Below are 57,417 nucleotides of genomic sequence, written 5' to 3' on the forward strand. Positions count from 1 at the left end.
TCGGGCTCGGGCAAGAGCACGCTGCTGCGGGCGTTGGGCACCTTGCTGCCGGCGGATCGCGCGCGCATTGCGCAAGGCGTCGTGTCGATCGCCGGGCAGGACGTGACCCGGCTCTCCAACGAAGCGTTGCTCGAACTCAGGCGTGCCGCCATCGGCTACGTGTTTCAGGACGCGGGCAGCGCGCTCAACCCGGTGCTCACGATCGGCGCGCAACTCGCCGAGGCGGTCCGCCTGGGTACGAGCCTGTCCCGCGAGGCCGTGCGGCTGCGCTGTATCGAGTTGCTCGCCGAGGTCGGCATTTCGGCGCCTGAGAGCCGGCTGCACATGTATCCGCATCAGTTTTCGGGCGGCATGAAGCAGCGCATCGTGATTGCCATCGCGCTGGCGCAACGCCCGCAGATCCTGCTCGCCGACGAGCCCACCAGCGCGCTCGACGTCACCATCCAGCGTCAGATCCTCGATTTGCTGCGCAAACTGACCGGAGCGTCGGGCATGACGACGGTCATCGTCACGCACGATCTGGGCATGGTGGCGCGCCATGCCGACGACGTCGCGGTGATGTATGCCGGCGAGATCGTCGAACAGGGTACGGTGAGCCGCGTGTTCGCGCGTCCGCTGCATCCCTACACCGTGGCGCTGCGGCGCTCCACGCTCGCGCTCGACGGCACCCGGGGCCGCTTGTTGAACGCGATCGAAGGCGAACCGCCGTCGCTCGACGCGCCCGGCGTGGGCTGTCCGTTCCAGCCGCGCTGCACGCGCAGCAAGGCGCGCAGCGAATGCAGGACGGCGCGCCCGCTGCCCCGGCCGATCGAGGGCGTGACCGTGGCCTGTCATTTCGCGGAGGAAACCGAATGAGCGCCCCGCATGATCTGGTACTGCGCGTCGTCGATGTCAAGCTGCACTTTCCGGTGCGCCCCCGGCTCTTTGGCGGCAAGCACGCAGCCGCGGTGCGCGCGGTGGACGGCATCAGTTTCGAGGTGCCGCGCGGCAGTTGTTTCGCGGTCGTCGGCGAATCCGGGTCCGGAAAAAGCTCGCTCGCACGTCTTCTGGTCGGGCTGATCGCGCCGACGTCGGGCGAAGTCTGGCTGGACGGCGCACCGCTCTCGAAGCGCACGCGCGGCGAGTTGCGGCGCATGCGCCGCCGCGTGCAGATGGTTCTTCAGGATCCGCACGCGTCGCTCGATCCGCGCATGACCGTCGAGCAGATTCTGAAAGAGGCGCTCGTGGTGCATGCGCTCGGCGACAGCGCCGGCGACCGGTCGGCCAGGATTGCACGGGTTCTGAACCGCGTGGGGCTGGGCGCCTCGTTCGCCGGGCGCTTTCCTCACGAGCTCTCGGGCGGTCAGCGGCAGCGCGTCGCGATTGCGCGGGCGATCATCTGCGAGCCCGAGGTGCTGATCCTGGACGAGCCGGTGAGCGCGCTCGACGTCTCCGTGCAGGCGCAGGTCGTCAACCTGCTCATGTCCCTGCAGCGTGAACTCGGGCTCACGTATCTCATCATCACGCATGACCTGAGTCTCGTCGGTCATATGGCCGACGCCGTGGGCGTGATGTATCTCGGGCGCTTCGTCGAGCAGGGCGAGGCCGCGCAGGTATGCCGCGCCCCGCAGCATCCGTACACCCGGAGCCTGTTTGCATCCGTGTACGGCAGCGTCGGCGGCCAGCCATGCGACGGCCCGCTCGAAGGCGCGGTGCCGAGTCCGCTGGCGCTGCCGGGCGGATGCACCTTCCATACGCGTTGCCCTGCTGCGCGCAGGCTCGCGCAACGTGGTGGCGACGTCGTGACGCCCGACGGCGACGGCCCCGCCGTTCCGGCCATCTGCGCACACCACACGCCCGAGCCCAGGCGGGTCGCGACGGAACACACCGTCGTGACGTGTCATTTCGCGGGCGCGGAAACCATCGAGCACGTCTGAGTTCAACAGCGAGGAAAGGTCGAAAGCAATGTCAAATACAGTCAATGGCGTAGCCGATATCGTGATTGTCGGCGGAGGGATTTATGGTGCGAGTCTCGCGTACGAGCTTGCCGTCGCCGGCAAGAAGGTGACGCTGCTCGAAGGCGCGGAGATCGCCAGCGGCGCATCGGGCGGCCCGGGCGAGAGGGGTGTGCGGGCCAATAATCGCGACCTGCGCGAATTGCCGATTGTCGCGAAGGCAATCGATCTGTGGCAGGACTTCCAGAACCGCTTCGAAGGCGGCGTGGGCTATCGGCGTCTGGGCGGCCTGCAAGTCTACGACCTGCCGTACGGACAGCGCGAACATGAGGTATTCGGCCAGATGGAGGCGCGCGCGGCGGTCCAGAACGCGATGGGCGTGCCCACCGAGATTCTGTCCCGCGAAGCGACGCTCGACAAGGAACCGGAGCTGTTCAAGGGCGTGCGCCATGCGCTCTACTGCCCGAAAGACGGAGTCGGCGACCACACTTATGCAACGCGCCAGTTCGCGAAGGAAGCCGCGAAGGCAGGCGCGCTGATCCGCAGCAAGGCGTTCGTTACCGGGATCGTTCACGAAGGCCGCAGTGCGACCGGCGTCAAGCTCGATAGCGGGGAAATCGTGCAGGTGGGCGAGCAATTGGTGATCCTGTCGAATGCGGGCGCCCTGTCGTTGCTCAAGCCGATTTTCGGGGCGAACGAGATCATGCCGGTGTGGAACATTCATCCGCAGATGATGTATGTGACGAACCCTCACGGGAAGAAGGTGAACCATCTGCTGTCGCACGCGCACCGGCGTCTCGCGATCAAGCAGATTCCGGACGGCACGCTCATGCTGTCGGGCGGGGTGTCGGTGCGTTATACCCAACCGGACCTGTGGCACGGCTCGCTGAGCTCGACGGCGATCAACCTGACGGATTCGATCGCCACGCTGCCGTTTCTCGACGATTCGTCGTTCGTCAAAGTGGATGCGTCGCGTACCGATACCGTCGCGCTCGACGGCGTGCCGATCATCGACCGGCCGCACGCGCTGGGCAACACGATCTACGGCTTCGCGTGGAGCGGACACGGCTTTGCGATCTCGCTCGGCTTCACGCATTACTTCAGGGAATGGCTGCTGACCGGGGAGAAGCCGGCCGAGCTCGACGCGTTCAGCCCGGCGCGCTTCATCAACTGACACGGGCATGCAGGAAGATGGAATGCTCGCACAACATGTTTGGAAATCAGGATACCGCATGAATGACACATTGGATGTGAACCGTCCGGGCAAGCACACGTACAGCCTGGCAGAACTCGCTCTCGGGAACCGCGACAGCGGCGACGACACCCTCACTTGCATCACGAACGGCGCGGGCCCGTCGGTCGTGGTCTGCGGCGGCATTCATGGCGACGAATACGAGCCTCAGATCGTGTTGCGCCGGCTGAGTGCATCACTCGATGCCTCCGATGTCGCAGGCCGCCTGATCATCATCCCTTCGCTGAATTTCCCGGCGGCGCACGACGGCAGGCGCGTGTCGGTGAAAGACGGGCTGAACATGAACCGCACGTTTCCGGGCGATCGGAACGGTTCGGTGACGCAGCGGCTCTCCGCCTTCCTGAATGACGCGCTGTTTCCGCACTGTGACCTGCTGGTCGACGTGCATGCGGGCGGGAGCGGCTGCATCGTCGTGCCGATGGTCTTCGGCTGGACCTCGGGGCAATGCAGCATGACAGAGCGTGATCTGGACGGCCTGATGGAGACGTGGGGCTATCCGTACGTGCAGCATGTGCCGATCGTCGACCCGACGTCATGCGGCGCGGCACTGATCGCCAGGATACCGTCGATCGAGATCGAAGGCGGCGGGGGCAGCCTCTCTGCGTCCGAACTGGAGTTGATGCTGGCGGGCCTGCGGCGCGGGCTGCGCGCGTACGGCGTGCTGAAAGCGGCGGCGGATGCGGACGCGGTGAAGGCCGAACCCGTCATCCATCTCGACGTGACCGATGACAACCAGTACTTCGCGCCGGTGGCAGGCGTCATCGAGCACACGGTCGCGCTGCATGACTTCGTCGAAGCGGGACAGGTGGTCGCGCTCATGCATTCGGTCGACGGCGCCTATGCCACGCAAGAGGTGCTCGCGCGCCGTCCCGGACATGTGCTCAGGCAGAGCACACTGGGATGCGTCGGGCAGGGCGCGCTGGTCGGCAATACGGGGACGCCGCGCCGTCAGGCATGACGCGACGGGGAAGGCCGGTGCCTGCGGCGGGCCGCCTTCCCGCTCTCGACCGGGCATGCGGGCTGGACCCGGCGCGCATGCCGTCGAAGAACCTTCTACCGCGTCCTCCGCGAACTCACAGCCCGTCCTGAGTCGCATGCATCGGCGGGACCTCGTTCGCCGGGGCGCGGGTCTTCGTCACGGCGTCCAGGGTATCGGGCGAGGTCATCGCCGCGGCTTCCGCATGCAGGAAACGGATCAGAGGCTCGAGCAGCGGATGCGGCTCGTGCGGGTTCCGGCGCACCACGAAGCGCCACGACGCCAGCTTCGCGCCGCCATGCATGAGCGGGACAAGACGGCCGCTGCGCAGCTCGGGATCGATCAGCGGGGCGCGGCCCAGCGCAATGCCCGCACCGCCCACGGCCGCGCCGATCACCTGGCTGAAGCTGCTATAGCGGACGATCTTCGACTCGAAGTCGTCGGGCAAGGTGAACGCGGAGGTCCAGTTGCGCCAGTCGATCTCCGGGCTTGCCTCGTGCATCTCCTGCAGCAAGCGGCAGCGGCACACCGCCTTCGACGCGAACGGGACCATCTCGGGGCTGCACACCGGAAAGACCGTCTCGCGCAGCAGCACGTCGTCGTCCGGTTTCAGGCTGCCTTCATGAACGTGGACGATGGCCAGATCCACGCCGGTGCGCACGAAGTCCGGTTCGCCATCGAGCACGACCGCGTTGATCGGGAAGTGCGGATGCATGGACGAGAAATCCGCGAGACGCCGCGCGAGCCACATCGAGGAGAACGGCGCGTTCGCTGAAACGGTGAGTTGCCGCGCTGCGCCGCGAATGTCGTCGCAGGCATCGCTGATGAGCGAGAGCGCGCTGCTGGCGGCAGGCAAGAGCCGCGCGCCCGCGGGCGTGACACGGATCCCGCCCAGACCGGTGCTGCGTTCGAGCAGCCGCGCGCCCAGCGCTTCCTCCAGCGCGCGAATCTGATGACTGACCGCGCTGGTCGAGACGTTCAGCTCCGCCGCCGCGCGTGCGAACCCTCCAAGCCGGACGGCTGCTTCGAAAGCGCGCAGGGTATTGAGCGGAGGAAGACGGGTCATGGAGGTAGTGTAAGTTATTCAACACCCCCATGAGAAATGATCTTTTGCCGCGTGCATGCGCCGCGGGTAAGGTGTCGCAACGTTGTCGGACAGGGGAGAGAACGATGTATTTCGATGCGCGGCTGTGGGGCATGATGGCGGGTTTGCGCTGGCGGGTCGGGGCCGCCATCGTGCTGGGCTTGCTCGCGATGGGCGTGGGCATCCTGCGCTTCGTGTTTCTTGGGCGCGTGCTCGCGCTGGTGTTCGCGGGCGCGCCGGTGCGCAGCCTGGCGCTCGCGGTCGGCGCGGCCGCGCTGTGCGTGCTGCTGCGCGCGTGGCTGGAACACTGCCGCGCGGCGCTCGCGCAGCGCACGGCCGGCGAGCTTCAGGCACGGCTGCGTGAGCGACTGTTCGACCAGATCGCGGCGCTCGGGCCGGCCTGGTTCGGCGCGGAACGCACCGGCGGCGTGATGCTCGCGGTCGTCGACGGCGTGGAGCAGTTGCAGACCTTCTTCGGCGCCTATCTGCCGCAACTCGCGATCGCGGCCTGCGCGCCGGTGATGATCTTCGCGGTGCTGGCCTGGTGGGACGTGCCGACGGCCTCCGTGCTGCTGGTCGCCGCGCTCGTCACGCTCGCCTTGCCGCAACTCATTCATCGCGCCGACAAGCGCGCGGCGCTCGCGCGTGCCGGGGCCTTCAAGGCATTCGGGGAAGAATTCCTCGATGCCGTGCAAGGCTTGCCGACCCTCAAGGCGTTCGGCCAGAGCGGCGCGTTCGGCGAGAAGCTCGCCCGCAAGGCCAGGGCGCTGTCCGACAGCACGTTCTGGGTGCTCGCGCTGGGGCTGCTGACGCGGCTGTTCACGGACCTGGGCATCGGTCTCGGCGCGGCGGCGGCCATCGGTCTCGGCGCATGGCGCGTGCAACACGGCGCGATGAGCCTGGAGGCGTTGCTCATCGTGCTGATGGCGGGCAGCGAGATCTTCCGGCCGCTGCGCGATCTGCGCGGCGTGCTGCATCAGGGGATGATCGGTCAGTCGGCGGCGAATGCCATTCACGCCTTGCTCGATGCGCGCGGTGCGCAACCGACGTTGCATGCCACGCCGCTTGTCGACGGTCTGAAGCCCGAGATCGCTTTCGACGGTGTGACGTTCTCTTACCCGGGGCGCCGCGTGGATGCCCACGCGGGGCTGACGTTCACGATCGGCGAAGGCGAGAAGGTGGCGATCGTCGGACCGAGCGGCGCGGGCAAGTCGACGGTCGTGCGCCTGCTGCTGCGGCAGCACGATGCGGCGCACGGCGCGATCCGCATCGGCGGCCATGACGTGCGTTCGCTCGATGCCGGGCAAGTGCGCTCGATGATCGCTGTGGTCGCACAGGATGCGACGCTGTTCGACGGCAGCATCGCGGACAATCTGCGCCTCGGCCGCCCCGACGCCAGCGACGCCGACATGTTCGAGGCCGCGCGCGCCGCGAACGCCCACGACTTCATCTCGGCGTTGCCGGCGGGTTACGCGACCCGGATCGGCGAGCGTGGACTGATGCTGTCGGGCGGACAGCGCCAGCGCATCGCGATCGCGCGTGCACTGCTGCGCGATGCGCCGATCCTCGTGCTGGACGAGGCGCTGTCATCGGTGGATGCGGAAAACGAAGCGCTGATCCAGCAGGCGCTCGACCGGCTCACGCGTGGCCGCACGACTTTGATTCTCGCGCACCGGCTTTCCAGCGTGATCGGCGCGGACCGGATCCTCGTGCTCGACCATGGCCGTGTCGCCGAAGCGGGGACGCATGCCACGCTGATCCGGCAGGACGGGCCGTATCGCCGGCTGATGCAGCCGCAGATGGAGGCGGCAGGCGAAGCGGGCGATGCGGGCATCCTGGCGGCCCCTGCGAAAACCGCCGCCCATGCCGCATCCGGTCTGCCGGTTCGCGCCCTCGACGAAGACGCCGCGAAGATCGGCTGGCCCGAAACCCTGCACACCTTGCTGCGTTTCGTCGCGCCGTGGAAACCGAAGGTCGCGCTGACCGTGCTGTGCGGCGTGGGCCGGGTGCTGGGCTTCATTGGCGTGGGTATCGTGGGTGCGATGGTGGTGGCGAAGGTGTCGACCGGGCAGCCGTTCTTTTCGATGCTCGTCGCGCTCGCGATTCTCGCGCCGCTCGCCGCCGCGTTGCATTGGCTGGAATCCTGGTTCGCGCACGACATGGCGTACCGGCTGCTCGCTGAAATGCGCATCGCGCTCTATGCGTGGCTGGAGCGGCTCGCGCCCGCCGGCCTGCTGCGCCGCCGCTCCGGCGATCTGGTCGCGCTCGCGACCCAGGACGTCGAGACCATCGAGTATTTCTACGCGCATACGCTCGCGCCTGCGTTCGTTGCCGTGCTGGTGCCGCTCGGCGTACTGGCGCTGCTTGCCGTCATAGCGTGGCCGCTTGCCGTGATCCTGCTGCCGTTCCTGCTGTGGGCGGGATTGGCGCCGGTGCTGGCGCGGCGCGGTATCGACTCGCTCGGCACCGAGGCCCGCGAAGCGCTCGGACAGCTGGGCGCGCATCTGACGGAGACGATTCAGGGGCTCGCGGAACTGACGGCATTCCAGGCGCTCGGGCAACGCCGCGCGGCCTTCAGCGCCGACGTCGATGCGTATCGACGCAAGCGCGCCCGACTGCTCGCCGACCTGTCGGTGCAAAGCGCTGCGCTGGAAGCCGCGAGCGGTCTCGGCGGGCTTGCGGTCGCGGCGCTCGGCGGCTGGCTGTGCCTGCGCGGCTGGTTCCCGCATGAGACCTTGCCGTTGCTGGTGCTCGTGGCGGTCGCCGCATTCATGCCGGTCGGCGAGATAGGCCAGGTGGCCCGTCAACTCGCGGACACCATCGCTTCGACACGGCGTTTGCGCGCCATCGAGAAAGAGCCGGCGGCCGTGACCGACGGCCATCTCGGCATGCCCGCCGATGCCACCGTGCGCTTCGAGCACACGCGCTTCACGTATCCGGGCCGCGCCGCGCCGGCCATCGACGGTATGAACTTCGAGGTGTCGCCGGGCAGCACGATTGCGCTCGTCGGCGCGTCGGGCGCGGGTAAATCCACGGTGGCGAATCTGCTGTTGCGCTTCTGGGATCCGCAGGAGGGCGCCATCACGCTGGGCGGAGCCGACCTGCGCGCGCTCAGGCTCGATGACCTGCGACAGCATATTGCGCTGGTCGCGCAGGATACGTATTTGTTCAACGACACGCTCGAAGCCAATATTCGCCTCGCGGGCAATGAAGCATCGGATGCGGATGTGCGGCGCGCGCTGCAGCGTGCCGCGCTGGGGGACTTCGTCGAGCGCTTGCCGGAAGGACTGGCGACGCGCGTCGGCGAGCGGGGCGTGCAGCTATCCGGCGGGCAGCGTCAGCGCATTGCCATTGCGCGGGCCTTCCTGAAAGATGCGCCAATCCTGATCCTCGATGAAGCCACGTCGCACCTCGACACCGTCAGCGAGCAGCAGATTCGCGCGGCGCTGGAGGAGTTGATGGTGCAGCGCACGTCCATTGTCATCGCGCACCGGCTCTCGACCATCCGGAATGCGGACGCCATTCTGGTGATCGAGAGCGGCCGCGTAATCGAAGCCGGAACCCACGATCAACTGCTTGCGCGGCAAGGGGCGTATGCCCGCCTGATTGCGCATCAGGCGAGCGCGGTGGCGTTGTGACGCGCCTTCAGCTGTGCAAGCGGCCTTACTGCGTGTTCATCCGGTAGCACTGTGGCGTGCCGCCGGCCGACGGACGCTGATAGATCCACTGGTGAGCGTGACTTCCCGCGCGGCCGAGCGTCGAACTCAAGGTGACGGCCTTGCCGTAGGCGCCGTTGCCGGTGCTGTGCGCTTCGATCACGAGCGATGCAAGCGCCGGATCCGTGCGCGCGGCATCGGCGTCGATGATGCGGCGCACATGCGACAGATTCTGCCCGTACCAGTCCCCCTTCGAGCTTGCCGTCACCGCGACGAACGGCCGATAGGCGGGGCCGGCATAGTGGCTGTCGACGATCATCCACGGGTTCTTGTCGTCGCCGGTGCCGGTGCCGAGTTCGGCTGGCGGGTAGGGCAGATAGGAGGCGAGATCGCCGCCGAGACGCGAATCCGCCGAGCCCAGACGGGCCGGGTCGAAACGCCATCCTTCCGGACCATTGCGCAGATCGTTGAAGCGCTTGCCGGTCCAGGTGACCACATGCGAGACGGTTGCCGCGCCCGCTACGTTGGACAGCGGGCTGCCGGACGGCACCGTGGAGGTTGCCGTGATGTACAGCAGATCGCCCGGTTTCAGATAGGCGAGCATGCTCGTCACGTTGTCGTGATTGATGTCGAGCAGCACGCCTGGTTGTTCCTGGCCCGACGTGGACACCGCATCTGCGCCGGTCGAGCAGGCCTGCGTGCCGATGCCGGTCTCCAGGTTGCCGCCTTCGTGCGTGATGCCCGAGAAGTTGTACACCCATGAGGTGAAGTCGGAACAGTCGACGCCTTGCCAGTTGGTGTCGTCGTGCTTCAGCGGCGTCAGGCTCTGCGACCGGTCGCGGTTGCGATACGCGGTGCAGGTCATGCCCGAACTGCCGCCACCCGACGTGCTGCCGGGAGACGAGTTGCGGAACTTGAGCGGCGGCGTCCAGCCCGGGACGTGATGATGGCAGTAATTGATTCCTTGATCGACCCAGTAATTTTCTACCGCCATCAGCAATTCACGCTGGAACGTGCCGACGTCGCTGCTGCATGAGGTCGTGGTGATCGCGCCATAAGTGGCCGCGCGCGGTCCCCATGATCCGCCGTTCGCGAAGTCTTTCCAGTTCGCAGCGGTCACGCCGTGCGTGTTGTTGCCGGTCTGCGCCTGGACTTCATCCTGGCGCGCCTTGAACAGCGCGCCATGCTGCGCGAGCAGGATGTCGCGGTCGTTGCATGCCGCGCTGCTGACAATGATTGCGTCGGGCTTGCCGGGCAGCACGTTTCTCAATGCCGCGAGCGACGCAATGCCTGAGCGGTTGCGCGCGCCCTTGACGTAATCGGCGGCGCCTGCGGTGATTGCGCAATTGCCGCTGGCGGATGCGGCGAGGGTGCCGTCGGCGGCGGTGTCGCCCGCGCCGGCGTGGCAGTCCGTGATCGTTTCGCCATTGCCCGACTGCGCGACGATGTTCATCGTGCTGGCCGTGATGGAGATGCCGGCCGTCGTTCGGCTTTGCGATTCCGCGCCGAGTGCGAGCGCCATCTTTGCGCCGTCGGTGATGTCCGTCGAGGCGCCGGCCTGCACGAAGACCGGCGCGGTCTGTTGCACGTCGATGTCGCCGGCGAACGCGTTCACGCGCGCGATCGCAGCGGCGATATTGTCGGCGCTGAGGCCGCCCGCCGCGCGCGCATCCGCGACGATCGCATTCGAGTACGCCGACACGATCATCTGCGACGGCGCATTCAGGTAGACCGCGTCGATTTCACTCGTCATGGTCGCGTTCGAGCCGGTCGCTTCTTCCTGATAGGTGCCGCCCGTCACGCGCACCAGCAGCGGATAGCGCAATGTCGGTCTGAGGACGAAGGTGCCGTCTGAGGCGGTGGTCGTACTGGCGACCGGGCGCTCGGACGGCGTGCCGTCGGCGGACAGTTCGTGGATCGCCACCATGGCGTTCGCGACCGGGCCCATGTAGACGCCGCCGGAAGTCGCTGGGCCGGAGCCGCCGCCGCATGCGGCGAGGGACAGGGAAAAGGCCGTGAGCGCGGCGCCGCTGATGAGAGTGGGTTTCAAGATCGAAAGCCGGTTGGAACGTGAGGAAGCGAAGGCACGACGTACAGAACAATGAACGGGCTGTTTTACCGCACGCGCGGCATTTCTTTCCATTGTCTGACGCCTGCTTTCGTTTACGGAGACGTGCCTCGCAACTTGAGGGGGTGATTAACCCTGTCGGACTTTCCCGGATGGGCGAGCGGAACCGCGCGTTCGTTTCAGGCGAGGACTGCATGCGGATCGACCGATGTGGATCAACGAAGCGTTGAATGCTTCGACGTAGGGCTTTTGCGAATCACATCGCTCGGTGCGTTTTCAGTAGCGGAGCAGACGATAGGGGATCACTGAAGCACTGACATCGATCATGGATGCGGACCTCAGTGAGCCACAGAATCTTTGCTATAACTGAATACGCATCCGCTGCTGTCGGCCGATCTTGCAGCGTGTGGTCCGCTCCCTGTCCCGCTGGAGCGTCGAACGTTTTCCTTCGAAGATGTGATCTGAATCATTGCTTCCGGACCGCTCATCCCATGTTCACGCCGGGCTGCGCGAACGGGTGAGCGACTCGCTGAGCTGCCCTTCAACTCTTGTGAAAAGGCCTTGTGATGAATATCGATCGAAGCGATACGGCGGTGGTCTTCATCGACCCGCAGAACGACGTCTTGAGTCCTTCCGGAAAAAACTGGGGGGCCGTAGGCGCAAGCGTCACGGAGAACAAGACCGTTGAAAATATGCTGAAGATATTCACAGCGGCGAAGGCCTCGGACTTCAATGTCTTCATCTCGCCGCATTACTTCTATCCGACCGATCGTGCCTGGAACTTCAATGGTCCGCTGGAAGCCGACGAGTTCGCGACCGGTACATTCTCACGCGAGGGCGCGTTGAATCTCTCGGGTTTTCAGGGATCCGGCGCCGACTGGGTCGATGAATTCAAACCCTATATCGATGACGGCCGCACCGTCGTCGTGAGTCCCCACAAAGTCTTCGGGCCGCAAACCAATGACCTCGTGCTGCAACTGCGCAAGCGCAACATGCGCCGGGTGATCCTCGGCGGCATGCTTGCCAACATGTGTGTCGAGGCGCATTTGCGGGATCTGCTCGAACAGGGTTTCGAGGTGTGCGTGGTCAGCGACGCGACCGCGGGGCCTCGCCATCCGGTGTGGGGAGACGGCTACAAGGCTGCGATGATCAACTACGCGTTTCTCGCGCACGAGGTGGCGCCCACCGCCGAGGTCATCGCGAGAATGACTTGAACTACTTCGAATAGGTCGTGAACACCTGGTCAGCGGCGGCTGGCAATTTCGCGTGGCACGCAAAGCAGCTATTGATGATCTTTGCGCTGGGATTGGCCTTGCCGTTCTCGAACTGCCCGTAGCCCCAGCCGCCCGTACTCGCGTAACGCTTCGAGTCCTTGACTTCGACCTGGACATTGGTGGGCGCGCCTGCGACGAACGACTGTTCACGGCCGAAGATGGCATTGTTTCGATCCGATGCAACATACTCGTAGGCAAGCCGCACGATGATGGAGCCGTCCGGGAAGGGCAGCTTTCCTTCCTTGAGTGCTTTCATCGCAATGTCGTTGCCGAGGATGCCGCGAATATCGTTGTTATTGCCGGCCTCGTGCGCGACGCTGATGAATTGCCAGTCGCGATAGCCCGGGGGAAGCGCTACGCCGAACACCGGCGAGGTACTCTCCTGGGCCGTGCCCGATAGCGGAAACGAAGCCGGGAGCGACGTCAACATCAACGCCGTGACGATCGGGTGTCGAGTCATCTCAAGGGTTCTCCGAGGCGAAGGCGCACCGTTCGAGCCGGTTCGAAACTAGTCTTGCGAGCCATCCTTGTCAAGGTCAGGCCGCGGTGCACCCATGTTTCGGCGCCCGGGCGAAAGTCATGAATTTGACCGGTCCGTACGCCCGGTCGGCTATCATGCCTGTCCCCTTCGAAGTTGCCTCCTATGATTTCCGTCCGTAATGTCACGCTCCGTCGCGGCGTGAATGTCGTCCTCGACCGCGCATCCGTCACTTTTACTCCTGGCGAGAAGATTGGACTTGTCGGCCGCAATGGCGCCGGAAAGTCGTCCTTCTTCGGTCTTCTCAACGGCACGCTGCATGAAGACGGCGGCGAATTTTCCATTCCGGCTGCATGGAAGATGGGCCAGGTTGCGCAGGACATGCCGGAGACCGAGCAGAGCGCGACCGACTTCGTCATTGAAGGCGATACGCTGCTGCTGGCTGCGCAGGCCGAAGTCACGGCCGCCGAGGCCGCCGACGACGGCATGCGCATGGCGCACGCCTACATGGCCTTGCACGACGCGGGCGCACATGATGCCCCCGCACGGGCTCAGGCGCTGATCCTGGGCCTGGGCTTCACCGCCGCGCAGCTTGCACAGCCGGTCAACAGCTTTTCGGGCGGCTGGCGCATGCGGCTGCAACTGGCGCGCGCGCTCATGTGTCCGTCCGACCTGCTGCTGCTGGACGAGCCGACCAATCACCTGGATCTCGACGCGCTGGTGTGGCTTGAAGCATGGCTCAAGCGCTATCAGGGCACGCTGGTCGTCATCAGCCACGATCGCGAATTCCTCGATGCGGTGACTCAGGTGACGGTGCACGTCGACAATGCGAAGCTCGTGCGCTACGGCGGCAATTACAGCAAGTTCGAAGACATGCGCGCCGAGCAGCTCGAATTGCAGCAGGCGGCCATGGCGAAGCAGGCGGAGAAGATCGCCCACCTGCAAAAATTCATCGACCGCTTCAAGGCCAAGGCTTCGAAGGCGAAGCAGGCGCAGAGCCGCGTCAAGGCGCTCGAACGCATGGAGAAGATCGCCCCCGTGCTGGCCGATGCGGAGTTCACGTTCGAATTCAAGGAACCGCTCAACGTCCCGAATCCGTTGCTGTCGATGTCGGAGGCGAGCTTCGGCTATCCGGCGTCCGACGGCACATCGCCGACGATCATCGTGCGCGGCATCAATCGCTCCGTGCTGGCCGGACAACGCATCGGCATTCTCGGCGCCAACGGGCAGGGCAAGTCCACCCTGGTGAAGACGCTGGCGCATGAACTGACGCCGATTGCCGGCGAGATCAGCGAAGGCAAGGGCTTGAACATCGGCTACTTTGCGCAGCAGGAACTGGACGTCTTGCGCCCGCTCGACACGCCGATGGAGCACATGATCCGTCTTGCCAAGGACACGCCGCCGCATCTGCGCGCCCCGGGTCAGAGCGGCACCGAACAATCGCTTCGCACCTTCCTCGGCACCTTCAACTTCAGTGGCGACACGGTGCATCAGGCGGTCGGCACGATGAGCGGCGGTGAAAAGGCCCGGCTCGTGCTCTGCATGATCGTGTGGCAGCGTCCCAATTTGCTGCTGCTCGACGAGCCGACCAACCACCTCGACCTCGCTACACGCGAAGCATTGGGCATGGCGCTCAACGAATTCGAAGGAACGGTGATGCTGGTCAGTCACGATCGATCGCTGCTGCGCGCCGTATGCGACGAGTTCTGGCTCGTCACGAAGGGCGGCGTCGAACCTTTCGACGGCGATCTCGACGACTATCAGCAGTTCCTGCGCGACGAAGCGCGGCGGATGCGTGAGGAAGCGGCCTGAGCGTGATGTGTGTGGCGTGGCAGGCCCGCTTTCAGGCAGGAATGTCGCGCACGACCTCGATCAGATCAGCGCCGTTCATCTCATAGAAGAAGCCGTATAGCTGAACATGCCTGGGGACGGCAGGGCTGTCTCGCAGCAGCTTCACATCGTGCTTGAGCGAATCCTCGAAGTTCATGATCGCGAGACTGTCGTGATCGAACATCGTCGAGATGTCGGCGTGATGACACGTGTTGAACTTGCCGATCAGCTGGTCGGGTCTGAAGCCCGTCGCGCCGCAAAAGGAGTGATGCACCACGACGACTTTCTGGACATTGAAGAGATAGTCCATGGTCGCGACGGATTGCAGTGCCGACGCAGCGCGTCCCGCGGCACAGTACACCGCGAACAGCGTGCGCGTGTGACCGACCCTGTTGCCCTGTTCGTCCAGGATGTTCTGTCCGGGCCAGACTTCGTCGCCGAAGTGCTCGGCCACGATCTGCGGAACTTCGCTCGCACGCGGGTCGAAGCAGCAGATCACCATCGTTTTCATCGGAATGGCTTGATTGAAGCCTTTGAAATCGTCCTGATCGAACCAGGGCTGCGTCCTGAATTCGTATTCGCTGTACGGGGCTGCCATGCTGCGGCTCCTGAATGTGATGTGTGCGTCGCGTCGGAAGGGTGACGGTCAGCTTTCGAAGGGTGCGTGATCGATCAGATCGCACACGTTGGCGCAGTCGAAGCCATGCACATGACGTCGTGCGACATCCGCGAGTCCGGTGCCGATGACCGTGTGAGGCTTCTTTCGAGCCACCTCGGCAAGCGCGTGCTGGAATGCCAGCTTGAAGCCATCGCGGGGATACAGTTGCAGCACGTCATCCACGAAAGACGGCGTGATTTCCTCCAGGAACATGCCGAATACATCGACATGAGCGCCGAGGTAAATCAGTGCGATTTCCGGCTGCTTGCGTTCGGCGATGCCGCCGCTCGAATGCAACGCGATGCCGTCCCAGACGAGATCCGCCTTCGCTTTCGGATAACCGTTTGCGAGCAGGATCCGGCTCGCGGCGTCAGCGCCATCGACTTCGAAGCGTTGATCCGCGCCATGTGCGTCGGTCAGACCGAGGTCGTGATACAGCGACGCGAGGTACACCACCTCGCGGTCATACTTCAAACCGCGTTGATGTCCAAGATATTCCGCAAACCACCAGGTGCGGTGGACATGTGCCATCATCGCCCTTGAATGAAGTTGCTCGACGAGCGCCTTGGCCTGGCGCGTGTGTGCTGAATCCGGAGCGGTGAATGCGCCGATCTTGACGGGTTCTTCCATGACATCCTCAACAAAATAATCTCGACGCCTTGCGTGCCCGCCATTCTGTCGTTCTCCGGGTCGTTCTCTCAATTACCCGGCGGGTAATCAAGGCACGCGGTCAACCGTGGAGTGCGATCGAGATGGTCGAAGCGAATCCGGCATCCAGAAACACCCGCCGGGGTACGGGCGAGTTGCTCCGTTACTGGCGCGATGTGCGTCGATGCACGCAGCTGAGCCTGTCGCTGATGAGCGGTGTGTCGCAGCGGCATATCAGCTTTATCGAAAGCGGCCGGAGTTCACCGGGTCGGCAAACGCTTCTGGATCTCGCTGAATCGCTCGATATCCCCTTGCGGGACCGCAACAGCCTGTTGCTCTCGGCGGGTTTTGCCCCGATGTACACAGAGGGCACGTGGGAAGACGAGGACATGATGGGCGTGACAACGGCGCTCAAACGCATGCTGCATTACGCGGAACCGTATCCGGCTGTGGTCATGGACCGCTACTGGAATGTGCTCATGACCAACGATGCGCTGCCGCGCCTGTTCAACTGTTTCACGGATTTTTCGGCGTGGGGAGAGCCGCATAACATACTTCACGCCATCTTCGATCCTGCGCGCCTTCGGCCGCATATCGCGGGCTGGAATGACCTTGCGATCAGCCTGATTCAGCGCGTGTATCGCGAGGCGGTGGGACGGCATGTGGATGAGCAGACTCTCGAGTTGCTGGAGAGTTTGCAAGCCTATCCCGGCGTGCCGGCGGAATGGAAGAACCCAAGAGGTCTCGAGTCGGCGATGACGTTGCCGGTCGTGCCGCTCGCGCTGACGAAAGACGGTCAGACGCTGCGATTCTTTTCGATGGTCACCACGGTTGGAACACCGCAAACCGTCGCCGGGCAGGAGTTGAGGCTGGAGTGCATGCTTCCGGTCGATGCTGAAACTGAACGGCTTCACCGGGTGTGGAGCGCCCGCGGGTGAGGGCGCCAGGGTTTATTTCGCCTGCGCGCGCTTCTAGGGATTTCCTGTTTTCGCGTCGGTCTGTTAGTGCTGCCCCTCCCCGGGGCGGGGGTAACTTTCTTTGCGGCTGCAAAGAAAGTCACCAAAGAAAGCAGCTTTCTTACCGCCCAAGTCATCATACGGGCGTGACTCATAATTATGCTTCTGGCCCGGCAGTAGCGAGTGCCCTCATAGGCCACACCGGGCTTGGATCGCGGACCCACTGTGCAACCGCGCCCTCCAACTAACTGGTACAGCCCCTGCTCGCTCCGGCGCAGCGCTTCGCGCCGCCGACCAGTCAATCAGGTTCGGTTGCGCTCCGCGCTGCGGCCGCTTCAATGCTTCAGGCACGTGCCCGCATTCTTCCAAGTACACGTGTACAGCCCCTGCTCGCTCCGGCGCAGCGCTTCGCGCCGCCGACCAGGCAATCAGGTTCGGTTGCGCTCCGCGCTCCGTGCTGCGGCCGCCTCAATGCCTCAGGCACGTGTCCGCATTCTTCCACGTACACGTGTACAGCCCCTGCTCGCTCCGGCGCAGCGCTTCGCGCCGCCGACCAGTCAATCAGGTTGGGTTGCGCTCCGTGCTGCGGCCGCCTCAATGCTTCAGGCACGTGTCCGCATTCTTCCACGTACACGTGTCCAGCCCCGTGTGCACAATCGGTTTTACCGTCTTTCCCTCCGCTAGATCACGCATCACCATCGCCGCCTGATATCCCATCTCCTCCGGGCGCTGACCCACCAGCACATTCACCTTGTGGTCCTTCAGCGCCTGCAGTTCCGGCGCCAGCGTATCAGCCGACACAATCACGAACTTGCCGCTCTGGATCTTGTCCATGATCGGCGCAACCACCTGCGAATACGCCTGCGGTGCAAACAGCGGCCAGCCACCCTCCAGCACGAACGCATCAAGGCCACTCGCGTTCGCCGTCAACGTGTCCTGCATCATCTGGTTCGCTTTCGCCGCATCATCATTCACGTAGAGCGGGCAAGCACTGATCTCGTTCCAGCCATTCTCGCCCGCAAGCTTCGCAACGCCTTTCTTGCCCGCCAACGCGTCGCGCGTTCCTTGAGCCCTTTGATTGATGTTTTCAGCGGCAGGGTTACCCATCACCAGACAGATCTTTCCACCCTTCGGCATCAGCGTTTTCAACTGCTCACCGAGCTTTACCCCCAAGTCGTAGTTGTCCGTGCCGACATAACTCTTGCGCAACGACTGGTCCTTCGGCAACAAATCCGCATCCGCAGTGATGATCGGAATCTTGGTGCCGCGCCGGCGAATCACCTCGGCAATCGCAGGCGCATTCGATGGCGAGATCGCAATCGCAGCCACGCCCTTCGTCAGCAAGTCGTCAATGATCTGCACTTCCGCACTTTCGTCAGCAGCCGTCGCAGGCCCCGTGTAGTAGCAGGTATAGCCCTGCTTCTTGAGCTCCTTGTTGGCCCGCTCGCAGCCTTGATGCATGAGATCGAAGTAAGGGTTGTCAAGCCCCTTCACCACCAGGGCCAACGTCTTGTCCGCCGCGTAGGCGGGTGAGGCCAGCATCGCAAGGCCGCTGAGCGCAGCAAGGTACACCCATGCTTTCTTCATTTTCGTCTCCAGTAAGACACCGGTCTGGCGGCGCTTATGTCTGCCCCGCACGATTGCTTCCCCGCACACGCCTTTAAGTCAGTGAATGTTTCAGTCCGTCTGCCGGTCGCCGCCGAGCCGGTTGAACAGCACGGCGACGATGATGAAGGATCCCACCACCGTGCCCTGCCAGAACGAGTCGACACCGAGCAGGATCAGGCTGTTGCGAATCACCTCGATCAACGCCGCCCCAACAACCGTGCCGAACGCGCTGCCCATGCCGCCCATCAGGTTCGTGCCGCCGATCACCGTGGCGGCAATCACGCGCAATTCATCGCCCGTGCCGAGACCAGTCGTCACCGCGCCGAGCCAGCCAACCTCCAGGATCGCGGCGACGCCCGCCATCAGGCCAGCCAGCACATACACCGAGCAGATCACACGGCGCACCGGCACGCCGGTCAGGTTCGCCGCATGGCGATTGCCGCCGACTGCGAAGACGTAACGGCCCCAACGGGTCCAGCCAAAGGCAAACCAGAACAGCAGCGCGAGCACGACGAGAAACCAGACCGGATTGGCAACGCCGAGCGTCGATCCGCCGCCGAGCGCGAGCAGCTTGCTGCCGTCAGGACCGAAATCGAAGATGGTGCGGCTGCCTGAAATGACGAGTGCGAGACTGCGGCCGACACTCAGCATGCCCAGCGTCACGACGAAGGGCTGCATGTTCAGATAGGCGATCAGAAAGCCGTTCACGAGGCCGACGAGGCCCGCAGTCAGCAAGCCCATGCCGATGCCGGCCCAGAGCGGATAGCCGGCGTTCATGACGACCGACAGCACGACGCCGCTCATGCCGATGGTCGAACCGACCGAAATGTCGATGCCGCCCGTGACGATCACCGCCATCATGCCGAGCGCGACAATGGCGACGAACGCAAAGTTGCGGGTGACGTTGAACAGGTTTTGCGACGTGGCGAACGTCGAGGTCGCCAGCGACAGCACGATGCAGGCGACGACCGTCGCGAGCACCACCCAGAACACCTGGCTTGCCAGCATGCCGGACCAGCGCGTATGCGTCCTCGCTGACTGCGGATCATCGAGCACGACCGGCATCGAGGTCGGCCTTTGTTGGGCATCCTTCAAGTCAGGTCTCCAGGCGGTGAAAAGTCAGGCGACGGCAATGGCTCCGGTGATGAGACCGGTCACTTCTTCCGGCGACGTGTTTCCCGTCGTTTTGTCGGACACCTTGCGGCCGCGCCGCATGACGACCACGCGCTGCGCGACGGCGAACACGTCGGGCATGCGGTGGCTGATCAGAATGACCGCGATGCGATGCTCGGACAGCCGGTGGATGAGGTCGAGCACCTCGGCCACCTGACGCACGCTGATCGCAGCGGTCGGTTCATCCATGATGACAAGCCGCGCTTCCGACAAACGCGTGCGCGCAATCGCCACAGCCTGGCGCTGACCACCCGACATCTGCCGCACGAGATCGCGAGGGCGCGTTTCAGATTTCAATTCGCGGAAGAGTTCGCCAGCCCGCCGGTACATGGTGGCGTGATCGAGGACGCGGAAGGGCCAGAAGCCGATGCGCGGTTCCCGGCCCAGAAAGACATTGGCAGCGGCCGTCAGGTTGTCGCAAAGCGCCAAGTCCTGATAGACGACCTCGATACCCTGGGCGCGCGCATCGACAGGCTTGCTGAAATGCACGGGCTTGCCGCTCATGCGGATCTCGCCATGCGAGGGCGGGAAATTCCCGGCGATGATTTTCACGAGCGTCGACTTGCCGGCCCCGTTGTCGCCCATGAGACCCACTACCTCGCCAGGCTCCAGGCTGAAGGTCACGTCGGTCAGGGCCTGTATCGCGCCGAAGTGCTTCGAAACCTCCTTGAGTTCGAGAAGACTCATGGACAGGCGGGCTCGCTGTGAGTCGTCCGCGCTTCTGCGCGGGCGACGGTTGGGTTCGCTGACTATTTTTTTTAGAGCATGGCGCCCTTTTTAGCAAGGCACTTTCACTCAGCGCTTTCCCGAGGCCCGGCAGCGTTGCCCGTACCTTACAAGCTTGACGCAAGCAGCGTGAGGCTTACATTCTCCTCAGCGCGGCGACAGTGCCTGCGCCGATTGAAGCAGATCGTCCAGCATCGACTGACGGCGTTCAGGGTCCGTGTCGCGGCCTGTCATGAAGCACAGCGCGGCGATCGGCACACCGGCGCGGTCGCGCACGGGCGCGGCCATGCAGAGCCGGAACGCATTGGACAGACCTTCCGTGCAGCAATAGCCCAGCGCTTTCGCATGCTCCACATCGTGCATGAATTGATCGAAATCGATGCACACGCCGTTGTCGAGCACGAAGTCATCTGCGGGAATCAGCGTGCGGATGGCGTCGGCATTCATATGGCCGAGCAACAGGCGTCCGGTCGCGGTCCACGGAATCGGCACGCGCACGCCGATATCCGAGCTGATGTTGAACGGCCGCGCACTGTTCTCCGATAACACCACCGCGTACTTGTTCCCTTCGAGCATGCACAGCTGCGTGGTTTCGTCGTACTTGCGCACCAGCGCCAGAATGGACTGATGCGCGCGGCTGATAAGGTCGTTGTGCGCCGCGTAGTCCGAGCCGTAGTAATGCATCTCGCGTCCGAAGAACACACTGCCATCCGCCGATGTTTCGAGCCAGCCCACGTCGGCGAGAATGGCAACGAGTTCATAGATGCTCGAACGCGGCGAGCCGGTCGCTTCGATCAACTCGCGCATCGTCATGGGCCGCTGCGCGTGATGCAGCTTCCGGAAGATATCGATGACACGGTCCACGCCTCGCGCGCGCGACGATTCCGTTGCTGCCATTCATTCAGCCTTCAATGGTCGAGTACACGGCTGAGAAATTGCCGCGTGCGTTCGTTGGCCGGGTTGACGAAGATGTGCTCCGGGTCGCCTTGTTCCGCAATCACGCCCTTGTCCATGAACACGACCCGATCCGCTGTCTTGCGCGCGAATCCCATTTCGTGGGTGACGACGACCATCGTCATGCCGTCGCGCGCGAGGCCGCGCATGACTTCCGTCACTTCGCCGACGAGCTCGGGATCGAGTGCGGAGGTGGCTTCATCGAAGAACATGATGCCGGGTTCGACCGCCAGCGCCCGCGCAATCGCGACACGCTGCTGCTGTCCGCCCGACAACTGGATCGGATAGTGCGATGCACGGTCCGCCAGACCCACGCGGTCGAGCGTTTCCATGGCGCGGGTGCGGGCATCGGCGGGCGACATGCCACGCGCCTTGATCAGCGCAAGGGTGACATTGCCGAGCGCGGTCTTGTGCGGGAACAAGTTGAACTGCTGAAACACCATGCCGACGTGGCCGCGAATCTCGCGTGCGCGCTTCGGATCGTGCAGGGGCACGTCGTTGACCCACACGTGGCCGGAGTCCGTCGTTTCCAGTCCGGCCATGATGCGCAGCACCGTGCTCTTGCCCGAACCGGATGCGCCAATCAGCACGAGCACTTCGCCCGCGCGCACGTCGAGATTGATATCGTTGAGAACACGCGTTGCGCCGAATGCCTTGCTCACGCCCGACAGCGAAATGACGGGTTTGCTCTGGATGGAATCGCTCAAGTCAGTCTCCGGCGGTCATGATGGCGCACCCATTGCGAAAGCGGGAAGCACACGACGAAATAGATCAGTGCGACGAGGCCGTAGATCTCCACCGGCTTGCCGACACGATCCACGATGGCCTGGCCGCCGTGCATCAGTTCGGACATGCCGATCATGCTGACGATCGACGTATCCTTGATGAGCGACAGATACTGACCCACGAGCGGCGGCAACACGATGCGCCCGGTCTGCGGCAGCACCACCGAGGTGAAGGCCTGCATGCGCGACAGACCGAGAATCTGCGAGACTTCCCACTGTCCCTTCGGCACTGATTCGATACCCGAGCGAAAGACTTCCGCGATATACGCGCCCTGATACACGCTCAGGCCGATCACGCCGGCTGCGAAGACATCGATGGCATAACCGAAGTAGGAGACGCCGAAGTAGATGAACATCAGCGTGATCAATACGGGCGTACCGCGAAACAATTCCGTATAGAGCTTCGCGATCCGGTCCGTGCCCCACGGGCCGAATGTCCGCAACACGGCGGCGAGCAGGCCGATCAGCGTACTCCCGACGATCGCCGCAAGCGACAGGAGCAGCGTCGTCACGAGACCATGCAGCAGGATCGACAGACTGTTTTTCAGCAGTTCGAGTGACATGTTCTAGTCCCTCATGCACGATTCGCACGGCGCAGCGAGAATCCAGCCCTGCGGATCCCCGGCCTCACGATGAGCGGCGGATGAAACATGCGTGCGCCAAGTTGACTCGCAATCCACGACAGCACGTTGCTCAGCACCAGATACGCGACCAGCACAACGGCGAAGGTCTGCACATACAAGAGCGTGCGCGCATTGATGACGGTTGCGGTGCCGGTGAGTTCGGGCAATGCAATGGCTGACAACAGCGAAGTGCCGAGCAACAACTGGATCAGATAATTGACGATGGTCGGATACACCGCACGCGTCGCCTGCGGCAACACGATCTCCTTGAAGATCTGCCCGCGTTCCAGACCGAGAATGCCGGCTGCCTCAATCTGTCCGCGCGGCACCGATTGCATGCCCGCGCGAAACACCTCCGACAGATACGCGCCCACGTTCACGCCCAGCGCGATGACCCCGGCCCAGTAAGCATCGAGTGCAATGCCCATCGACGGCAAGCCGAAGAACACGATGAAGATCTGCAGCAGCACCGGCGTATTGCGGATGGCTTCGACGTAAGCCCGCGCGATGAAGCGCACGATGGACGACGGCGACATGCTCGCGAGCGCCGCGATCAGACCGAGCGCGAGCGCCAGCACGAACGACAGCAACGTGACCTGCAAGGTCAGCCAGCCGGCCTTCAGGAACTCGGGGACATAGCCCCAAAGCGTCATCCATTGATAGCTCATCTGCGCCTCCGCTTCAGAACTGCGGATTGAGCGGATATTTCGGATCGACGCCGAACCATTTCTTGTACAACTGCGCATTCAGCTTCGATGCGTTGATGTTGAACAGGAACAGATTCAGATAGTTGAGCCACGCCTGATCGCCTGCCTTCACGCCGAAGGCGTTGTACTCGAGCGGCACGAGTGCTTCGTTGGTCACCGCCAGTTCCGGATCGAGCTTCGCCTGATACGCAAGGAAGTTGTTGTCCTCGATCATGGCATCAGCCTGGCCTTGCTTGACGGCGAGAATGGCCGCCTGTGAACTGTCATATTCCTGAATCTTGACGGGGATGCCCATCGAGCGGACTTCGTCGCCGTTGGTCGAGCCCTTGACCGTGGCGATGGTGCGCCCGCTCATGTCCTTCGCCGACTGAATGCCGCTGCTCTTTTTCACGAGCATCGCTTCGCTGGCAACCACGTAGGGCGAGGTGAATTCGACGACCTTCGCGCGTTCGAGGTTGCGCGTGAAGTTGCAGAACACGACATCGACCTTGGCGGTTTGCAGGTTCGGGATGCGGTTCGCGCTGGTCGTGTTCACGACTTCGAGCTTCACGCCCATTTGCTTCGCGAGTTCCTTGGCGAGGTCGACGTCATAGCCATCCGGATTGCCGTCCTTGTCGTAAAAGCCGAACGGCGCGAACGTCAAGCAATCGCCGACGCGCAGCGTGCCGCGCTGAAGCACGGCTTGAAGCGTGGATGCAGGCGCTGCTGCCGATGCGCCTTGCTCAGGCGTTGCCACTTTCGTGCAGGCGGAAAGCGCGAGCAATCCGCTCACGGCGGTTGCGGCAAGCAGCAAGACGGCCTTGTTGCCCTTGGTGGCGAGCTTCATGTTCAGATCCTGGTCGAGGGGGTGGTCTGAGAAACCGCTCCGGGCTTCGCCTCGCTTTGGCAACGTTTAGTCGAATATCAGGTTGTCCGGTATATCGGACAACGATCTGGCGAGCCGGATTGATGCCAGAGTGTTGGACGTTAAAAAGGACTGTGCAAGCAGCCAGAACCCTTATTGATTTCGAAATATTGTTGAGCTAGGTCATGACGTCCGGCGGGCGATTTCGCCTAGGGCCGCTCTGTAAAGTGCTTCGTCACGACGGCTGCCAGTTCCTGTAGCTCCGACTTCTCTTCGAAGCGCTCCTCGCGCCTTGACCTGAGAAAGAATCGAGCCTTCGGAAGGGACGGAAGAGCAGGCTTTGACAGTATCCGCAGTCCAGGCCGCGCGGCTGCGGAGGCATTGAGACAACCCACGCCCAGCCCGGCTTCCAGTGCGGCGGTGAGGCCCTCGACGCCAGACGCGATGTGACTCACATAAAAGGGAATGCCCTTCTTTTGCAGGCTGTCCACCGCCAGCCGATGAAGCGAGCAGAACTCGGGCAGAAGGACAAGCGGCACGGCGCGCCCGCGCGGCGAATCCGGACGATCGGCGGCGGTTACCCATTGCAGCGGCTCGACACCGAGCTCGGTGCTGTCGTTCGAGCGGCGGGACTTCGGGCCTGTCAGGCTCATCAGTAACGCAAGATCGATTTCGCCTCGCTCATACGCGGCTTGAATATCGGAAGTCATGCCCACCAGGCTGCGCAGCCGGATCCGGGGACAGTCCGTCACCGCGCGCGCGAGCAACTGCCCGAGATCCGCACTGCGGAAGTAGCCCGTGACACCGACTCCCACCTCGATGTCCTCGGGTATCTCATGCATGTCTCGCCACGCAGCCTCCGACAAGCCGACGATCCTCCTGGCGTGGCGCAGCAGTTGAACGCCTGCGGCGGTAGGCGTGACGCCGCTCTTGGCGCGCAGCAGCAGCGTCTGGCCCGCCCGGGTCTCCAGTTTGGCCAGTTGCTCGCTCAAGGCCGATTGCGAAAGACTGCGCGCGGGCGCCGCCGCAGTGATGCTCTTTGCGTCCACCGCGGCAATAAAAGACTTCAACTGCTCGACGTCGAATGCGTGCATGTCATCCCCCGGGTTTGCCGATGGATATTAGCTTATCTTCCCGCTTTTCGAGGGCGTAAGTGACGCGCATGATTGGCACATCAATCACAGACAGGAGCGAACCATGCCACACATCACCATCCAACTCTCCGGACAACGTGACCGCGAGCTGGGCCGGCGAGCAGCGGTAGCCGTCAGCCAGCTGACAGCGGACATCCTTGGCAAGAAGCCGTCCGATATGGCCGTGACGCTCGACTACATCGCCGATGAGGATTGGCTGGTCGGTGGAAAGAGCCTGGCTGAACTGTCGGCCGCATCGTACTTTGTCGAAGTGAGCATTACCGACGAGACGAATACCAAGGCGGAAAAGGCTGAATTCATCCGCCAGGTGCACGAAGCGATGCGCGGCTTGAGAGCGGCCGTCCATGAAGTCTCTTACGTGTATCTGATCGACGCACGCGCCACCGCTTATGGATTCGGCGGACGGACGCAAGAGTGGCGGCACCAGAAGGCGGGTGTCTAGGCGAACTTCAAGGAGAAAGCCATGCTCGGAGACTTCCTGGAAACGATCGGCTCGCTGGGTGTGTTGGCCAGCGCCATGGTTCACTACCGAATTGCCGTCAGCGGTCGGGGTGAGGCGCTGGCGGGAGAAGCGGGAGCGCGTGTCGGCGATCCGGACGCGGGTCGCGTTGGCGCCGGGACGTCACCGAATCGCCATTGTCGCGAGCGCGCGTCCGACGGCTGACCGGGTCGGTCATTCGTCCGGGCCATCAGAATGGTATGGACGAGGATCTCGAACCATCAAAGCGATCTGATGCGCTTCGGCGATCGACTGGAGCGGCTCATCCTCGAGACCTCGGGCGCATCGCGTGCGAACAGAGTGTATTTGCTTACCGGATTTTCATCGATAAGACCGATCTCATTTCGAGCAAAACACGCCGCTAAATATCGAGATAATCTTATGTTGGACAAAGTAGTCGAAGCAGGATATTTTCCTTGGACTTGGTGATATGGACGTCGGCAAGCGTGGGTATCGATCCGCGTGTTTTTCAGACAAAGACTACTTATCAATAGTCACTCCGCCACGCGGAACACCGATAACAACGCATCCTAATCAGAGAAGAAATCGAGGAGTTTTAATCAAGATGAAATGGGCACTTGGATGTTTGGTGGGCGCATGCCTGATCTCGGGCTCACACGCAGAGAGCGCCTTGCCAACGCCCGCCAGCCCGCCCGGCGCCGCTCTTCACTGGAGCTACCATGGGTCGGAAGGCCCCTCGCATTGGGCCGAGATCGACGAGGCGTTTCGGGCTTGTGAGCGTGGGAAGTCAGAATCGCCCATCGACATCAACAGCAACACAACGACAAAGGCGCCCCCGAACACGCCGAAAATTCAATTCTTCTACGAGCCCATGCCGGTGCATTTGCTGAATACCGGTCATGCCATTCAGTTCGGGGCTCATCCGCGTAAGGACTCGGTTACGCTTTCTGGCAGGCGCTATCAATTAATTCAATTCCACTTTCATTCGCCTGGTGAAGAGCGTTTTGCTGGACGCGCTTCGCCCATGGACATGCATCTCGTCCATGCAGATGCTGACGGCAAGCTGCTCGTTGTGGCGGTGCAGTTCATCGTCGGGCCCAAGCCGAACCCCGTACTCGGGGCTTTGCTCCAGGACATACCTCAACGTGCTGGCGGCGAGAAGATGGATGAAGCGGTCATGATCAATCCGTCTGGCCTGCTTCCGAAACCGACCTCGGGCTATTACACCTATTCCGGTTCCCTTACGACGCCGCCGTGCAGTGAAGGCGTCACCTGGATCGAGCTCAAGGAGCCTGTGACGATCAGCGCAGCGCAGTTGAAGGCGATGCGTCGATTTTATTACCACAATCAGCGCCCCATACAGCCACTCAACGGACGTGAAGTTATCGAAGTCAATTGAGGCATAGCCCGTGTTGATGCAGAGATCCACGCGGACGTTGTGCGAGGCCGCCCCGGCAGTCATCCAGCGGCGTGAAGTGGCTGCGAGCCAAACCGCCACGATCATCCGCATGCAAATGCAAATGGATCAGTGACTGATCATCCAGGGGCGGCCCGCGGGGCGTCCCTTCACACCGTTCCCGTTCGACTTGCCGCAACCGCAATTCGGACCATGCCGATGCCCTGCCGTGGACGAACTCTTCGGTGCATGCGCACTGCGTTCATTGGTGGCGAAGGCATCGCGACGCGACTGCGGCATCAGCGACAGCATGACGCCACCGGCCACGTCGCGACGCATGCTCGCGCCACAGCTCGGACAGGGATGCGGCGCGTCGCGATCCGCGATCCGGCGCATGGCATCGACCGGCCCGCATGATGGACACAGGTATTGATAAAGGGGCATGGGATCGAACTCCTGCGCGATGCATACGGCGCATGCATCGCGCTCATCGACGGATTGAGCTTCAGGCCTTGTCCTGCGACAACGGCAGATCGGCGCCGCCTTTGACATGCTTCGTGGGACCATCGGCGTTCGGGCGGATATCGAAGTCGAAGATCTGTGTCGGCAGCCATAACGTGGCGCACGCATTCGGAATGTCGACCACGCCGCTGATATGCCCCTGCACGGGCGCCGTGCCGAGAATCGAATACGCCTGCGCGCGCGTGTAGCCGAACTTGGTCAGATATTCGATCGCGTTCAGACACGCCTGCCGGTAGGCGATATGCACATCGAGGTAATGCTGCTTGCCGGCTTCGTCGACGGATATGCCTTCAAAAATGAGGTAATCGTCATAGCGCGGCGTGATCGGGCTGGGCTTGAAGATCGGGTTCTTGATCCCGTATTTCGCCATGCCGTCCTTGATGACGCTCACGCGCATATGCACCCAGCCGGCCATTTCAATCGCGCCGCAGAAGGTGATCTCGCCGTCTCCCTGACTGAAATGGAGATCGCCGACCGACAGACCCGCGCCATCCACATACACCGGGAAAAAGATCTTCGAGCCGCGCGACAGGTCCTTGATATCGCAATTGCCGCCGTGTTCGCGCGGCGGCACCGTGCGCGCGCCTTCGGCCGCCGCCTTTTCGCGGCCGTTGCCGCTGAGCTTGCCCATGTGCGCGGTGGCCGCGAACGGCGGATTCGCCAGCGGCGGCACGCGATCCGGCTGCGTCTTGATGAAATCCACTTCGCGCTTGTTCCATTCCGCGAGCAGCTTCGGATCAGGCAGACAGCCGATCAGCCCGGGATGAATCAACCCGGCGAACGAGACATTGGGCACATGGCGCGAACTCGTGAACAAGCCATGAAAATCCCAGATCGATTTTTGCGCGAGCGGGAAGTGATCGGTCAGGAAGCCGCCGCCGTTCTTCTTCGAGAAGAAGCCGTTGAAGCCCCACTGACTATCCTGCTTGGTGCCGATGTCGAGCAGATCGACCACCAGCAGGTCGCCGGGTGCGGCGCCATGCACGCCGACCGGCCCCGACAGAAAGTGCACGATGGAGAGATCGATATCGCGCACGTCGTCGGCGGAATCGTTGTTCTGGATGAAGCCGCCGGTCCAGTCGTAGGTTTCGAGGATGAAGTCGTCGCCGGGCTTGACCCATGCGGCCATGGGAATGTCGGGATGCCAGCGGTTGTGAACCTGCTCGTTGTCGAATGCTGACTGTTTGAGGTCGACCTTGATGAGCGTTTCAGCCATGACACATGTCTCCTGGTTCGATCGGACCGGCGCATGCACCGGCGCATGGACAGCGGGTTCAACAGCAGGGCTAGCTCAACGTGCCGTTGAGCAGCAGGTATCCGGGCAGCCAGCCCGTGACGATCCCGGCGATGATGGTGACCGCGCCGGTCAGCTTGACGATCGGCCGCTGCAGGGCGAGCAGCACGAAGAAGAGCAGCCACAGGAACGCCCAGCCGAACCAGCACAGCGCGAACCACACGGACCACGTCGAGTTCGCGTGCGCGATCGAATCGATCCCCACGGGAATGATCGTGAGCGCGACGAACAGGCTGAACCAGCCGAGCCCGCGTCCATCCGCGCCGTTGTACCGGTTGATGGCCACCCAGAAGTACGTGAAGGTGAAGAGCAGCGTCAGCGCGGCGGCCTTGATCGATGCGGCATCGGCTCCCGCGCCGAACGCGAGCTTGAGCGAAGCAAGCAGGGTGATGCCGCCCGCGAAGACATTGATGACCCAGATCTCGCGGTCGCCGATGCGTCCCAGCAGCCAGAGACCGTTCAGAAAGAGCACTGCGCCGACGTAGAGCAGACATAAACCCAGCATGGCAATCTCCTGTCGCGCGGCGATGCGGGAAATGAGGATGAAAGCGGATAGCCGTTGGTCCGGCATGCAAATGGTAGAGAGCGGGCGTGTGGCGCGAATCCCCCGCAGTGGGGATTTTGATTCGCCCAAACGGGTCAGGCGCGGTCAGGCGCGCTCACCCATTTGGGTGAGTCCGCTGAAGAAAGGAAGAAAGGACGCTACGAAGCCAGGCAGACGCGCCCGTGCAGATGCACGAGTTCCATCTGACTGTGCGTGTCGGTTTTCCGGAAGATCTGCTTGAGATGACTGCGGGCGGTATTCTCGGAAATATGCAGCGCGAGCGCGGCATTCGCAATGGAATGTCCCGTCACGATCAACGCGTTCATGCGTGCCTGTGCAGGGCTCAGCCCGAACTGACGCACGAACGCGCAGTCCGTGTGGTCGTCTTCGGCACAGGCATTGAGCGCCGTCACGATAGCCAGGTGACGCGTTTCGCCGAGCTCGGCGCGGAACACCGGGCCTGCGTTGCGCACCGCGACCACCGCCGGCGCCGCGCATCCCGGCGCGGACAGCGACAGCACATGCGCGGTCTGCGCGTCGTCGAACGTGCGGGCGCGGGTGGCGCTGACGATTGCGTCCTGCAACGCGCGGTCGTCCGCGCTGACCGCGGCGACCAGCCGTCCATGCTCGATGCGCAAGCCGGCCGCGCCCTCGCATGCGCGCTTCGCACCGTCACTGCCGAACACGAGCTGCGCGTGTTCGTCGACCAGCATGGCCGCGCGCGCCTGGGCATTCACCATGCTCGTCAGCGCACGATTCATGTCCTCGGTTTCGCGCCGCCGCCAGCGGATATCCAGCGCCAGCGTCAGATGCGGCAACAGCGCCGCGAAGGCATGGCGTTCCCGCGTGCCGAAGCGCGGCTCCTCGGGTCCGCGATGCAGATCGAGGGTGTAGACGAGCGCATTGCGCCGCGCGATCACGCCGCATAGCCGGTGAAACAGACCGTGCGGCAGCAGCATGCCGCGATAGAAATCCGTCTTGACGAGCTCGCGATTGGAAAGCAATTCATCGCCGGACAGCACGCGGCCTTCGCGATAGGCATCGCTTGAAAGAAACCACGGATTGTTCGCTGAATGATCGGCCAAGGCTTCGCACAGGCGCGGGTCGGGTGGCGCGGCGTACAGCGCGCGCGCTTCGCGCGTGGCGAAGCTGTGTTGCGCGAGCGCGGCCCAGCGCACCTGAAACTGCGCCCTGATGCGCGCCAGCACGCCTGACCAGGCCTCGTCGGAGTCGCCTGCGGCGTGAACGTGATAGATGAGATCGTCGCTTGCAACCGGTGCAACGACGCTGGGCATCAGCGGCGTCATGGCGACTCCGTTGCGCAGAGTGAAGGTTGCGGGAGCCTCGGAGTACGGCTCGGTTCGAGCTTCGTCAGTCTTGGCAGTCTGGCCTGCAAGGTCAATCGGAACAAACCCGGCAGGCGCATTGCGGCTGGCTTGCGGCAAGGCTTCTTTAAGCGAATAATCGAGCGCGTCAGGCGCGGGCCTGATCGGCCGGCGAACCGTCATGCGAATCAAACGCGACTATCAATCCTGGGTGGCGAACGAAACACTGGAAGATTACGCGTTGCGCTATGCCGCAAGTTCGTATCGAAAGTGGTCGCCCGCGCTGCTCGCCAACACCGCGCTCGGCGGCATTTCGTTTCTCGCGCTCGAAGCCATCGGCGCGAGCATCACGCTCAGCTTCGGCTTTCACAACGCGTTCCCCGCCATTCTCGTGGTCTGTGCGCTGATCTTTCTGGTGAGCGTACCCATTGCCTTCTATTCGAGCGAAGCCAATGTCGATATCGACCTGCTCACGCGCGGCGCGGGCTTCGGCTATGTCGGCTCGACCATCACGTCGCTGATCTACGCTTCCTTCACCTTCATCTTCTTCGCGCTCGAGGCCGCGATCCTGGCGCAGGCGCTCGAACTGGCCGTGGGCATGAACATCGTGATCGGCTATCTGCTGTCATCCTTGCTGATCATTCCGCTGGTGTTCTTCGGCGTCACGCTCATCAATCAGCTGCAACGCTGGACGCAGCCACTGTGGGCCGTTTTGCTCGTCGCGCCGTTTGTCTTCGTGCTGGTTCAGGACCCCGGCGTGCTGCATCGATGGGCTGCGTTTCGGGGCGTGAATGCGGCGTCGCAGGGTGCGGGCATCGACTTGCTGCTGTTCGGCTCGGCGGCGGGCGTGCTGTTTTCGCTGATGGGGCAGATTGGCGAGCAGGTCGATTATCTGCGCTTCCTGCCCGATCGCACGGCGAAGAACCGTCTGTCGTGGTGGTCCGCGATGCTGGCGGCGGGCCCCGGATGGATCGTGGTCGGCGGACTCAAGCTGTTGGCGGGCAGTCTGCTCGCCGTGCTCGCGTTGCAGGACGGTGTCTCGCCCGTCGATGCCGTCGTGCCCGTGCATCTGTACGTGACCGCGTACCGGCATGTGTTCGATAGTCCCGCGCTCGCGCTGACGGTTGCCGTGGTGTTCGTCGTGATCTCGCAGGTGAAGATCAACGTGACGAATGCCTATGCCGGGTCGCTGGCATGGTCGAACGTGTTCGCGCGGCTCACGCACTATCATCCGGGACGCGTGGTGTGGCTGGTCTTCAACGTGATGATCGCGTTGCTGCTCACGTTGCTCGGCATCTTCAAGACGCTCGAAACCGTTCTGAGCGTGTATTCGAATCTCGTGATCGCGTGGCTCGGCGCGCTGGTCGCCGACCTCGTCGTACTTAAGCCGCTTGGCGTCAGTCCGCGGCGCATCGAGTTCAAGCGCGCGCACCTGTATCAGGTGAACCCGGTGGGCTGCGGCGCGATGCTGATTGCCTCGGTGGTGTCGACCTGCGCGTTCGCCGGCCTGTTCGGCGATGTCGCGCGCGCGTATTCCGCGTTCCTCGCGCTGCTGCTTGCATTCGCAAGCGCCATTGTCATTGCGTATGTCACGGGCGGACGCTACTACATCGCACGCGCCGATGTTCGCTATGCCGACGTGCCGCGCAACGAACTCGTGCGCTGCTGTATTTGCGAGCGAGACTACGAAGCCGCCGACATGGCGTGGTGTCCGTTCAATCAAGGCTCGATCTGCTCGCTGTGCTGCGGGCTCGACACGCATTGCCGGGACCGCTGCAAGCATCCGGATGCGGGCGTCGCGCCCACGATAACAGTCGACACGCCGGGACCCGGCACCCTCGCGCCGCATTTCGGGCGGCGCATCGGCCGCTTCTTCGGACTGTTCGTGATCGCGGCGACGGCGACCGGCGCGGTCTTCCTGCTTTCGTTCCGCCTGATCGATATCGCGGGCGAATTCGCCCGCGCGCAGATTGAAGGCGTGCTGCTGCACACGTATGCGGCCACGCTGCCCTTGCTTGCTTTCGGCGCGTGGTGGATCGTGCTGTCGCAGGAAAGCCGCGAGCTTGCGCAGGCCGATCTGCTGCAGTCGTTGCACAACCTCGAAGCCACGCGCAAGCATCTCGTCGAATCGGAGAAGATGGCGTCGCTTGGCGGTCTGGTGGCGGGCGTCGCGCATGAGATCAATACGCCGGTCGGCATCGTGGTGAGCGCGGCGTCGTATCTGCGTGACCGGACGGAGAGTGTCGGCGGGAGTCTGGCGCGCCAGGAACTGACCGCCGACGCGCTCGATGCTTTTCTGCGCGACGCGGGTCAATCCACGCGCCTCATGCTGTCGAACGCGGATCGTGCGGCGCGCCTCGTGCAGAGCTTCAAGCAGATTGCGGTCGATCAGGTGAGCGAGGCGCGGCGTCACTTCGATCTCGGCGACTATATCCGCGAGACCGTGGTGAGCGTGGAGCCGAAAATGCGTGGCACGCGGGTGTCGCTGCGCGTTGAATGTCCCGCGGGGATCGTGATGGATTCTTTTCCCGGACCGCTTGCGCAAGTGCTGACCAATCTGATCGTCAATTCACTCACGCATGCCTTCGCGCCGGGCGAGACGGGACATATCGTCATTTCGGCGCAGCGCAGGGGCGACGAGATTGTCATCGAACATGAGGACGATGGCTGCGGCATTCCTGATGCGCTGCACGAGCGCATTTTCGAACCGTTCTTTACGACGCGTCGTGGCGCGGGCGGCAGCGGCCTCGGCTTGCATCTGGCCTATGCGCTGGTGGCGCGCGCGCTCGGCGGCACGCTTGAAGTGCGCAACGCGACGCCACGCGGCGCGGTGTTCGTGCTGACCTTGCCGCGCGTGGTGCGCGTGCCGGACACCGCGGCGCCGGGCTTGAGCGGAGGCGCGTCATGAGCGCGTCGACCTGGTTGCGCAGCGCGCCGCCTCCGGTCCACGCGTTGAATGACGGACCGCTTGCGCCACCGTGGCGCGTGCTGCTGGTGGACGATGCGCCCGAAGTGCATGAAGTCACGCGTCTGGTGCTCGCGGAAACGGCGTTCTCGGGCAGGAGTATTGAGTTGTCGAGCGTGCATTCGGCTGCCGAAGCGCGTGCGTGGCTGGCTGCGCATCCGGGTACGGCGCTGATCCTGCTCGATGTCGTGATGGAAGCCGACGACGCCGGTTTGCAACTCGTGCGTCACATCCGCGAGGTGCTGCGCGACCGTGACGTGCAGATTGTCCTGCGCACTGGTCAACCCGGCATGGCGCCCGAACGCGATGTGATCGCGCGCTACGACATCAACGGTTACTACCTGAAGACCGAATTGACTGCGCAGAAGCTGACGTCGATCGTCGTGACTGGCCTGCGCGCTTACGAAACGATCCGTACCTTGCGCGAGGCCAATGCACATCGCGAAGCGCCGCATGCGGTGGACGGCGCGCGCCGCGAGCGTATTGGCGCTGAACTCGGGGAGGCGCTGCGCCAGGGCGCGGTTACGGTGCGGGCGTTGCCGCAGGTCGAACTGAACTCGGGCGTGGTGCGCGCCGTCGAGTTGAAGTTCGAATGGATGACGAGCGAGGGGCTGCTCGACACCACGGGCATTGCGGCGATGATCGACGATGATGCGCTTCTTGGATCGCTCGATGCATGGATGCTCGAGCGCGCGTGTGCGTTGGCGCGTTCCTATCGCGATGCAAACAAGGCGGGCGCGCCGCGTGTATCGCTGCCGCTGCTCTCGATGCGGCGCGATGACAGTCTCACGCAAGCCTTCGTTATCAACATGAGGGCGGCGGGCATTGACGGCCGTGCGCTCGATCTGCAGGTCAGCAGTGAGACGCTTGCTGCGCGCCGGCTTGCTGCACGCGGGTTGCAGGGGATGGGCGTGTCGATTACGTTGACGGATCTTGGCCTTGATCGCATTGCGCTTGCTGACTTGCGGGCGCTGCAACCGGACCGTATCAAGATTCACGAGAGCTTTGTCAGGGACGTGACGCGTGACGGCGAGCGTGCGGTGGTGGCGCGGGCCATCGTTGCGCTGGCGCATACGCTGGGTGTCGTCGCGATTGCGGAGGGTGTGTCGAGCAGCGAGGATCTGCAGTTTTTCCGCTGGGAAGGATGCGATCTCGGGCAGGGTGACGCGTTTGGCGATAGTTGAAAGCGATAACGACGAAACAGCGAATTCACGGAGCAATTCGCGCCGTGCCAACCGAGGTTGTCCTATGCAGACCGTGCGGCAGCGCGTAGCGCTGGGCCGGCGCTTTCAATGGCTGCACCAGATTGTTGAGCGGTGCGATGTCACGGTGGGTCCGCGATCCAAGCCCGGTGTGGCCTATGAGGGCACTTGCTACTGCAGGGCCAGAGACGGGGTTCTGTGCTGCGCCCGTGTGATGACTTTGGGCGGGAAGAAAAGCTGCTTTCTTTGGTGACTTTCTTTGCAGCCGCAAAGAAAGTTACCCCCGCCCCGGGGAGGGGCAGTGCCAATATACCGACGCGAACACGGGCAATCCATGAAAGAGCATGTTCGTGTGCAAAGCTAGCCGCAGCAAATCCACGAGCTGCGCAAATTTCAATGCGCAAGAATCCCCATAGCCTGCTTCTTGAGCTCAAGAAAATGCGGATCAAACGCGACCTGCGGCGTCCGAGGCCGCTCCAATTCGATCGGCACATCCAACGCGACCCGCCCGGGCCGTGATGACAACACAACAAGCCGCGTCCCGAGCAGAATCGCCTCATCGATATCATGCGTGATGAACACGATCGTGCAATGCAGCTGATCCCATAGCGAGGTCAGAAACGTCTGCATGGCGCTGCGCGTTTGCGCATCGAGGGCGCCGAAGGGCTCGTCCATCAGCAGGACCTTGGGCTTCATGACGAGCGCGCGGGCGATGGCCACCCGTTGCTGCATCCCGCCGGAAAGTTCATAGGGCTTATGCCGCGCGAAGTTCTCGAGCCCGATGGTCCGGAGGATGTCAGCGGAGGCCCTCCGCCGCTCGGCCTTGGAAACCGAGTGAAGCGAGAGACCGAACTCGATATTTTCCTCGACGTTGAGCCACGGGAACAATCCAGCCTGCTGAAACACGACAACACGGTCTTCGCCGGGCTGATCCTTGATTTCGCCGTCGATATGAATGCTGCCGCGCGAGGGCGAAGTCAGACCTGCGAGAAGATGCAGCAAAGTCGTCTTGCCGCAGCCGGAGGCTCCGAGCACGGTGACGAACTCGCCGCCTTGAAACTGCAGATTGATGTTCTCGAGGGCGGAGGTTCCGCCGAAGGTCTTGTAGAGCGAATCGATGAGGATAGTCAAGTCCGTCTCCTGCCTGGCGAATAAATGGTCAGCAGCACGCTAAAGCGTTCCAATCCAGCCCCCTCAATGAGCCAGCGATTGCGAATACTGCGGCGCGACATTGATCTCGAAGCTCGACGGCACCGTCTGGATGCGACCGATCGAATTCAGCACCTTGGCGGTATTCACGAGCGTCTCATACGTCGCCGAGGTTTTCACGCCGGCCCCCGAGCCCATGACGTTCGGCGTGGTCTGATCAGCGCCGGAAAAAAGCTCGTAGCCCGCCAGCTCGCTCTTCGCGACATCCACGCTGACGCCGGTCTGGCGGGCCATCTCGGCGATGGCCTTGTCCGGGTCCTTCTTCGTGATCTGATAGCCCTCGTCGAGCGCGGCGACGAAGCCGCGCACGAGATCCGGGTGAGCCTTCGCCCAGTCCGCGTTGGCAATGCAGACGTTGTAGCTGGACGCGCTGCGCGGCAGATCGCCGTCGGTCTTGATCGCCTTGCCGCCGGCCGCCCGCAACGCGCTGAACACGGGATCCCAGACGATGGCGGCGTCGATCGAGCCCGTCACCCACGAGGTGCGCATCTGCGGCGGCGCCATGTTGATCTGGGTCACCGACGTGTAGGGAACGTGTGCCTCGGCGAGGAACGTCGCCAGTTCGAAGGAGGCCTGCGAGCCCGCGACGATCGCGATCTTCTTGCCCTGCAAACCCGCCACGTCGCGGATGCCGCTGTCGGACTTGACCACGATGCCGGCCGCGTTCGTGTACCGCTCCTGGTTGTACACGATCGTCATCGGCAAGCCCTGCGCGATCGCCGTGACGAGCGGCGGAACGCCCAGGCCGCACATGAACGACAGACTGTTCGACGCCAGCGCGCTCATGGCCGCCGGACCGGAGCTGAAGAGCTTGTAATCGACATCGGCATTCATGTGATGTTCGAAGAGGTGCTCCGCCATCGACACCATGTAGGGGTCGGCGCCGTTGTCCTCGTAGCCGATGATGACCTGCGGTTTGCCCTGGGCACCGGCGGCGCCGGCGTAGAGCACGCTGCCGATCAGCAGGGCGGCGGTCACGGCTTGATTCGGGCGTTTCGTTTTCATGTCTGGTCTCCGTTGAGGGTGTGGGTTTTCAGTCGTGCCCGCGCCAGGGCACGATCCAGTTTTCGAGCTGCCGAATCACGAGTTCCATGGCGTAGCCGATGACCCCGATCACGATGATGCCCACGATCACGACGGCCACCTGCAGCGCCTGCCCGGCGAACTGCACGAGCCAGCCGAGGCCGCTGCTGGCGGCGATCAGTTCGGCGGCGACGAGGCAGGTCCAGGCCACGCCGATCCCCACGCGCATCGAGGTGAAGATCTCGGGCATCGCTGAAGGCAGTACGATCCTGCGGAAGATTTGCGCGTTGGTGGCGCCCAGAGTGCGAGCCACGGAAATACGCAGCGGCGGCGTGCTTTTGACGCCCGACATGGTCCCGATGATGATGACCGGGATGGTGCCGACGAGGATCAGAATGGCCTTCGGCAATTCGCCGATGCCGAACCACACGACCAGAAGCGGGATATAGGCAAGCGGCGGCACGGGACGGATGAACTGCAGCAGCGGGTCGATGATGTCGAAAACGATTTTGCTGCGGGACATCAAAAGCCCGATGGGCACGCCGATCGCGACGGCGCCGACGAAGCCGACGATGATGCGAAAGCAGCTGATCAGGATGTCGCCGATCAGCGACTGGCCGCCATAGCCGTTGCGCACGATGTCGACGAACGCCAGCCAGACCGCCACCGGCGAAGGGAGCGCGAACGCGGGAAAGACGCCGGCCATCGATATGGCCTGCCACAGCAGGACCGCAATGATCAGCACGGCGCTGGTCAACCAATAGGAATTCAGGCGCGGGCGCAGGCGACGACGCCGTTTGGCCTCTGGCGTGCGCGGCGCCGGGGCGGGCTCGATCGTCTTGCCATGGTCGGGTAGGGCTCTCACTCTCACTGCCGTCTCCTCAGTTTCAGAATCGAATGTCCGGGACGCAGCGTGCGCCTCGACATGCCGTCGGAGGCGCACACCGGTGAATCACGCGGGCTGGCAGGGGCTCAACCATCCCGCAAAAGGAAAGCTATTCAAGAACACATAAGCAGAGAGCGGGTTTGATTCCCGGAACGGTATGCCAAAGCGCGGTTGGCCAAAAAAGACTCGGCGGCGGCTTGCACCTTTTTGAGGCTTTCCCGGGGCATTCGATTGCAAACTCGCTGGTTTGATCAAGCATCTTCAAACAATAATCGAGCCGGTAGTGCCAGGCTGAAGGATCTGATAGGTCCAGCCGGGGTGGGATCTGGAAGCGGGGTGCGCAAACGTTGGTCGCCTGGAGCGCCGGCCTGTACGGGCGGATCCGTCCGATTGGCGGCCTTACAGCCCGATCGAGCCAGCGCGTTCGAGGCCCGCCGTCCCGCTTGCCCTTCCCTGCAGTCCCGGCGAGCTCGTGCTGCACAGCGTTCCGTTAGAATGGCCGCGCGCGGCGCCCCCTGTCCGCGAACTGGCCTCCACGCGCCTGCGGGATGAAAACGATCGCCCGATGATCAATCTGCGCCACATCGAAGTCTTCTACGCGATCATGCAAACCGGCTCCGTCACGGGTGCCGCGCGCTTGCTCAACGTCACCCAACCGGCGGTCAGCGCGGTGCTCAAGCATCTCGAGAGCCGCCTGAGCATGCCTTTGTTCGTGCGCGCGCATGGACGGCTGAGCCCGACGCCGGAGGCAAGGATGCTCCTGCCGGACGTCGCCGCCATCTTCGAACGGCTGGGTTCGGTGGAGCGGCTGAGTCAGGACCTTGGCCGGCGGCTGGCGGTTTTTTGATAGACGCGCTATGAATACGCCGCAAATGACCAACCTCTGAGCAGGCCTTGGTCAGCCGAATCGGATGAACAGATCGGATGCGAGCGCAACGTCGAAACCAATCTTCACCACGTGGCATGAATCATGAAACAGCGTGTACGGACGAAACTCGTTCAAAGGCGAATAGCGCAATGGCACGCGGTCTGCAAACTCGCAGCCGCAACGAAGGAATATGCCGGACATGATCATGGCGCGCGGCCACGGCTCGCGGCAATCTATCGTCAGCACAAGAAGTTGTTCGATCGACTCGCGTACGCCTGACCAGATAAACGCCTCGCATACGCTGGCTTCTGTCTTGCGACGCGCCAACGCATTGCTGGCGGCGCCAAAGTAACGGGTCAGGCTGAAATCATGGCAACTTGTGCCGGCGCTCCCTGCATAAGCAGGCGCTCAGCAAACAACTCCGAAGCGGTGTCGATAATTTCCTGATAGTAATGTTTGATTCGCCGTGGAGCGTGGTGGTCCCACGCATCCGGATGGAATGTCCGAAAACACTCGATGCCATTCGACCGGAAGTGCCAAAACGCTTTTGGTTCGACCTTGATACGCTGACGATCTGGAAGCACAGCTTTCAACGCGCGATCGTAACCGTGGCCGCAACCGAAGATAATCAGGTCTGGCTTCAGTAGCTCGATTTCAAATCTGACGGCGGCAACTGAAAAATTGAACAGGTGCGCGGAATGCGCGATCGATGTCCGTGAGTAGCCGCGTTTCGGGCGATGCCAGTCCATCTTCATCAGATTGTTCCAGCAAACAGCGGCTCGATTGCCGCCGGTGAACGCATCGGCAAACCGCTTCCACTGCCTTAGAAACTCGCTATTGCCCGTGCCACTGAGGTGCTGATCCTCATAACGAGCCTTCGCGACATCAATGCCGTCCGGGCGCTCGTAAAATGCTCCCAGCTTGTCGAGCCAACCGTTGGTTTCCTTTCCGATGAACATCACGCGCACGGGGGCGTCGAGGTAAGCCTGAGAAACGTTAAGGAGAAATGGCGCCGACAATTCGTGAAGATATGGAACGAAGCCGGTCTCAGCTACGGCGAGCACCTCGGCATAGTAAGAATCCAAGACTGCTTGAACACTGTGCTTGATCATGATTTCAGCGCAATTCCATGCGGAGAAGGAGGCCGACCGTCCGCGAGTTATCAGTTGGATGCCGATTGTGCCATGAATGAACTGGATGGATTGCATGCTTGAGGTTTGGCTTTCGCTTTCGGCCTTGGGTTTGGCTCTTGAATTTTAGCTTGCCGCGACGCACTCCTCGAGTGAACTGTTGTCCGACCCAAAACCATTCATGGCCCGTCACGTCCCATGCCGTGTCCGATCGAATCGTCGGTCATATCCGGCTGTTTATCCGCAGCCTGTGAAGCCGCTGACGGGCGCTACTTTGATTCACGGCTCTCCGAGTTAATTGATTACGGGATCGCCCGGTTTCTATACTGCACGCGCAGACAGGCGACTGGCATTGAAAGACTGACTGGCGCGGGCCGAATGCAAGCATGGGGATTGGCTTCGAACACTCGCCCTGGCGCGTCGTCCGGTTCTGCGACTTCGCCACCTGGAGCTATGTAATGAACAAATTCTCAAGACGATGTGCCGCCTGCGCAGTACTGGCGATGGCAGCTTCGCAAACGGCGCTGGCGCAGCATGACAAGGCGGTCGATCAGGCGAACACGGCCTGGAACGCGGCGTTCAACAAAGGCGATGCTCAAGCGCTCGCCGCGATGTACCACGAGAAGGCAGTGGTCTCGCCTGGCAACGGAACGACCGTTCAGGGACGCGCCGATATTGAAAAGCTTTTCAAAAGCTATTTCGACGCCGGCGTCCACGACCATACGATTGATGTCGTACAGGCAAAGCGCGTCGGCAATGTCATGTACGAGACCGCGAACTGGACGGCTATCGCGGAAAAGGATGGCAAGAAGACCCCATACAAAGGCGTTCTGGTGAAAGTCATGACCAAGAGCGCCGATGGAAAATGGAGCACGACCGCGCATACGTGGAACGCGGCGCCGTGAGTGAAGGGCGAGCCGCGACAGAGTGCGCTGACTGAAACGCGTGTGACTGAAACGCGTGTGACTGAACCGGATGCCCGTGTGATCAACATTCACCACGGGCATCTGTTGAGTCAGCGTTTTCCTTGGCTATCAGGGAAAGACCGGCGCTCAGATAACCTCTGGAATGTCCATCCTGCAAGACGCTGGAGACGATCTTGCAACTGTGACGCGAGCCGGCATCGTCCTCAGCCGGTGCATGACATTCACGATCCGAAGTTCTGCACGCTTGCGTACCTGCCGGTCATTCTTTGGGGATTGAGATATCCGGAGCACGCGAAAGCTTTGAAGACGTGACCGAATTGAATCAGGCGACCCTTACGGCTCATGTGAAGATCTACGGCGGAGCAGGACTCGACGAGTTCCTCCTCGACTCAAACGCCGTGCGCGCGCCGAAGCGATAGTCGAACGCGCCGACCAACATAACCTGCGCTACTGTCGCTAAGCGGCCTGATCTTGAGAGGGTGGACGCTGGCGCAGTCGGGGGCCGGCGAGACAGGCCGCATGGGCGTCAGCGGGTATCAGCGCCGATACAGAGCCACCTCAAGGCAGCGCTTGACGCTCTCGCGGAAGTCTCGTGAATTTCAACGAAACATCGCCCGTACGAGGTGCTTACAAAAGTTTTCGCTTTACCCGCCGTTAATAGCAGTCTGTCAGTCAAATTAAAAGAATGAGCACAGATGAGCACCTGCATGTCCGCCCAGACCATGGCTTCCCGGGCGATTGCGCCGATCATCACCGTCACGCTGGTCGCAACCTCGCTGCTATCCGGATGCGGCGGTAGCGACGGACAGCCGGATCCCCTCGCGACCTACAAGAGCCAACACATTGCCTGGGCCCCGTGCAACGCGGAACAGACCAGTGGAATACCCGCGCTCACGGTGAGCGCGCTGGGTTCGGACCTGAGTTGCGGGGAACTCAAGGTGCCGATGGACTACGCGCATCCCACTGCGGGCGAACTCACCATCGGCGTCATGCGCGTGGCCGCGGCCGCACCGAAGGAGCGCGTCGGCGCCATCCTCTTCAACCCCGGCGGACCGGGCGGCGACGGCTATCAGTTCGGCGCGCTCAAGGCGAGTCTGGCGCGTCTCGTCAATCCGGCGAACGGCGGGTACCGCGGTCTTTACGACATGTCGCGCAAATTCGATTTTGTCGGGTTTTCGCCGCGAGGGGTTGGCCGGAGCACCCGGCTCGAGTGCTCGATGTCCGCCTCTTTCCAGCACCTTGAGTGGCTCCCGAATCATCTGACGCAGGAGAACATCGACCGCGTGCTCTACAACGACCGGCTCTATGCCGAAGCGTGCAGTTCAGTGCCGCTCGCGCCGTTCATCAACACCGACGCCACCGCGCGCGACATGGACGTCCTGCGGGCGGCGCTCGGCGACGCCAAGCTCAACTACATCGGCTATTCCTACGGCACGCTGCTCGGCGCGTGGTATGCAGCGTTGTTTCCGCAGCAGACGGGACACATGGTGCTCGACAGTTCCGTGGACTACGACATGCCGTTGCCGCTGCAGTCGCAGGCCGTCGCGCAGCAGAAGCTCTACGACGACACCATTTCGCTCTACGCCTTCACCAAAGTCGATCAGGTCGCGCTGCCCAATACGCTGTCAGGCATCCGCTCGATTTTCACGGACGCGCCCGACTGGTCGCGTTACTTCCTCGCGTACCACCTGTATCAGGTGATGCCGTACCACAGCGCCGTCGACGGGGTGATCGTCGTCATGGCTGCGGCCCACGCGATCACACAGACGAGTGCACTGCACCTGACGCCCGATGACTACTTCGAGGCGTTGTCCCAGCGCGTCTACTTCCCCTACGACAAGCACTTCGACGATGCCGCGAGAAAGATCGCAACCGATTCGACTTCCGAGTACTACGAGTCCGTGACGGGCGATTACTCGCACACCTCGGCGCCGACGGACTGGGTCAATGCGACGGTGCGCTGTTCGGATGCGCCGGTCTCGACGAACCCGGCGTACTGGGTCAGCCGCGCGCAGGTCATCACGCGTGAAGCGCCGATCGCCCGCAGTTCCGATCTGGAAAATCCGTGCATCTTCTGGGGGCCGGTCACGGTCGCCAAGCCGGCGCTGTCGAGCGCAGCGAAGTCGGCGCCACCGATCCTGATGTTGCAGGCCGAGAACGACATGCTGACGCCGCTGGCCGGCGCGCAGGCCACTCTTTCCGCCTTGCCTTCCGCGAGCATGATCCTCGTGAACGGCGAGTACACGCATGGCTTGTTTCCGTACGGAACGGCCTGCGTCGATACGAACGTTGCCAATTACTTCCTGACCGGCGCGATGCCGCCACGCAACACCGCTTGTGCAGGCTACCTGCTGCCGGGCGTGGTGGCGGACGCATCGGGCGCTTCCGATACCGGGGGTGCCTCGGCCAGGCGCGCATTGGGCAATTCGTTCACCGATCCCGAGCAGGCCCAGGACATTCTCGAGCGTACCCGCGCGATCATGCGGGCGCACGGTTGAGCCTTCTGCTGCAATCCTTTTCATTCACGACAACATGATCCGAACTCGTACTCAACGCGCCGTGGCGGGCCTGATGGCGGTTGCCATGGTGCTGCTGTCCGCTTGCGGCGGCCACGACGATACGCCCGTGGCGCAAGACACCACCGTGCTCGTCTATATGATCGGCTCCAATCTGGAGTCGGGCGCCGATACCCCGAACGAAGGCGGCGCGGGCTCGCTCAATGTGAGCGAGATGCTGCTCGCGCAGGCGCCCGCCAACGCGAATATCGTCATCGAGACGGGCGGCGCCGCGCAGAGCTATCGCGTGGGCCCGGTGCCCGACTGGCGTAACGTACGTCGCTATAGCGTGGCAAACCAGAAGCTGACCGAACTCGCCAATCTCGGTCCCGTCGACATGGGTCAGCCCGAAACGCTCACCGACTTCATCACCTGGGCGAAACAGAAATACCCGGCGAAGAAGTATCGTCTGGTGCTGTGGGATCACGGCGGCGGCTGGACCGGTTATGGCGACGACGAGAACAGCGACCACGGGTTCACGCTGGCGCAGCTCACGCAGTCGATCCAGGCAGCGGTCGCGGCGACCAACATTCACTTCGACGTGATCGGTTTCGATGCGTGTCTGATGGCGACCGTCGAAGTGGCGAGCGCGCTGGCGCCTTATGCGGACTATCTGCTGGCCTCGGAAGAAAACGAGCCGGGCCCCGGCTGGAACTGGCAGGCACTGGTGCAGAACGCGACGGCGGATGCGAAGACTTTCGGGCAAGTCGTCGCCGATGCGTTCATCCTCAAGCAGGCGCAGGCACAAGAGCCGGCGGACGCATCCGCGACGCTTTCGCTTGTTGACCTCTCGAAGACCGGCGCGGTGCGCTCCGCGCTGGACACCCTCGCACAGCAGTTGTCTTCCGCGGTCACGGATGCGCAGAGCTGGCTCGTGGTGGCGCAGTCGCGTCTGGCCTCCACGTCGTTCGGAGGCGCGGACGAAACGGACATCGTCAATCTCGCTGCCCATCTGAGCGCAGGCGGAGTAGCCGCGCAGGCTGCGAACGCGCTCTCGGAGGCGACGGCCGCCGCGGTCGTCTACAAGAACAACGGCCGCAACTTCAAGGACGCAGGCGGGCTGAGCGTGTACTTCCCGGCCAGCGCGCTGGACACCCGGACCCCGGCGAGCTATGCCGCAATTTCGTTCGACGCAGGCTATCAAACCATGGTCGCGTCGTTCTCGAAGAACGGTCTCGGATTTCCGGGTTCGGTCAGCATCGACACGACGGGCACCACGAACGCGCAATTCATGCTGAAGGTCACGAGCCCGTTCGGCCTCCGTTCGCTGGACCGCGCGCTCCTCACGGTGCCACAGGCAGACGGCATGGCCATGATGGCGGGCACGGTACCCATCGGCATGGTGCCGACGGGTAGAGCGTCCAGCGTCATGGCGGTCACGCGCACCGGCACGTGGATGACCTTGAACGGCTATCCCGTGGTGTTCATCGACAAGCTCGGCAACGGTGACGACGACAAGACCGATCACCGTCGCTTCTACAACGTGCCCATCGAGGTGGATGGCGTGGCGGTCGCGCTGCGCGTGACCTTCGACGACGACGGCAATATCGTCCCGCTCGGCATCACCGACGGCAATGTGGACACGAGCCGCCTGCAGCCGCTCCCCGATGCGGGCAGCGAGATCCGCACGCTCGGCATCGAGTACGACACGGTGCATGGCAAGCTGGGCGGCCTGACGCCGAGTTCGCCGGTGTTCCAGGGCGGTAACTTCGTGTTTTCGACGACCACCGTGGCCGGAACGTATAACGAAGGCGTGTTCATCACGAGCATTCGCGGCGACTACACGCTCTCCGCGCTGTTTCCGCGTTCCTGATACAACGCTGACCTGACGACGAATCGCCCGCTGCACGTGTGTGCAGCGGGCGATTCGTTTTGCAACGTGGCGGGTTTAAGCGATCTGCCGTATGACGTGCGAGAAGTCGTCGCCTATCGAGGCATCGTCCGGGCGCGTGATGAGGCTGCGGCGCTTGAGTTCTTCGAAGGAGCAGGCATGGCCCAGCAGTCCGAGGCGATAGCTGTAGTCGTCCGCGTGTCCGCTCAGCAATACCTTCCAGCTGTAGCGCATGTGCGGCGCGATGGTGCGCGCGTGACGAAGGATGTTGGTGGTGCAGTTGTTGAAGAGGGTGTGGTAATGCTCGGGGCGCTCGTTGAGCTGATTCACGCGCAACAGATAGTCCCTGAACAAGGCGCGCGCGGTGTCCGGCGACACGTCGGCGCGATAAAGGTTGACGCGCTCGCGCCGCACGTCGGTACGGACGCCGATCAGATCGCGCTCGTCCGCCACCACGTAGATCAGATCGTAGTTGCGGAAGAAACCTTTCCAGGTCGAGTAGTGCTGGCCGATCCGCCGCCGGGTCTCGATCGAGATGGACAGATAGCGTCCATCGTCGAAGCCGAAGCTCACGAACACATGAGCGATCGAATCGTGCGCCCAGCGCGAAACGACCAGGTCCACGCTATGCAGGCGGGCGAGGTCGTAGTCGGCATCGAAGTAGGAGGGCGTGTAGTCGTCTCGCGCGCGATACGTGAAATGGCGGACATTGCGGATGCGCACGATATCGTCACGCCAGATGGCGGAGGCGGTACGCGCGTATTCTTCCACCCAGGCCGCTTCGTGTTTCACGCATGGCTCCACGACAGGTTCGCCACGAACAGCAGTTGCGCCAGCAGATTCAGCGCGACGAAACTCGCATGATAGATCTGATTGCGCGTGCGTATCGCAAACAGGCAGCCCACCGCGAACGCGGCCGTCTTGACCCAGTACATGTCGCCGAGACTGGCGACATGCAATTCGCCCTTGATGAACGAATCGCCGATGTCGATCACGCTTTCAGCGAAGGCGAGGCCGAAGAACCAGGCGCGCCTCGACATGAAATAGTCGCGGTAATCGGCGTAGTCGCGCAGGCTGTCGGGGAACAGCATGGCGCACATCAGATAAATGATGAACGCGTAGAAGATCAGGTAGATATAAATGCCGAAGGTCCACACGGGAATTTCGCGCAGGTTGAATTCCCACCACCAGAACTGCAGGATGTTGAGAATCAGCGAGGCGACCCATGCCATGTGGATCGGATAGATGTTCTTCTGCGAAGGATGCTGAATGGAGGAACTGAGACCCTTGAGCATGTGCGTCAGGCCGAGACTGACGATCATGCCCATCACGATCCGCACATGGGTGAACTTTTCCATGACGCGTGCCGGAGGCTAGCTGCGGCGCGCGCGGCGCGCCTGCCTCAGGCTCAGGGCCGCGAGTGCAAACCAGCCGAGCGCCGGCGGATGGGTAACAACGCGCAAGGCGCGTGCGTAGTCGAGCACGAGGCCCGGCGTCCATGCCATCGTATGCGCGCGGTGCCGGAGCTGCGCGGCGATCCATAATTCGGGCGTCGCCACGAGGCGCATCGCGTCCATCCATCCGCCTTCGCGATACGCCGTGCCTTCGAGCGCCGCCTCGATGGCTTCGGCCACCGTGCTCGAACAGTTGCGGTTCGTGTGGTTGTAGATCTCGGTCGCCTTGTAGGTCCGGGCGAAGGCATCGAGGCGCGCGGCGTCGAAGCGGCGGAAGGTAATACGCGCCGTCGATTCACACCAGCTTGCGGCTTCTTCGGGATAGTTCGGCAGAAAACGTCCGGCCACGTTGTTCGATGCATCCGCACGCAGCAGGCGGGCAAACTCTTCGGGCGAACGGTCGATTTCCGCTGCGGGATAGAGACTCAGATACAGCGCTCCCGCTTCGAGGGCGGCGTGGCCCGTCGAGATCACGCCATGCACATCGACCGCCGCGATATAGCGATCAACCACCGGACGGCTCAGCGCCTTGTTCTTCGCGGATCCAACGGGCGTCCAGACGTGCACGATCATCGGTGCGTCGTGGGCGGCTTCGGGAACGGATGCCAGCGCTGCCTCGGCCTTCGCGGCCTTGCGCAGACGCAGATACAACCAGATCATCCGGCAGCCGCTCACGGCCAACCACATGCCGATGCAATAGGGCACCGTGCCGCGATAATGCGTCGGATACGGTTGGAAGAAAATGATCGCCAGCGCGATGCTCGCGACGCCGAGCGCCATCGTGGAGCGCCAGTGGCGATACCGCACGACCCATGCCGCCGCGATCAGCAAGGCGCCTTCGAGCGCGAAGCCCGCACCGAAGATCATTGCGAGCAAGAAGTCGGAGTAGCTGTGGCGCACGATCACCAGTACGCCGATGAGCACGCCAATCAGACCTTTGATATAGCGAAAGCGCGTCTGAAGCGACAAGCCGCTCTTCGCCAGCACGATGGCAGCGAGACCTTCGGCGGCCAGCAGCACACCGAAGCCTTGCAGCGGAAACCACAAAGCGCCGTCGAGCGCATCGGCGGTGACGAACGCGCCGATACCGAGCCAGATCGCTCCCAGTACGAGCAGCTTGGGCAGATGCCGGCTGATATAGCGCGCGCCGAGCAGATGGAGCAGGAGTTGGATCATTTTGCAGCGCCTTCCGTGATCATGGAGGATTCGGCTTCGTGCGCGTCGGCCATGTCGCGACGCAGACAGAGTTGCAGCGCTTCGACGGCGCGGGCATGGCGCAACCGGGCGGCGCGCTGGCGTTTCGGATCACGTTCCGCCGCTTCGCTCTGCTGTTCCACGCGGGCGCGGCGCTCGTCTTCGAGCAGCGAGGCGACGACCGCATCGCCACGGCGGCTTTCATCGAGCAGCCGCACGAAGGCATGAACGTTTTCGATCGAGATCGAACGCGCCTTCTCGCCGATGGCGAGCGCGCGGTTCCAGATGGACACGACGATGGCCGCGACCCAGACGAGCACATTGGCGGGCACGATCCACGCCGGCAGCGGCAGCGCCTGTTCCGCACCGTGTAGCCAGTTCGGCGCGCCGGCCGTGCCGGGTGCGCCGTTCGCGGACGACACCGCGCTTTCCAGCGCATGATGCCGGGCCACTTCGATATCGACGCCTTTCGATGCGAGCAGCAAAGCCACGACGAACAGGATGATGCCGGCCACGAAGATGTTCTGCCGATGCTCGCCTTCGTAGATCGAGCCAATCGCCTCGCGCAATGAATCGAGCATCAGAACGGATGCGACGATGGGCAACTCCGCGCTGCCGAGAAAGTTCACGATGCCGTGATTGCCGCCCACCTGCGCATGCAGCATGGTCAGCACGGCGGTGACGAATACAGTAAGCACGACGCCGCCAATGGCATCGGCCAACACGGCCTTTTTCATGATGTGTAGAGCTTCCGGGTTTGAGCGATGAGGCCGGCGTCGTCGTGTCGAACGTTGCGGCCGTTACGAATCAGCTAACGGAAGATCGCGGCAGAACTTGAGGCCGCCGTTCCCGCTTCAGGCGGCTTGCCGTGAGCCCGCTCTGGCGTCCAGGTTGCGGCGATTCCAGCGCGCCAGCGCCTTCGATGCGATGGGACAGGCAACGCCGCTGGCCACCGCACTCGTTTCCATCTCGCGGAGGAAGGCGGCCGTTTCCAGCGCCACCAGTTCGCGCTCGTTGTCGGACGTGACGATATGGTAGGAGTCGTCAAGCCATACCGCGCGCGTCGTCGCCGCGCTGATCCGCTCCAGTACGCGCAGTGCGTTGTGCGGGCTGGTGGTGTCGTCATCGATGGCCTGCACGACGAGCGTTGCGGTGCTGACCGCTTCGATGCCCGCAGCCGCCGATGACATCAGACGCCCGCCTTCATGAATGGCCGTCAACGAAAGCGACGGCGGACCGATCTCGCTCAGCGCATCGCGCTCGACGGCGCGCGCGACCTTGGCGCGCAGCGCCTCGTTGCGCAGGCCGAACGGCGCCGACTCGCGATAGCGGTAATGTCGCCGGAGCGGCGTGTAATACATCAGGTTGATCAGATCGAGATACCACGGAATCGCCCAGCCGTCGAAGGCGAGCGAGACCGAGAGCAAGGCCAGCGAACGCGCGCGAGGGCGATCTTGCGCGATTCGCAGGGCGAGGGTCGCGCCCATCGACAGCCCGCCGATCGACACGTGGCGATAGCGCGCGGCGAGCAGGTCGAACTCGCGCAGTGCTGCTTCGATCCACTCCTCCATGTTGCCCTCGGATGAGTCGACGCTATAGCCGTTCAGCATCGGAATGCGGACGGTGAACCCCTTGTCGTTGAGGAAGCGCGCCAGGTAGCGCAATTCGAGCGGGGAACTCGACATGCCGTGGAACAACAGGACCGCGTGTTCGTCGCCCGGCAGATGGATGGAACAGCGACGCCAGTCGTCGCTGGACGCGCCCGCCGACAGTTGAGCCGAGGACGCGTACTCCGGATCCGGGAGGGTTGCCTCGCGCTCCGATCGCAGTGTTTCCCCGGCGGCGCGATGCGCCAGGGAACGCGCATTGTCTTGACGAAGGAGGATCTCATAGCGCGATCGCGCGACCGATCCGACGAGGCGCACGCCATATCGGGCGCGCTGCAATGCTTCGATCAACAGAATCAGCGCAAGGGCGACGATCCCTGCACCCAGCGTGACGAACAGTTCGCTGGAATGGCTGCGCGGCACGACCAGCATTCCGCCGATGCCAAGGGCCAGCGTGAACGTCCAGAGCGCAGGCGCCAGCCCGACCGCGCATTCGATGACCACGGCAGCGGCAAACAGCGGCGTGGCCGAGATCACGGAACCGGGCGATAGCAGATAAATAGCCGCGCTCGCGGCCGCTGCGACGAGCAGGGCCGTCAAAGCGGCAAGCCGGCGTTTCTGGCTGTACGGCACCCAGCTGCGCAGATTCTGGATCTTCATGGTGATGGATCGACGCGGAGCGCTCGCACGCCCGGCGTATCGTTTCAGTACTTGAGCAATTGATAGTGGATCGGGTTGTCGTCGCATTGACCCGCGCCGCACTCGAGCACCGTGGAAAGAAGGTTCGCCGCGACCAACAGCATGAAGAGCACATACATCGCGCGCGATGCGTTGCTGTTCCCGGATGCCTCGTGGATAGCGGCCCGTTTGCCGACCCTGTCTTTAGCCACGAACATCAGCGCGACATAACACACGAAACCGAGCGTCGCGATCAGCGACCACGTGTAGAAATGCAGGCCGAGAAGCGTCGAGCCGAAGCCCGCGTCACCGGGCGGCAAATGAAGCGAGACTTGACGGATCGAGATGATTCCGGTGACGAGACTGCCCACGAGAATCATCGCGTAGTGCGCGCCGCGCTCGCCGACACGCAAGTTGAACAAAAAGCCCATGCCGATCGCGATGAAGCCAGCCCGTTGCAGGAGACACAGCGGGCAGGGCAGTTCGCCGTGCGCCAATTGATAGTAGAAGGCGATCGTCAGAATCAGCGCTATGCCGAACAGGCCGAGCATATTCAGCTTCCATACGATCGACCCGTGGGGCGTGTTGCAGGTATCCATCGTCGCGTCAGAAAGAGAAGTTGAGCGGGTCGGTCGCGTGATGGAAGAACCACGCAATCGTCACCACGAGCGTGACGGTCCAGATTGCGTAACTCCACACCGCGCGCGAACGAAGACGGGTTGCGCCCAGCAACACGCAGTTCGCGAGCGCCAGCAGAAAGGGCAAAAACATGATCATGAGCGTGCGTTCCTCAATCGATCGACTTGCGCGCGGCGGCGTCAGTTGACGATGGTCACCGGGATTTCGAGCGGTCCGCCTCGCGTCGAGGGCGCGGCGGCGGCGGGCATGGTGTTGAAGCGGATGTAGTCCGTCGAGCCGACCGTGGCGTTGTCGCTGGCCTTCACCGTGACGCGCTTGTAGCCTGCATATCTCGAACCCTTGCCTGCGGAAGTGACCAGCCACGACGGTGCATCGACGAGTTGCCAGCCCAGGCGGTAAGGCGTGGAGGCATCGCCGGCGTAGACATCGACAGTGGTCGACTGGCCCGGTTTCAGCAGCAGCGGAGTGGGATTGTCCGCATCGATCGACTGATAGGTGCCGTTGTTCGCCAGCAGTCGCACATCGAAAACCGGCGGCGAGGCTGTGATCGTGTAGGGCTTGTCGTTGCGATAACCGTAGAGCGATGCCAAATTGAACAGCACGGCCATCGGGAGTGCGCCGGCTCGCTGGTAGAAGCCGAAGTTGCCGGACATTTCCTTCACCGTGACGCGCACGTCGTCGGGTTTTGCTTGAGGGCTGCCGTCGTTGGGAATGCGGAACAGGCCCCAGGCCGTCATCTGGACGCCGTTCACGGTGGTTGGGTCGGCATCGAAAAGATCGCCGCCGTAGCTGAATCCGACCGAGGTCGCGTGCGAAAGGGAGAACTTGAGCTGTCCGTCCGCCGACGAGTTGATGATGTTGACGGCGCTATAGGAATAGCTCGTCGCCACTTCGCTCGATACGCTGGCTTCCGGACCCTTGTCGCCGACCTTCAGTCCCGCGCCCACTTTCTCCGAGCGCGACTTGTTGCGAATCAAGGTCGACGGCCACGAACCTTCGATGATGCCGGCCACGGAGCTATCGTTGCGAAGCACCGTGAGATCGAAGGCGAGCGTATGGTCGTTGTTGAAGAAGCCGCAGTAGCTGGAATCGCAGGCGCCCTTCACACGCGGATTGGCCGCCCATACCGCGCGCACGAGATAGTAGTCGTCGTTCAGATAGGAGTTGAGCCGGAAGACCGACAGGTTGAGCGTCACGTTGCCCGTGGACTGGTCCGCGAAGTACGTGTTGGTGCGCGTGTTCAACTGGAGTGTCTGACGGCTCGAACCGATCAGGGTCCAGGCGTTGGCGTCCGGCAAGGCGAAGCCTGGCACCTGCGAGTCCTTCGCGACTGCGCGCAACTGGGACTTCGCGGTGGCGACGGCGGTGACAGCCGCTCCGTCGGTCTGAGCCGCGCGCAACGTGGCAAGGCAGTCGGCGACTTGTGCGTCGATCTGGTCGGTGCTTCCTGCATACGTGCATTCGGTCGGCGCATTGCTGTCATCGGTCGACCGGGCGAGTACGAAGCGTTGCGTGACCGCGTCGCCGCTCGACGTTCTTGGTGCGGACGATGCCGGCACCGAGTTGATCACCAGGCTGTCGGAGGCGGGATCGACGGCTTGCACGCCGTCGAGCGCGGCGAAGGTCGGCGCCTGATCCGCCGGACTCCAGGGATCGATTTCGGCATCGGCAACGATGGCGTAGCCGGCGTTGTAGTGCGCGATGACGGCGCACATGTCGGCGCTGCGGGAGTCGACCTGGAAGATCGGATAGCCCGTTACATCGGCCACCGCGGCGGTCGACTGGCAACTGGCCGGCGCGTTGATCATGGCCGAATTGACCGAAGCCGGCGTATGGTCCGTGCCGCCGCAGCCGGATAGCGCCGCGCTGGCGACGACGAGGCCGATGCTGGCGGTAGACAGAACTTTGCGTTGCAACAGATTGATAAAGCGTGCGTCCGATTCCATTTTGGGTTCTTCTTCCACGAATAGCGCTGAATGGACTCATTAACGGCAAGCTTTCAGAAATCTGATGCGATTACTTAAAAGTTTTTCATTTGAAAGGGTGGAGGCCGGGACTTGCTGGGTTTCGGGGCTGTCGGTTGATACGGTGGAATGCGCGATTGAGCGTGCCAGCGATTGGTTTGTCCGGTGACGCGCCCATGTAGCGCCAATCTCCTGCAATTCGTTCCGAGCCTTGTGGTCGCCTATCAGATAGCCCGCCCGCACCGGGGAGTCCTGTACCAGCACTCCAGCAAAGCGAGCGATTGCGTCTGCGCGGCGTACACGGGCGCAAGTCCTTTCGGGTTCCCCTGCTGATCAATTTCCTGATCATTGGTGTCGGCCTTGGAAGCGCCGCGTCGCTCATGCGCGAGGAATCGGTGAGCGTGGGGGGCGACCGGGGAGTCTTACCCGGTTTGGAGACGCCCATGCCTTACACCCTTACTCTCTCAAGCTTGAGAACGTTCAATCTCTCGCTCTCTGCTCAACGATAGTTGTTTCCTTTCGCCGTCGATCAGGAACAATGCTATCTAAGCTATGGGGGCATCCGGTTCGTGGACCTATCCTAAGACAAGTTCTTCCATTCCATGATGCTGCGTTAGAAGCGTGTCACCGCTTATGGAGACGCCATGCCATCCGCTTGTGTAAAACCACATCGTGCAGCCTGGTTTCTCGGCGCACTGATCCTTTGTATTTGCTCAGTCGGAACAGGTCGGGCCTCTGCACAGGATCCTTTGCCAACCGCGCGCTCTCCAGTCGGTATGACGCAAGTCGAGTTCACCGATCCTGACGATGCCAGCAGAACGCTCGACTTCATGCTGATTTATCCGGCCTCTCCACAATCCGACGCTCCCGTTTTCAAGGTGATGCTGTCGACCAATCTGCATCTCTACAAGGACGCGCCGCCGCTGGCGGATGGCCTGAAGCATCCGCTCGTCATGTTTTCGCACGGGGCGGGTGGCAATGGTTCGGGCTATGCATGGTTCGGTGAATACCTCGCTTCACACGGCTATATCGTGGCCTTGCTGTACCACTACCGCGCCAATACATTCGATTCAAGCGCCCTCTACGTGCGTAACCGACTGTGGCAGCGACCGCGCGACATCAGTATCGATATCACCCATCTTTTGAACGACCCGGCGTGGGGACCCCGTATCGATGCGAGGCAAATCGGCGTGGCGGGACATTCGCAAGGCGGGTTCACCGCGCTGTGGATCGGCGGTGCCACAGTGAATCCCGAACGGTTCGCGACCTTTCAGCGTGCATGGCAGAACAACGAGAATCTGCCGCTCTATCTGCGTGAACACATGCACGCAGATCCAACGCCCGCGTTGCACGTGCGTGACGGCCGTGTGAAAGCTGCGTTCGCAATGGCGCCAGGGGATATCCAGGGTTTCGGCATGGACGCAGCCGGGCTTCACAACATGGCGATTCCGGCCTATATCATCGTCGGCGCTGGCGACACCACGACACCCCCCGAAGACAACGCTGAGTTTGCGGCGAAGCATATCTCTCGAGCCACGCTGGACATCATGCCGGGGCCAGTTGGCCACGAAATCTTCGGCAATGAATGCGATCAGCTGGGACGGGAGAACTATCCGGAGGCCTGCGCCGATGCGGCTGGCATAGACCGGGTCAAACTGCATGACTACATCGGCGACGCTGCGGTGCGATTCTTCGACATGAGTCTCGGGGTCCAGCGGAAGGCCCGGCAATAGCGGGGTGCGAAGGTCCGCCCGTCATCAGCGGCCATCGCAATGCACAGATCGTCAACTGCCGCGATAGGTCCCAAACGTCCACGGTGAGCAGAGCAGCGGCACGTGATAATGCTCGGCCGCTTCGGCCACGGTGAAGCGCACGGGCACGACATCCGCGAACACGTCCGGCGTCTTGAAGTAGTCCGCCACGTGAAAGCGCAGTTCGAAGTCGCCCGCGCGCGCCTTGTCCGATGGCAGGATCGGCGTGTCGGTGCGGCCGTCGCGATTCGTCTGCATGCGGGCGATGAGCGTCGGCGGTTGCATCGCCATGTCATAGAGTTCGATCTGCATGCCGGCCGCGGGTTTGCCGAGCGCGACGTCGAGTACGTGAGTCGTGATGCCTGCTGCCATGATGCAGTTCTCCTTGCGTCTCGCGCCGCGTTAGCTGCCGCGATAGTAGTTGTAGCTCCAGGGCCCGAACAGCACGGGCAAGTGAATGCGCTGGCTTGCGTCGGTCACGCGAAAGCGCACCGGAATCTTCGACAGGAACAAGGGCTGCGACAACCTGGCCTTGCGCGCCGCGAAGTAGTCGTCCGCGTGCAACAGCAATTCATAGGTACCCGTGCGGTATTCATCGCCGATCAGAAGCGGCGGTTCGCTTCGGCCGCTCGGCGCGAGCACGATGGTCTTGAGCAACTGCGGCTTGCCGTTTTCCACGCGGAACAACTCGACGCTCATGCCCGCAGCGGGCGTACCGTGCCACGTATCCAGCGCGTGCATGGTGAGCCGCGGGCTCAGGCCGTCCTGCTGAACAGGACCGCCCGTCTGATTGGGCGCTGTCTGCGCCTGCGCCCCGAGCGGGCTTGCCGCCATCAACACACTGCCGCCGAGTGCGACCGCGAAGCGCCGCCGTCCTGCGTCGAAAGTCGAATCGTCTTGCATGATCGGTCAAGCCTCCTGTTTGTTCTTGTCGCGCAGGGTGCGGATAAAGAGGATCACCAGCACGGCCGCCATGATTTCGATGAACGCCACGAGATACAGTCCCGCCGATACCTTGCCGGTCGCGTTCTTGATGAGGCCCATCGCATAGGGTGCGCCGAAGCCCGCGAGATTCGACACCGAGTTGATCAGCGCCACGCCGACGGCCGCCGCGCTCCCCGCGAGATAGCGGTTCGGCAATTGCCAGAACACGGGAATCGCGCTCATGGTGCCGATCAGCGAGGCGGTCATGGCGAGCAGCGCGACCATCGGCGGGAGGGCGTTCATGCCCATCAGCACCGCGAGCAGCACCATCGCGATGCCGCCCACGAGCGCCGCCCCGCTGAAGTGCCAGCGCACTTCGTTGCTGCGATCCGAGTGCGCGCCGTTGACGATCATGCCGACTGCGCCGCACAGATACGCAACCGCCGCGATCCAGCCCACCGCCATCGGCGTACTGACGCCGAGGTCCTTGATGATGGTCGGAATCCAGAAGGTCAGCGTGGAATTGGCGCACAGCAGGCAGAAGAAGATCGCGATCAGCAGCCACACCTTGCTGTTCGTGAAGAGCTCGCGCACCGAATGACCGCGTTCGCCCATTGCCGCGTTGTCGCGCTCGAGCGCGTCCTGCACGACGCGCTTTTCCGAGTCGCTGAGCCAGCGTGCCTGCTCGGGTTTGTCGGTCATGTAGAAGAACGCGAAGATCCCGGCGAGCACCGAAGGAATGCCTTCGATGACGAACAGCCATTGCCAGCCGTGCATGCCATTCATGCCGTTCATCGACGTCATGATCCAGCCGGCGAGTGGGCCGCCGAGCACGCCGGCGATGGCGGAAGCCGACATGAAGGTGCCGAACGCACGTGCGCGCCGCTGCGACGGATACCAGTACGTGAGGTAGAGGATCACGCCGGGATAGAAACCCGCTTCGAATGCGCCGAGCAGGAAGCGCAGGATGTAGAACTGCGTGGGCGTCGAGACGGTTGTCTGCAGCATGCAGATCACGCCCCAGCAGATCGTGATGCGCATGATGGTCTTCTTTGCGCCGATCTTCTGCAGGAGCATGTTCGACGGCACTTCGAACAGGAAGTAGCCAAGAAAGAAGATGCCTGCGCCCAGACCGTACACCGCTTCGCTGAAATGTAGCGAGTCCAGCATCTGCAGTTTGGCAAAGCCGATATTCACGCGATCCAGCCACGCGAGCACCCACAATACGCCGAGAAACGGCAGCAGGCGCCACGATACCTTGCGATAGACGCTGGCTTCCGCGCTTTCCGCAACGGCCTCGAAGACCGGCATCTCTTGCTTGAAGATCGACATGGTTTCTCCTTTCCAGTCGGTTTGCGCTGCACGGTTCTGGCGCGTTGCCCGGGACGTTTTCCCGAAGCGTCGGCTGATCGTGCGGCGTGATGGAAGCAGTATGGAAATCGCCAAAAGAAACGCCTACGCGGGCAGACCGATTTAGCCTATAGCAATCAAAATATGGGCCGCAGAGCCTTGTCCGGCGGGGCTCCGCGCAAGATGACGGCGTGCGGCTTCCTGCTCATGGATTACCCTGACGCGCCGCTTGACCGCTCGCGCGCAGGCAAAATACACGATCACTCATGCTTTTCCTCGCTGCAGGGAGCACCATGAACCGCGCCGACGACCCGTTCGACACTTATCTGCTG

The 57,417-nt window shown here is 62.8% G+C and carries 53 protein-coding genes (2 of these 53 cut by a window edge); 19 read left to right on the forward strand and 34 right to left on the reverse strand.

All coding sequences use genetic code 11. The annotated features are described in order from the left end of the window. The 4 genes in view from QCE63_RS16295 to QCE63_RS16310 are tightly spaced (at most 58 nt apart) and all read left to right on the forward strand, a layout consistent with a single transcriptional unit that may run on beyond the window. A protein-coding gene (locus tag QCE63_RS16295) for a dipeptide/oligopeptide/nickel ABC transporter permease/ATP-binding protein (RefSeq protein ID WP_309834406.1) crosses the window boundary here: on the forward strand, window positions 1-855 show its 3' end. 1,119 nt of this gene lie to the left of the window's left edge; only the last 855 of its 1,974 coding nucleotides appear in the window; its start codon lies beyond the left edge, outside the window; it ends in the stop codon at window positions 853-855. After that, window positions 852-1,916, forward strand: a complete 1,065-nt coding sequence (locus tag QCE63_RS16300) for an oligopeptide/dipeptide ABC transporter ATP-binding protein (RefSeq protein WP_309834407.1) — start codon at window positions 852-854, stop codon at window positions 1,914-1,916. Before QCE63_RS16295 ends, QCE63_RS16300 begins: the two co-directional genes overlap by 4 nt. 28 nt (window positions 1,917-1,944) lie before the next feature. Continuing rightward, a complete protein-coding gene (locus QCE63_RS16305; RefSeq protein ID WP_309834408.1) occupies window positions 1,945-3,108 on the forward strand; it encodes an FAD-binding oxidoreductase in 1,164 nt (387 codons plus the stop codon). Window positions 3,109-3,166: 58 nt separating this feature from the next. Further along, the gene (locus QCE63_RS16310; protein ID WP_309834409.1) at window positions 3,167-4,144 is read left to right on the forward strand and encodes a succinylglutamate desuccinylase/aspartoacylase family protein; all 978 of its coding nucleotides are present in this window, start codon (window positions 3,167-3,169) and stop codon (window positions 4,142-4,144) included. 115 nt (window positions 4,145-4,259) lie between these two features. Here the strand turns inward: QCE63_RS16310 and QCE63_RS16315 are convergent, their stop codons facing one another. After that, window positions 4,260-5,228: a LysR family transcriptional regulator gene (locus QCE63_RS16315; RefSeq protein ID WP_309834410.1), complete on the reverse strand. Its 969-nt coding sequence runs from the start codon at window positions 5,226-5,228 to the stop codon at window positions 4,260-4,262. Between the two features lie 104 nt (window positions 5,229-5,332). Between QCE63_RS16315 and QCE63_RS16320 the strand changes: the two genes are divergently transcribed. Then, a complete protein-coding gene (locus QCE63_RS16320) occupies window positions 5,333-8,884 on the forward strand; it encodes an ABC transporter ATP-binding protein (protein ID WP_309834412.1) in 3,552 nt (1,183 codons plus the stop codon). Between the two features lie 25 nt (window positions 8,885-8,909). Here QCE63_RS16320 and QCE63_RS16325 read toward each other — a convergent pair whose 3' ends face one another. Beyond that, a complete protein-coding gene (locus QCE63_RS16325) occupies window positions 8,910-10,850 on the reverse strand; it encodes a hypothetical protein (RefSeq protein WP_404990151.1) in 1,941 nt (646 codons plus the stop codon). 686 nt (window positions 10,851-11,536) lie between these two features. Here QCE63_RS16325 and QCE63_RS16330 point away from each other — a divergent pair. Then, entirely contained in the window at window positions 11,537-12,184 is a 648-nt protein-coding gene (locus QCE63_RS16330) for an isochorismatase family protein (RefSeq protein WP_309834414.1), read from the forward strand. 1 nt (window position 12,185) lies between these two features. Here the strand turns inward: QCE63_RS16330 and QCE63_RS16335 are convergent, their stop codons facing one another. Then, window positions 12,186-12,704 (reverse strand): cytochrome P460 family protein, encoded by a 519-nt coding sequence (locus tag QCE63_RS16335; protein WP_309834415.1) that lies wholly within the window; start codon window positions 12,702-12,704, stop codon window positions 12,186-12,188. A gap of 183 nt (window positions 12,705-12,887) precedes the next feature. Between QCE63_RS16335 and QCE63_RS16340 the strand changes: the two genes are divergently transcribed. Then, window positions 12,888-14,534: an ATP-binding cassette domain-containing protein gene (locus QCE63_RS16340; RefSeq protein ID WP_309834417.1), complete on the forward strand. Its 1,647-nt coding sequence runs from the start codon at window positions 12,888-12,890 to the stop codon at window positions 14,532-14,534. Window positions 14,535-14,565: 31 nt separating this feature from the next. On the opposite strand, the gene QCE63_RS16345 is transcribed toward QCE63_RS16340, so the two are convergent. Next, entirely contained in the window at window positions 14,566-15,150 is a 585-nt protein-coding gene (locus tag QCE63_RS16345; protein ID WP_309834419.1) for a carbonic anhydrase, read from the reverse strand. Between the two features lie 48 nt (window positions 15,151-15,198). After that, a complete protein-coding gene (locus QCE63_RS16350) occupies window positions 15,199-15,840 on the reverse strand; it encodes an HD domain-containing protein (protein WP_309834420.1) in 642 nt (213 codons plus the stop codon). A 122-nt stretch (window positions 15,841-15,962) separates the two neighbouring features. Between QCE63_RS16350 and QCE63_RS16355 the strand changes: the two genes are divergently transcribed. Further along, complete coding sequence (locus QCE63_RS16355; RefSeq protein ID WP_309834421.1) at window positions 15,963-16,796, forward strand: helix-turn-helix transcriptional regulator; 834 nt, start codon at window positions 15,963-15,965, stop codon at window positions 16,794-16,796. Window positions 16,797-17,408: 612 nt separating this feature from the next. Here the strand turns inward: QCE63_RS16355 and QCE63_RS16360 are convergent. The 9 genes from QCE63_RS16360 to QCE63_RS16400 form a co-directional block, all read right to left on the reverse strand. Then, complete coding sequence (locus QCE63_RS16360; protein WP_309834422.1) at window positions 17,409-18,401, reverse strand: sugar-binding protein; 993 nt, start codon at window positions 18,399-18,401, stop codon at window positions 17,409-17,411. 90 nt (window positions 18,402-18,491) lie between these two features. Then, a complete protein-coding gene (locus tag QCE63_RS16365; protein WP_309834423.1) occupies window positions 18,492-19,517 on the reverse strand; it encodes an ABC transporter permease in 1,026 nt (341 codons plus the stop codon). A 24-nt stretch (window positions 19,518-19,541) separates the two neighbouring features. Next, the gene (locus QCE63_RS16370; RefSeq protein ID WP_309834424.1) at window positions 19,542-20,282 is read right to left on the reverse strand and encodes an ATP-binding cassette domain-containing protein; all 741 of its coding nucleotides are present in this window, start codon (window positions 20,280-20,282) and stop codon (window positions 19,542-19,544) included. 186 nt (window positions 20,283-20,468) lie between these two features. Next, entirely contained in the window at window positions 20,469-21,218 is a 750-nt protein-coding gene (locus tag QCE63_RS16375; RefSeq protein ID WP_309834425.1) for an IclR family transcriptional regulator, read from the reverse strand. An 11-nt stretch (window positions 21,219-21,229) separates the two neighbouring features. Then, window positions 21,230-21,982, reverse strand: coding sequence for an amino acid ABC transporter ATP-binding protein (locus QCE63_RS16380; protein ID WP_309834427.1), 753 nt, complete (start codon window positions 21,980-21,982; stop codon window positions 21,230-21,232). Next, on the reverse strand, window positions 21,979-22,623 hold the full coding sequence (locus QCE63_RS16385) for an amino acid ABC transporter permease (RefSeq protein ID WP_309834428.1): 645 nt from the start codon (window positions 22,621-22,623) through the stop codon (window positions 21,979-21,981). The genes QCE63_RS16380 and QCE63_RS16385 overlap by 4 nt, the downstream gene beginning before the upstream one ends. 11 nt (window positions 22,624-22,634) lie before the next feature. Next, window positions 22,635-23,351: an amino acid ABC transporter permease gene (locus QCE63_RS16390; RefSeq protein WP_309834430.1), complete on the reverse strand. Its 717-nt coding sequence runs from the start codon at window positions 23,349-23,351 to the stop codon at window positions 22,635-22,637. Window positions 23,352-23,364: 13 nt separating this feature from the next. Continuing rightward, complete coding sequence (locus tag QCE63_RS16395) at window positions 23,365-24,216, reverse strand: transporter substrate-binding domain-containing protein (protein WP_309834431.1); 852 nt, start codon at window positions 24,214-24,216, stop codon at window positions 23,365-23,367. A gap of 227 nt (window positions 24,217-24,443) precedes the next feature. Next, entirely contained in the window at window positions 24,444-25,328 is an 885-nt protein-coding gene (locus QCE63_RS16400) for a LysR family transcriptional regulator (RefSeq protein ID WP_309834432.1), read from the reverse strand. 103 nt (window positions 25,329-25,431) lie between these two features. On the opposite strand from QCE63_RS16400, the gene QCE63_RS16405 reads away from it, so the two are divergent. The 3 genes from QCE63_RS16405 (at window position 25,432) to QCE63_RS16415 (ending at window position 27,247) form a co-directional block, all read left to right on the forward strand. Then, window positions 25,432-25,830, forward strand: a complete 399-nt coding sequence (locus tag QCE63_RS16405; protein WP_309834433.1) for a 4-oxalocrotonate tautomerase family protein — start codon at window positions 25,432-25,434, stop codon at window positions 25,828-25,830. 21 nt (window positions 25,831-25,851) lie between these two features. Beyond that, window positions 25,852-26,052, forward strand: a complete 201-nt coding sequence (locus tag QCE63_RS16410) for a hypothetical protein (protein ID WP_309834435.1) — start codon at window positions 25,852-25,854, stop codon at window positions 26,050-26,052. A gap of 400 nt (window positions 26,053-26,452) precedes the next feature. After that, window positions 26,453-27,247, forward strand: a complete 795-nt coding sequence (locus QCE63_RS16415; protein WP_309834436.1) for a carbonic anhydrase family protein — start codon at window positions 26,453-26,455, stop codon at window positions 27,245-27,247. Window positions 27,248-27,373: 126 nt separating this feature from the next. Here QCE63_RS16415 and QCE63_RS16420 read toward each other — a convergent pair whose 3' ends face one another. The 4 genes from QCE63_RS16420 to QCE63_RS16435 all read right to left on the reverse strand — a co-directional run bounded on the left by QCE63_RS16420 (window position 27,374) and on the right by QCE63_RS16435 (window position 30,911). Further along, window positions 27,374-27,688 (reverse strand): zinc ribbon domain-containing protein, encoded by a 315-nt coding sequence (locus QCE63_RS16420; protein WP_309834437.1) that lies wholly within the window; start codon window positions 27,686-27,688, stop codon window positions 27,374-27,376. Window positions 27,689-27,749: 61 nt separating this feature from the next. Then, window positions 27,750-28,982, reverse strand: a complete 1,233-nt coding sequence (gene fmdA / locus QCE63_RS16425) for a formamidase (protein ID WP_309834439.1) — start codon at window positions 28,980-28,982, stop codon at window positions 27,750-27,752. A 70-nt stretch (window positions 28,983-29,052) separates the two neighbouring features. Further along, complete coding sequence (locus QCE63_RS16430) at window positions 29,053-29,565, reverse strand: AmiS/UreI family transporter (RefSeq protein ID WP_309834441.1); 513 nt, start codon at window positions 29,563-29,565, stop codon at window positions 29,053-29,055. A gap of 197 nt (window positions 29,566-29,762) precedes the next feature. Beyond that, the gene (locus tag QCE63_RS16435; RefSeq protein WP_309834442.1) at window positions 29,763-30,911 is read right to left on the reverse strand and encodes a helix-turn-helix transcriptional regulator; all 1,149 of its coding nucleotides are present in this window, start codon (window positions 30,909-30,911) and stop codon (window positions 29,763-29,765) included. Between the two features lie 199 nt (window positions 30,912-31,110). On the opposite strand from QCE63_RS16435, the gene QCE63_RS16440 reads away from it, so the two are divergent. Together QCE63_RS16440 and QCE63_RS16445 are read left to right on the forward strand one after the other, a co-directional pair. Continuing rightward, complete coding sequence (locus QCE63_RS16440; RefSeq protein ID WP_309834443.1) at window positions 31,111-33,837, forward strand: ATP-binding protein; 2,727 nt, start codon at window positions 31,111-31,113, stop codon at window positions 33,835-33,837. After that, the gene (locus tag QCE63_RS16445) at window positions 33,834-35,078 is read left to right on the forward strand and encodes an EAL domain-containing protein (protein ID WP_309834444.1); all 1,245 of its coding nucleotides are present in this window, start codon (window positions 33,834-33,836) and stop codon (window positions 35,076-35,078) included. Before QCE63_RS16440 ends, QCE63_RS16445 begins: the two co-directional genes overlap by 4 nt. 411 nt (window positions 35,079-35,489) lie before the next feature. On the opposite strand, the gene QCE63_RS16450 is transcribed toward QCE63_RS16445, so the two are convergent. The 3 genes from QCE63_RS16450 to QCE63_RS16460 form a co-directional block, all read right to left on the reverse strand. Next, window positions 35,490-36,227 carry an ABC transporter ATP-binding protein gene (locus QCE63_RS16450; RefSeq protein WP_309834445.1) on the reverse strand — a complete coding sequence of 246 codons (738 nt, stop codon included), beginning with the start codon at window positions 36,225-36,227 and terminating at the stop codon, window positions 35,490-35,492. A 63-nt stretch (window positions 36,228-36,290) separates the two neighbouring features. Next, window positions 36,291-37,310, reverse strand: a complete 1,020-nt coding sequence (locus QCE63_RS16455) for an ABC transporter substrate-binding protein (RefSeq protein ID WP_309834446.1) — start codon at window positions 37,308-37,310, stop codon at window positions 36,291-36,293. A gap of 28 nt (window positions 37,311-37,338) precedes the next feature. After that, a complete protein-coding gene (locus QCE63_RS16460) occupies window positions 37,339-38,193 on the reverse strand; it encodes an ABC transporter permease (RefSeq protein ID WP_309834448.1) in 855 nt (284 codons plus the stop codon). Window positions 38,194-38,686: 493 nt separating this feature from the next. Here QCE63_RS16460 and QCE63_RS16465 point away from each other — a divergent pair, with 493 nt between their 5' ends. Continuing rightward, on the forward strand, window positions 38,687-39,061 hold the full coding sequence (locus QCE63_RS16465; protein WP_309834449.1) for a LysR family transcriptional regulator: 375 nt from the start codon (window positions 38,687-38,689) through the stop codon (window positions 39,059-39,061). A gap of 51 nt (window positions 39,062-39,112) precedes the next feature. Here QCE63_RS16465 and QCE63_RS16470 read toward each other — a convergent pair whose 3' ends face one another. Both QCE63_RS16470 and QCE63_RS16475 read right to left on the reverse strand, forming a co-directional pair. Beyond that, window positions 39,113-39,409 (reverse strand): hypothetical protein, encoded by a 297-nt coding sequence (locus QCE63_RS16470; RefSeq protein ID WP_309834451.1) that lies wholly within the window; start codon window positions 39,407-39,409, stop codon window positions 39,113-39,115. Between the two features lie 29 nt (window positions 39,410-39,438). Continuing rightward, complete coding sequence (locus tag QCE63_RS16475; protein WP_309834452.1) at window positions 39,439-40,290, reverse strand: hypothetical protein; 852 nt, start codon at window positions 40,288-40,290, stop codon at window positions 39,439-39,441. Between the two features lie 380 nt (window positions 40,291-40,670). On the opposite strand from QCE63_RS16475, the gene QCE63_RS16480 reads away from it, so the two are divergent. The 3 genes from QCE63_RS16480 to QCE63_RS16490 all read left to right on the forward strand — a co-directional run bounded on the left by QCE63_RS16480 (window position 40,671) and on the right by QCE63_RS16490 (window position 45,506). Beyond that, window positions 40,671-41,117 carry an SgcJ/EcaC family oxidoreductase gene (locus QCE63_RS16480; protein ID WP_309834453.1) on the forward strand — a complete coding sequence of 149 codons (447 nt, stop codon included), beginning with the start codon at window positions 40,671-40,673 and terminating at the stop codon, window positions 41,115-41,117. 728 nt (window positions 41,118-41,845) lie between these two features. Then, a complete protein-coding gene (locus QCE63_RS16485) occupies window positions 41,846-43,636 on the forward strand; it encodes an alpha/beta hydrolase (protein WP_309834454.1) in 1,791 nt (596 codons plus the stop codon). Between the two features lie 34 nt (window positions 43,637-43,670). After that, the gene (locus QCE63_RS16490) at window positions 43,671-45,506 is read left to right on the forward strand and encodes a clostripain-related cysteine peptidase (RefSeq protein ID WP_309834455.1); all 1,836 of its coding nucleotides are present in this window, start codon (window positions 43,671-43,673) and stop codon (window positions 45,504-45,506) included. 75 nt (window positions 45,507-45,581) lie between these two features. On the opposite strand, the gene QCE63_RS16495 is transcribed toward QCE63_RS16490, so the two are convergent. From QCE63_RS16495 to QCE63_RS16530, 8 genes are all read right to left on the reverse strand, one after another. Continuing rightward, entirely contained in the window at window positions 45,582-46,316 is a 735-nt protein-coding gene (locus QCE63_RS16495; RefSeq protein WP_309834457.1) for a DUF4105 domain-containing protein, read from the reverse strand. Then, window positions 46,313-46,882, reverse strand: a complete 570-nt coding sequence (locus QCE63_RS16500) for a hypothetical protein (RefSeq protein ID WP_309834459.1) — start codon at window positions 46,880-46,882, stop codon at window positions 46,313-46,315. The genes QCE63_RS16495 and QCE63_RS16500 overlap by 4 nt, the downstream gene beginning before the upstream one ends. A 15-nt stretch (window positions 46,883-46,897) precedes the next feature. Next, on the reverse strand, window positions 46,898-48,154 hold the full coding sequence (locus tag QCE63_RS16505) for an MFS transporter (protein WP_309834460.1): 1,257 nt from the start codon (window positions 48,152-48,154) through the stop codon (window positions 46,898-46,900). Beyond that, the gene (locus QCE63_RS16510) at window positions 48,151-48,909 is read right to left on the reverse strand and encodes a hypothetical protein (RefSeq protein WP_309834461.1); all 759 of its coding nucleotides are present in this window, start codon (window positions 48,907-48,909) and stop codon (window positions 48,151-48,153) included. The genes QCE63_RS16505 and QCE63_RS16510 overlap by 4 nt, the downstream gene beginning before the upstream one ends. Before the next feature lie 117 nt (window positions 48,910-49,026). Further along, complete coding sequence (locus QCE63_RS36850; protein WP_404990135.1) at window positions 49,027-50,439, reverse strand: alpha/beta hydrolase; 1,413 nt, start codon at window positions 50,437-50,439, stop codon at window positions 49,027-49,029. Between the two features lie 44 nt (window positions 50,440-50,483). Continuing rightward, complete coding sequence (locus QCE63_RS16520; protein ID WP_309834462.1) at window positions 50,484-51,056, reverse strand: disulfide bond formation protein B; 573 nt, start codon at window positions 51,054-51,056, stop codon at window positions 50,484-50,486. 7 nt (window positions 51,057-51,063) lie between these two features. Beyond that, window positions 51,064-51,234 (reverse strand): DUF5993 family protein, encoded by a 171-nt coding sequence (locus tag QCE63_RS16525; protein ID WP_309834463.1) that lies wholly within the window; start codon window positions 51,232-51,234, stop codon window positions 51,064-51,066. Between the two features lie 41 nt (window positions 51,235-51,275). Continuing rightward, window positions 51,276-53,042 (reverse strand): hypothetical protein, encoded by a 1,767-nt coding sequence (locus QCE63_RS16530; RefSeq protein ID WP_309834464.1) that lies wholly within the window; start codon window positions 53,040-53,042, stop codon window positions 51,276-51,278. Between the two features lie 794 nt (window positions 53,043-53,836). Here QCE63_RS16530 and QCE63_RS16535 point away from each other — a divergent pair. Next, window positions 53,837-54,793, forward strand: coding sequence for a lipoprotein signal peptide (locus QCE63_RS16535; RefSeq protein WP_309834465.1), 957 nt, complete (start codon window positions 53,837-53,839; stop codon window positions 54,791-54,793). Window positions 54,794-54,844: 51 nt separating this feature from the next. Here QCE63_RS16535 and uraH read toward each other — a convergent pair whose 3' ends face one another. Genes uraH through QCE63_RS16550 form a run of 3 tightly spaced genes read right to left on the reverse strand, consistent with a single transcriptional unit; the run spans window position 54,845 to window position 57,067 of the window. After that, complete coding sequence (gene uraH, locus QCE63_RS16540; RefSeq protein ID WP_309834466.1) at window positions 54,845-55,183, reverse strand: hydroxyisourate hydrolase; 339 nt, start codon at window positions 55,181-55,183, stop codon at window positions 54,845-54,847. A gap of 30 nt (window positions 55,184-55,213) precedes the next feature. Continuing rightward, window positions 55,214-55,714 (reverse strand): hydroxyisourate hydrolase, encoded by a 501-nt coding sequence (locus tag QCE63_RS16545; RefSeq protein ID WP_309834468.1) that lies wholly within the window; start codon window positions 55,712-55,714, stop codon window positions 55,214-55,216. A 6-nt stretch (window positions 55,715-55,720) separates the two neighbouring features. Next, window positions 55,721-57,067, reverse strand: a complete 1,347-nt coding sequence (locus tag QCE63_RS16550) for an MFS transporter (protein ID WP_309834469.1) — start codon at window positions 57,065-57,067, stop codon at window positions 55,721-55,723. Between the two features lie 311 nt (window positions 57,068-57,378). Between QCE63_RS16550 and QCE63_RS16555 the strand changes: the two genes are divergently transcribed. Next, window positions 57,379-57,417, forward strand: the 5' portion of a protein-coding gene (locus QCE63_RS16555; RefSeq protein WP_309834470.1) for a LysR family transcriptional regulator. Its footprint extends 909 nt past the window's final position; the window shows 39 of its 948 coding nt (coding positions 1-39); its start codon is at window positions 57,379-57,381; its stop codon lies off the right edge, out of view.

Origin of the sequence: Caballeronia sp. LZ065, assembly GCF_031450975.1 — a bacterium.
In the GTDB taxonomy this organism is placed as follows: Bacteria; Pseudomonadota; Gammaproteobacteria; order Burkholderiales; family Burkholderiaceae; genus Caballeronia.

Coding starts and splice junctions, on each gene's coding strand:
- QCE63_RS16520 (WP_309834462.1), bottom strand. CDS start 51,056: ATGGATACCTGCAACACGCCCCACGGGTCGATCGTATGGAAGCTGAAT.
- QCE63_RS16335 (WP_309834415.1), bottom strand. CDS start 12,704: ATGACTCGACACCCGATCGTCACGGCGTTGATGTTGACGTCGCTCCCG.
- QCE63_RS16350 (WP_309834420.1), bottom strand. CDS start 15,840: ATGGAAGAACCCGTCAAGATCGGCGCATTCACCGCTCCGGATTCAGCA.
- QCE63_RS16415 (WP_309834436.1), top strand. CDS start 26,453: ATGAAATGGGCACTTGGATGTTTGGTGGGCGCATGCCTGATCTCGGGC.
- QCE63_RS16485 (WP_309834454.1), top strand. CDS start 41,846: ATGTCCGCCCAGACCATGGCTTCCCGGGCGATTGCGCCGATCATCACC.
- QCE63_RS16370 (WP_309834424.1), bottom strand. CDS start 20,282: ATGAGTCTTCTCGAACTCAAGGAGGTTTCGAAGCACTTCGGCGCGATA.
- QCE63_RS16490 (WP_309834455.1), top strand. CDS start 43,671: ATGATCCGAACTCGTACTCAACGCGCCGTGGCGGGCCTGATGGCGGTT.
- QCE63_RS16545 (WP_309834468.1), bottom strand. CDS start 55,714: ATGCAAGACGATTCGACTTTCGACGCAGGACGGCGGCGCTTCGCGGTC.
- QCE63_RS16435 (WP_309834442.1), bottom strand. CDS start 30,911: ATGACGCCGCTGATGCCCAGCGTCGTTGCACCGGTTGCAAGCGACGAT.
- QCE63_RS16390 (WP_309834430.1), bottom strand. CDS start 23,351: ATGAGCTATCAATGGATGACGCTTTGGGGCTATGTCCCCGAGTTCCTG.
- QCE63_RS16410 (WP_309834435.1), top strand. CDS start 25,852: ATGCTCGGAGACTTCCTGGAAACGATCGGCTCGCTGGGTGTGTTGGCC.
- QCE63_RS16300 (WP_309834407.1), top strand. CDS start 852: ATGAGCGCCCCGCATGATCTGGTACTGCGCGTCGTCGATGTCAAGCTG.
- QCE63_RS36850 (WP_404990135.1), bottom strand. CDS start 50,439: ATGAAGATCCAGAATCTGCGCAGCTGGGTGCCGTACAGCCAGAAACGC.
- QCE63_RS16385 (WP_309834428.1), bottom strand. CDS start 22,623: ATGTCACTCGAACTGCTGAAAAACAGTCTGTCGATCCTGCTGCATGGT.
- QCE63_RS16355 (WP_309834421.1), top strand. CDS start 15,963: ATGGTCGAAGCGAATCCGGCATCCAGAAACACCCGCCGGGGTACGGGC.
- QCE63_RS16455 (WP_309834446.1), bottom strand. CDS start 37,310: ATGAAAACGAAACGCCCGAATCAAGCCGTGACCGCCGCCCTGCTGATC.
- QCE63_RS16325 (WP_404990151.1), bottom strand. CDS start 10,850: ATGGGCCCGGTCGCGAACGCCATGGTGGCGATCCACGAACTGTCCGCC.
- QCE63_RS16340 (WP_309834417.1), top strand. CDS start 12,888: ATGATTTCCGTCCGTAATGTCACGCTCCGTCGCGGCGTGAATGTCGTC.
- uraH (WP_309834466.1), bottom strand. CDS start 55,183: ATGGCAGCAGGCATCACGACTCACGTACTCGACGTCGCGCTCGGCAAA.
- QCE63_RS16420 (WP_309834437.1), bottom strand. CDS start 27,688: ATGCCCCTTTATCAATACCTGTGTCCATCATGCGGGCCGGTCGATGCC.
- QCE63_RS16525 (WP_309834463.1), bottom strand. CDS start 51,234: ATGATCATGTTTTTGCCCTTTCTGCTGGCGCTCGCGAACTGCGTGTTG.
- QCE63_RS16320 (WP_309834412.1), top strand. CDS start 5,333: ATGTATTTCGATGCGCGGCTGTGGGGCATGATGGCGGGTTTGCGCTGG.
- QCE63_RS16535 (WP_309834465.1), top strand. CDS start 53,837: ATGACGCAAGTCGAGTTCACCGATCCTGACGATGCCAGCAGAACGCTC.
- QCE63_RS16480 (WP_309834453.1), top strand. CDS start 40,671: ATGAACAAATTCTCAAGACGATGTGCCGCCTGCGCAGTACTGGCGATG.
- QCE63_RS16500 (WP_309834459.1), bottom strand. CDS start 46,882: ATGGAAAAGTTCACCCATGTGCGGATCGTGATGGGCATGATCGTCAGT.
- QCE63_RS16440 (WP_309834443.1), top strand. CDS start 31,111: ATGCGAATCAAACGCGACTATCAATCCTGGGTGGCGAACGAAACACTG.
- QCE63_RS16530 (WP_309834464.1), bottom strand. CDS start 53,042: ATGGAATCGGACGCACGCTTTATCAATCTGTTGCAACGCAAAGTTCTG.
- QCE63_RS16310 (WP_309834409.1), top strand. CDS start 3,167: ATGAATGACACATTGGATGTGAACCGTCCGGGCAAGCACACGTACAGC.
- QCE63_RS16550 (WP_309834469.1), bottom strand. CDS start 57,067: ATGTCGATCTTCAAGCAAGAGATGCCGGTCTTCGAGGCCGTTGCGGAA.
- QCE63_RS16345 (WP_309834419.1), bottom strand. CDS start 15,150: ATGGCAGCCCCGTACAGCGAATACGAATTCAGGACGCAGCCCTGGTTC.
- QCE63_RS16405 (WP_309834433.1), top strand. CDS start 25,432: ATGCCACACATCACCATCCAACTCTCCGGACAACGTGACCGCGAGCTG.
- QCE63_RS16510 (WP_309834461.1), bottom strand. CDS start 48,909: ATGAAAAAGGCCGTGTTGGCCGATGCCATTGGCGGCGTCGTGCTTACT.
- QCE63_RS16360 (WP_309834422.1), bottom strand. CDS start 18,401: ATGAAGAAAGCATGGGTGTACCTTGCTGCGCTCAGCGGCCTTGCGATG.
- QCE63_RS16505 (WP_309834460.1), bottom strand. CDS start 48,154: ATGATCCAACTCCTGCTCCATCTGCTCGGCGCGCGCTATATCAGCCGG.
- QCE63_RS16400 (WP_309834432.1), bottom strand. CDS start 25,328: ATGCACGCATTCGACGTCGAGCAGTTGAAGTCTTTTATTGCCGCGGTG.
- QCE63_RS16475 (WP_309834452.1), bottom strand. CDS start 40,290: ATGCAATCCATCCAGTTCATTCATGGCACAATCGGCATCCAACTGATA.
- QCE63_RS16305 (WP_309834408.1), top strand. CDS start 1,945: ATGTCAAATACAGTCAATGGCGTAGCCGATATCGTGATTGTCGGCGGA.
- QCE63_RS16430 (WP_309834441.1), bottom strand. CDS start 29,565: ATGCTGGGTTTATGTCTGCTCTACGTCGGCGCAGTGCTCTTTCTGAAC.
- QCE63_RS16315 (WP_309834410.1), bottom strand. CDS start 5,228: ATGACCCGTCTTCCTCCGCTCAATACCCTGCGCGCTTTCGAAGCAGCC.
- QCE63_RS16375 (WP_309834425.1), bottom strand. CDS start 21,218: ATGGCAGCAACGGAATCGTCGCGCGCGCGAGGCGTGGACCGTGTCATC.
- QCE63_RS16395 (WP_309834431.1), bottom strand. CDS start 24,216: ATGAAGCTCGCCACCAAGGGCAACAAGGCCGTCTTGCTGCTTGCCGCA.
- QCE63_RS16445 (WP_309834444.1), top strand. CDS start 33,834: ATGAGCGCGTCGACCTGGTTGCGCAGCGCGCCGCCTCCGGTCCACGCG.
- QCE63_RS16330 (WP_309834414.1), top strand. CDS start 11,537: ATGAATATCGATCGAAGCGATACGGCGGTGGTCTTCATCGACCCGCAG.
- fmdA (WP_309834439.1), bottom strand. CDS start 28,982: ATGGCTGAAACGCTCATCAAGGTCGACCTCAAACAGTCAGCATTCGAC.